The sequence below is a fragment of the Rheinheimera metallidurans genome (assembly GCF_036983985.1).
Taxonomy (GTDB): domain Bacteria; phylum Pseudomonadota; class Gammaproteobacteria; order Enterobacterales; family Alteromonadaceae; genus Alishewanella; species Alishewanella metallidurans.
This window is the reverse complement of sequence record NZ_JALAHQ010000008.1, coordinates 1-45,268: the sequence shown is the minus strand read 5'-3', so window position 1 is coordinate 45,268 and position 45,268 is coordinate 1. Positions and strand designations below refer to the sequence as shown.

52 protein-coding genes and 5 tRNA genes are annotated in these 45,268 nt (G+C 44.6%); 56 read left to right on the top strand and 1 reads right to left on the bottom strand.

Annotated elements, in window-relative coordinates:
• Positions 1-293 precede the first annotated feature (293 nt).
• Complete coding sequence (locus MN199_RS14620; protein WP_335739912.1) at positions 294-2,216, bottom strand: hypothetical protein; 1,923 nt, start codon at positions 2,214-2,216, stop codon at positions 294-296.
• An 858-nt stretch (positions 2,217-3,074) separates the two neighbouring features.
• Between MN199_RS14620 and MN199_RS14615 the strand changes: the two genes are divergently transcribed.
• The 56 genes from MN199_RS14615 to MN199_RS14340 all read left to right on the top strand — a co-directional run bounded on the left by MN199_RS14615 (position 3,075) and on the right by MN199_RS14340 (position 44,961).
• Positions 3,075-3,443, top strand: coding sequence for a hypothetical protein (locus MN199_RS14615; protein ID WP_132586057.1), 369 nt, complete (start codon positions 3,075-3,077; stop codon positions 3,441-3,443).
• Positions 3,430-3,840 carry a hypothetical protein gene (locus MN199_RS14610; protein ID WP_132586054.1) on the top strand — a complete coding sequence of 137 codons (411 nt, stop codon included), beginning with the start codon at positions 3,430-3,432 and terminating at the stop codon, positions 3,838-3,840. The genes MN199_RS14615 and MN199_RS14610 overlap by 14 nt, the downstream gene beginning before the upstream one ends.
• Entirely contained in the window at positions 3,837-5,129 is a 1,293-nt protein-coding gene (locus MN199_RS14605; protein ID WP_132586051.1) for an efflux RND transporter periplasmic adaptor subunit, read from the top strand. The genes MN199_RS14610 and MN199_RS14605 overlap by 4 nt, the downstream gene beginning before the upstream one ends.
• Before the next feature lie 20 nt (positions 5,130-5,149).
• Entirely contained in the window at positions 5,150-5,827 is a 678-nt protein-coding gene (locus MN199_RS14600; protein WP_132586048.1) for an ABC transporter ATP-binding protein, read from the top strand.
• 89 nt (positions 5,828-5,916) lie between these two features.
• Positions 5,917-6,927: a UDP-N-acetylmuramate dehydrogenase gene (gene murB / locus MN199_RS14595; protein WP_335739911.1), complete on the top strand. Its 1,011-nt coding sequence runs from the start codon at positions 5,917-5,919 to the stop codon at positions 6,925-6,927.
• Positions 6,920-7,903: a bifunctional biotin--[acetyl-CoA-carboxylase] ligase/biotin operon repressor BirA gene (birA, locus tag MN199_RS14590; RefSeq protein ID WP_335739910.1), complete on the top strand. Its 984-nt coding sequence runs from the start codon at positions 6,920-6,922 to the stop codon at positions 7,901-7,903. Before murB ends, birA begins: the two co-directional genes overlap by 8 nt.
• Position 7,904: 1 nt before the next feature.
• On the top strand, positions 7,905-8,600 hold the full coding sequence (locus MN199_RS14585; RefSeq protein ID WP_335739909.1) for a type III pantothenate kinase: 696 nt from the start codon (positions 7,905-7,907) through the stop codon (positions 8,598-8,600).
• Positions 8,601-8,711: 111 nt separating this feature from the next.
• Positions 8,712-8,787 (top strand) — tRNA-Thr (locus MN199_RS14580).
• An 11-nt stretch (positions 8,788-8,798) separates the two neighbouring features.
• A tRNA-Tyr gene (locus MN199_RS14575) sits at positions 8,799-8,883 on the top strand.
• A gap of 31 nt (positions 8,884-8,914) precedes the next feature.
• Positions 8,915-8,989, top strand: a tRNA-Gly gene (locus MN199_RS14570).
• An 11-nt stretch (positions 8,990-9,000) separates the two neighbouring features.
• Positions 9,001-9,076 (top strand) — tRNA-Thr (locus MN199_RS14565).
• Between the two features lie 72 nt (positions 9,077-9,148).
• The gene (gene tuf, locus MN199_RS14560; protein WP_132586009.1) at positions 9,149-10,333 is read left to right on the top strand and encodes an elongation factor Tu; all 1,185 of its coding nucleotides are present in this window, start codon (positions 9,149-9,151) and stop codon (positions 10,331-10,333) included.
• A gap of 188 nt (positions 10,334-10,521) precedes the next feature.
• Positions 10,522-10,598: transfer RNA gene (locus MN199_RS14555), tRNA-Trp, on the top strand.
• A 73-nt stretch (positions 10,599-10,671) separates the two neighbouring features.
• Positions 10,672-11,046: a preprotein translocase subunit SecE gene (gene secE / locus MN199_RS14550; RefSeq protein ID WP_132586036.1), complete on the top strand. Its 375-nt coding sequence runs from the start codon at positions 10,672-10,674 to the stop codon at positions 11,044-11,046.
• 15 nt (positions 11,047-11,061) lie between these two features.
• Positions 11,062-11,589: a transcription termination/antitermination protein NusG gene (nusG, locus tag MN199_RS14545; RefSeq protein WP_008224569.1), complete on the top strand. Its 528-nt coding sequence runs from the start codon at positions 11,062-11,064 to the stop codon at positions 11,587-11,589.
• A 120-nt stretch (positions 11,590-11,709) separates the two neighbouring features.
• Positions 11,710-12,138: a 50S ribosomal protein L11 gene (gene rplK, locus MN199_RS14540; protein ID WP_132586033.1), complete on the top strand. Its 429-nt coding sequence runs from the start codon at positions 11,710-11,712 to the stop codon at positions 12,136-12,138.
• A gap of 3 nt (positions 12,139-12,141) precedes the next feature.
• Positions 12,142-12,843: a 50S ribosomal protein L1 gene (gene rplA / locus MN199_RS14535; RefSeq protein WP_132586030.1), complete on the top strand. Its 702-nt coding sequence runs from the start codon at positions 12,142-12,144 to the stop codon at positions 12,841-12,843.
• Positions 12,844-13,130: 287 nt separating this feature from the next.
• Positions 13,131-13,625 carry a 50S ribosomal protein L10 gene (gene rplJ / locus MN199_RS14530; protein WP_132586027.1) on the top strand — a complete coding sequence of 165 codons (495 nt, stop codon included), beginning with the start codon at positions 13,131-13,133 and terminating at the stop codon, positions 13,623-13,625.
• 62 nt (positions 13,626-13,687) lie between these two features.
• The gene (rplL, locus tag MN199_RS14525; RefSeq protein ID WP_132586024.1) at positions 13,688-14,053 is read left to right on the top strand and encodes a 50S ribosomal protein L7/L12; all 366 of its coding nucleotides are present in this window, start codon (positions 13,688-13,690) and stop codon (positions 14,051-14,053) included.
• A gap of 176 nt (positions 14,054-14,229) precedes the next feature.
• Complete coding sequence (gene rpoB / locus MN199_RS14520; protein ID WP_132586021.1) at positions 14,230-18,255, top strand: DNA-directed RNA polymerase subunit beta; 4,026 nt, start codon at positions 14,230-14,232, stop codon at positions 18,253-18,255.
• Positions 18,256-18,320: 65 nt separating this feature from the next.
• Positions 18,321-22,502, top strand: a complete 4,182-nt coding sequence (gene rpoC / locus MN199_RS14515) for a DNA-directed RNA polymerase subunit beta' (RefSeq protein ID WP_335739908.1) — start codon at positions 18,321-18,323, stop codon at positions 22,500-22,502.
• Positions 22,503-22,651: 149 nt separating this feature from the next.
• Positions 22,652-23,026, top strand: coding sequence for a 30S ribosomal protein S12 (gene rpsL / locus MN199_RS14510; protein ID WP_132586015.1), 375 nt, complete (start codon positions 22,652-22,654; stop codon positions 23,024-23,026).
• Positions 23,027-23,116: 90 nt separating this feature from the next.
• The gene (rpsG, locus tag MN199_RS14505) at positions 23,117-23,587 is read left to right on the top strand and encodes a 30S ribosomal protein S7 (protein WP_027672433.1); all 471 of its coding nucleotides are present in this window, start codon (positions 23,117-23,119) and stop codon (positions 23,585-23,587) included.
• 23 nt (positions 23,588-23,610) lie between these two features.
• Entirely contained in the window at positions 23,611-25,713 is a 2,103-nt protein-coding gene (gene fusA / locus MN199_RS14500) for an elongation factor G (RefSeq protein WP_335739907.1), read from the top strand.
• Positions 25,714-25,768: 55 nt separating this feature from the next.
• A complete protein-coding gene (tuf, locus tag MN199_RS14495) occupies positions 25,769-26,953 on the top strand; it encodes an elongation factor Tu (RefSeq protein ID WP_132586009.1) in 1,185 nt (394 codons plus the stop codon).
• Positions 26,954-27,122: 169 nt separating this feature from the next.
• Positions 27,123-28,862: an acyl-CoA dehydrogenase family protein gene (locus MN199_RS14490; RefSeq protein WP_335739906.1), complete on the top strand. Its 1,740-nt coding sequence runs from the start codon at positions 27,123-27,125 to the stop codon at positions 28,860-28,862.
• A 14-nt stretch (positions 28,863-28,876) separates the two neighbouring features.
• Positions 28,877-29,737: a phospholipase A gene (locus MN199_RS14485; protein ID WP_132586003.1), complete on the top strand. Its 861-nt coding sequence runs from the start codon at positions 28,877-28,879 to the stop codon at positions 29,735-29,737.
• Positions 29,738-29,959: 222 nt separating this feature from the next.
• Positions 29,960-30,271, top strand: coding sequence for a 30S ribosomal protein S10 (gene rpsJ / locus MN199_RS14480; RefSeq protein ID WP_008899121.1), 312 nt, complete (start codon positions 29,960-29,962; stop codon positions 30,269-30,271).
• Positions 30,272-30,300: 29 nt separating this feature from the next.
• Positions 30,301-30,939 (top strand): 50S ribosomal protein L3, encoded by a 639-nt coding sequence (gene rplC, locus MN199_RS14475; RefSeq protein WP_132586000.1) that lies wholly within the window; start codon positions 30,301-30,303, stop codon positions 30,937-30,939.
• Between the two features lie 18 nt (positions 30,940-30,957).
• Positions 30,958-31,563, top strand: coding sequence for a 50S ribosomal protein L4 (gene rplD / locus MN199_RS14470; protein ID WP_132585997.1), 606 nt, complete (start codon positions 30,958-30,960; stop codon positions 31,561-31,563).
• The gene (rplW, locus tag MN199_RS14465) at positions 31,560-31,862 is read left to right on the top strand and encodes a 50S ribosomal protein L23 (RefSeq protein ID WP_132585995.1); all 303 of its coding nucleotides are present in this window, start codon (positions 31,560-31,562) and stop codon (positions 31,860-31,862) included. The genes rplD and rplW overlap by 4 nt, the downstream gene beginning before the upstream one ends.
• A 16-nt stretch (positions 31,863-31,878) precedes the next feature.
• Positions 31,879-32,703, top strand: coding sequence for a 50S ribosomal protein L2 (gene rplB / locus MN199_RS14460; RefSeq protein WP_132585992.1), 825 nt, complete (start codon positions 31,879-31,881; stop codon positions 32,701-32,703).
• Positions 32,704-32,719: 16 nt separating this feature from the next.
• Positions 32,720-32,998, top strand: a complete 279-nt coding sequence (gene rpsS / locus MN199_RS14455) for a 30S ribosomal protein S19 (protein WP_019677720.1) — start codon at positions 32,720-32,722, stop codon at positions 32,996-32,998.
• Between the two features lie 13 nt (positions 32,999-33,011).
• Positions 33,012-33,344 carry a 50S ribosomal protein L22 gene (gene rplV / locus MN199_RS14450; protein WP_132586851.1) on the top strand — a complete coding sequence of 111 codons (333 nt, stop codon included), beginning with the start codon at positions 33,012-33,014 and terminating at the stop codon, positions 33,342-33,344.
• 9 nt (positions 33,345-33,353) lie between these two features.
• A complete protein-coding gene (rpsC, locus tag MN199_RS14445) occupies positions 33,354-34,067 on the top strand; it encodes a 30S ribosomal protein S3 (RefSeq protein WP_132585989.1) in 714 nt (237 codons plus the stop codon).
• 12 nt (positions 34,068-34,079) lie between these two features.
• Positions 34,080-34,493: a 50S ribosomal protein L16 gene (rplP, locus tag MN199_RS14440; RefSeq protein ID WP_132585986.1), complete on the top strand. Its 414-nt coding sequence runs from the start codon at positions 34,080-34,082 to the stop codon at positions 34,491-34,493.
• Positions 34,493-34,684, top strand: coding sequence for a 50S ribosomal protein L29 (gene rpmC, locus MN199_RS14435; RefSeq protein ID WP_132586849.1), 192 nt, complete (start codon positions 34,493-34,495; stop codon positions 34,682-34,684). Before rplP ends, rpmC begins: the two co-directional genes overlap by 1 nt.
• Complete coding sequence (gene rpsQ / locus MN199_RS14430) at positions 34,684-34,938, top strand: 30S ribosomal protein S17 (protein ID WP_132585983.1); 255 nt, start codon at positions 34,684-34,686, stop codon at positions 34,936-34,938. Before rpmC ends, rpsQ begins: the two co-directional genes overlap by 1 nt.
• Positions 34,939-35,101: 163 nt before the next feature.
• Positions 35,102-35,470: a 50S ribosomal protein L14 gene (gene rplN, locus MN199_RS14425; RefSeq protein ID WP_132585980.1), complete on the top strand. Its 369-nt coding sequence runs from the start codon at positions 35,102-35,104 to the stop codon at positions 35,468-35,470.
• A gap of 9 nt (positions 35,471-35,479) precedes the next feature.
• Positions 35,480-35,794: a 50S ribosomal protein L24 gene (gene rplX, locus MN199_RS14420; RefSeq protein ID WP_335739905.1), complete on the top strand. Its 315-nt coding sequence runs from the start codon at positions 35,480-35,482 to the stop codon at positions 35,792-35,794.
• Between the two features lie 19 nt (positions 35,795-35,813).
• Positions 35,814-36,353, top strand: coding sequence for a 50S ribosomal protein L5 (rplE, locus tag MN199_RS14415; protein ID WP_132585974.1), 540 nt, complete (start codon positions 35,814-35,816; stop codon positions 36,351-36,353).
• Positions 36,354-36,364: 11 nt separating this feature from the next.
• Complete coding sequence (rpsN, locus tag MN199_RS14410; protein WP_132585971.1) at positions 36,365-36,670, top strand: 30S ribosomal protein S14; 306 nt, start codon at positions 36,365-36,367, stop codon at positions 36,668-36,670.
• A gap of 21 nt (positions 36,671-36,691) precedes the next feature.
• Complete coding sequence (gene rpsH, locus MN199_RS14405) at positions 36,692-37,084, top strand: 30S ribosomal protein S8 (protein WP_132585968.1); 393 nt, start codon at positions 36,692-36,694, stop codon at positions 37,082-37,084.
• Positions 37,085-37,099: 15 nt separating this feature from the next.
• Complete coding sequence (rplF, locus tag MN199_RS14400; protein ID WP_132585965.1) at positions 37,100-37,633, top strand: 50S ribosomal protein L6; 534 nt, start codon at positions 37,100-37,102, stop codon at positions 37,631-37,633.
• A 9-nt stretch (positions 37,634-37,642) separates the two neighbouring features.
• The gene (rplR, locus tag MN199_RS14395) at positions 37,643-37,993 is read left to right on the top strand and encodes a 50S ribosomal protein L18 (RefSeq protein ID WP_132585962.1); all 351 of its coding nucleotides are present in this window, start codon (positions 37,643-37,645) and stop codon (positions 37,991-37,993) included.
• A 9-nt stretch (positions 37,994-38,002) separates the two neighbouring features.
• On the top strand, positions 38,003-38,506 hold the full coding sequence (gene rpsE / locus MN199_RS14390) for a 30S ribosomal protein S5 (protein ID WP_132585959.1): 504 nt from the start codon (positions 38,003-38,005) through the stop codon (positions 38,504-38,506).
• A 6-nt stretch (positions 38,507-38,512) separates the two neighbouring features.
• Positions 38,513-38,695, top strand: coding sequence for a 50S ribosomal protein L30 (rpmD, locus tag MN199_RS14385; RefSeq protein ID WP_132585956.1), 183 nt, complete (start codon positions 38,513-38,515; stop codon positions 38,693-38,695).
• Between the two features lie 3 nt (positions 38,696-38,698).
• Positions 38,699-39,133: a 50S ribosomal protein L15 gene (gene rplO, locus MN199_RS14380; RefSeq protein ID WP_132585953.1), complete on the top strand. Its 435-nt coding sequence runs from the start codon at positions 38,699-38,701 to the stop codon at positions 39,131-39,133.
• A gap of 12 nt (positions 39,134-39,145) precedes the next feature.
• Entirely contained in the window at positions 39,146-40,474 is a 1,329-nt protein-coding gene (secY, locus tag MN199_RS14375; RefSeq protein ID WP_132585950.1) for a preprotein translocase subunit SecY, read from the top strand.
• Between the two features lie 21 nt (positions 40,475-40,495).
• Complete coding sequence (gene rpmJ, locus MN199_RS14370; protein ID WP_132585947.1) at positions 40,496-40,609, top strand: 50S ribosomal protein L36; 114 nt, start codon at positions 40,496-40,498, stop codon at positions 40,607-40,609.
• 131 nt (positions 40,610-40,740) lie between these two features.
• A complete protein-coding gene (gene rpsM / locus MN199_RS14365; protein WP_132585944.1) occupies positions 40,741-41,097 on the top strand; it encodes a 30S ribosomal protein S13 in 357 nt (118 codons plus the stop codon).
• A gap of 11 nt (positions 41,098-41,108) precedes the next feature.
• Entirely contained in the window at positions 41,109-41,498 is a 390-nt protein-coding gene (gene rpsK / locus MN199_RS14360; protein WP_132585941.1) for a 30S ribosomal protein S11, read from the top strand.
• Positions 41,499-41,531: 33 nt separating this feature from the next.
• Positions 41,532-42,152, top strand: a complete 621-nt coding sequence (rpsD, locus tag MN199_RS14355) for a 30S ribosomal protein S4 (RefSeq protein ID WP_132585938.1) — start codon at positions 41,532-41,534, stop codon at positions 42,150-42,152.
• 24 nt (positions 42,153-42,176) lie between these two features.
• Positions 42,177-43,166 carry a DNA-directed RNA polymerase subunit alpha gene (locus MN199_RS14350; protein WP_132585935.1) on the top strand — a complete coding sequence of 330 codons (990 nt, stop codon included), beginning with the start codon at positions 42,177-42,179 and terminating at the stop codon, positions 43,164-43,166.
• Between the two features lie 39 nt (positions 43,167-43,205).
• Complete coding sequence (gene rplQ, locus MN199_RS14345; protein WP_335739904.1) at positions 43,206-43,604, top strand: 50S ribosomal protein L17; 399 nt, start codon at positions 43,206-43,208, stop codon at positions 43,602-43,604.
• Between the two features lie 139 nt (positions 43,605-43,743).
• The gene (locus tag MN199_RS14340; protein WP_335739903.1) at positions 43,744-44,961 is read left to right on the top strand and encodes a serine hydrolase; all 1,218 of its coding nucleotides are present in this window, start codon (positions 43,744-43,746) and stop codon (positions 44,959-44,961) included.
• The last annotated feature ends 307 nt before the right edge of the window (positions 44,962-45,268 follow it).

The window sequence follows — 45,268 nt, the reverse complement described above, 5'->3', positions numbered from 1 at the left end:
GATGGTAGTGTGGCATTCGCCATGCGAGAGTAGTTCACCGCCAGGCTCCCAATTCAAGAAAGCCCGTCTCGTAAGAGTCGGGCTTTTTTGCTGTTTGCTGTTTGCTGTTTGGAATTTGCATTCTGGCTATGGCTGAGCAATGCAACCTATCGGTAGTCATCGTCAAGAAGAGCGCGGGTTTTAGTAACTATCTATTAAACGTAAGCCTATCTGACACCGCTGTAGTATAAAGATATATTCGAGCTTGAATCGGATATTCTGTTTTCATCTGAAGCAACCTGTTTGCTCTATGCTTAATCCTGTAATAAACGTTTTATTTGGTTTTTACGTAATCTTCGTAATAATGGAATAACGGTAACTAGACAAAGTAAAATCAGGATCAGATTACCGATTATGAGGCTGATTGAGATTTTGAATAGGGGAATAAACAGTAGTGTGATGCCAAGTAGCAGGCTTAATATCAGAGTTCCGATAAAGATAGTTTGAACTGGCTCTTTGAGTAAAAATCTCAGTATAGAATATGTATTCCCACCTAGCGCCACACGAATTGCAGCTTCCTTCCCTAGCCGCTTCTGTAATAATGCTTGTTCAATATATAAACCGGCCAGAAAGAGCAAAGTAGCACAGAGCATCAGTACTAAGGTAAGCCGGAAAAAACTCCATTCTTGTTCCGATTGCAGCAGGATCAGTTCATCAAGTTGCCATTGTTCAGCAATTCCTGCTTGAGGGTGGCTATTAAATTGATTAAATAACGCGGTGATACTACTCTTTTCGGCTTGGCTGATTAGATAGAGCTGGCTACTAACACCGCTTAAAGGCTTATAAACGATGGCTGGTATTTGCTCGCCCAAATATCCGTAGTGGACATCACTAACAATACCGACAATTTCGCAATTACCTACAACGGGCAAATCATTCAGTAATTGCCGTTGCAGCACTTCAGCGGGGCTATTGTCGAGTAATCGCATGCCTTGCTGACTGATCACGCACTCATTAAAAGCAAACTCATGGAACCAACGGCCTGCAATCAGTTCAAGATCGAGTATTGATGGAGCGGCCTGATCAGCTTTTACGACGCCAAACTCAATAGCATCCTGAGCAGAGCCAGATAAGGTGAATTGATAAAACTCACTGATGGGTTGCAAGGGAGCTGAAGTTATTGCTGAAACTTGCAAGCCACGGGTGCGCAAGTCGGCAGCAAGCGCACTGTAGTAACGCATTGGTGCTTTTTGTAGCGATAGGATGGACATTGTTTGTTGCTGCGAACTGATGCTGTTGTTTTGTATTAACTGTTGTAATGTTTGCCAATTCAGTAGGCAAATTGATAAGGCAAAGCAGGCCCCAATCAGCATGATCACTGAACCGGCTTTTTGTAGTTGAGTGGTTACTTGAAAAATATTTACGTTTGAAAAAGTAGATAAATAGTGCGTCAAAATGCGAAGTAGGATAACCAGACAACCGAATGCAACAAGCAGCCCCAGCAGCATTAGCAGGCTACTTTGTAATCCAAACTGCATTTGATCTGGTTTAAAGGCAGCACTAAAGAGTTGATGGTGATTGAACAGCCCGCTTAAGGTAACAAAAGTGATTGGGTAAAACAGAATAGTTAGCGCCGTGACGGGTAGCAACTCAGCGATCAGTGCATACCAGTTTTGGATAGGTGGTAAACCTAGCATAAATCTTATCCGCCATTCTTGCTGTCTTTGTAAATGCCTTGATAGCAGTAAGATGGTTAGTTGTAATGCTGACAGCACAAAAAGTAGTGTGGCTTGCGCTAACAACAGATAAGAAACATTTCGTATTTTTTGATATTGGCCCGGAAGAAACTGTACTCCTGGTAATAACATCGCATGTAACGGACGTTGGGTTATTTTGACACTAAGCTGACCAATCTCTGCTTTACGGTTATCTGACCAGTTAATTTGTTGTAACGCCTTAGCTAGTTTTTGCTGGCTATCCGTTGATGTTGTCACTTGTTTTGCGAGCAAATAAAATTGGGGGGTAATGTCCAGCAGGCTTGGCAGGAGAATTGATAAATCTGCTGATGTTGACAGGAGGCTCTGGTATTGTTGTTTTAATCGTTGCTGTAACAGGGCGGTACGTGCGGATGCTGTGAACCAAAGATCTGCCTGCCAATGCGCAATACCTGGCCATTGGACTGGTGCCAGCCCACCAACCTGAAAGTACAGACCGTCAATTTCTAGTAATTCAGGCAAAGTGCCATTTTTGGCCAGCCATTGTTTTGCTAACCGGTGACTAAGTAACACCTTATCTGCTTCAAGTTGCTGAATAAAGCCTGCATTAGGCCAGAACTCGGCTAGGTTAGTGTCGACAAAAAGTGCAGATAGCGACTGAGATCCCTGTACCGAATCATTAATATCCACCATGTTGAAAGCCAGTTTCGCTAGTTGAATATCAGGTGGTATTACCTCAGTTAGCTGACGGATCTGGGCTGGATCAAAGGCTGTTGTTTGAGAATTATTGTCTTGCAGCCCCAAGGACCATAGCTTAGAAGCATCTGCGCTAACGGCCATGGGTAGTGGTGCCATGGCCTGCTGCTGGAGTGCGAAGCCAAACAGTAGCAGTACTAGTGTAATTGCCAGCATAAGAGGTAGTAGTAATAAATGAAATGAATATCTACGCCACAAGCTAACAGAGTGTAACATTTCAAAGTAAATGTTAATTAAGTTGTTCATATTGATCTGTTTTGTTTTTAATGTTTACACTATCACACCTGTCGACAGGGAAAAATATTAATTCAAAAAGGATATTGGTATGAAATTTTTTTTACGTAACTCTTCGGTTGCGCTTCTGTTAATATTTGGAGCTGCATTGTCACTTCCTGCGATAGCTAGTACATGGGTCTCTGTATGTAAAGGATCTGTTTGTACGCACTGTAATGGTAACGGCTTTTGCGTAAAGTGTGGTGCTGATGGAAGCTGCTCCATAATGGAAGCTGCTGTATAATGGAACAGTGAAATCGTACTTAGCACTAAGATGTCAGTATATATTCATTTAGCAAGATGCTGCTCAGGCAGCATCTTTAAGAGTCAAATAAAAACTGAGAGAATTCGATGAAACTTGTTATGTTACTCATTACATTTATGCTATTCCCGTCAATAGTGATAGCAAAAACTGACTACTTATCTACTCAAGATTATCATCAGGCTAAAGCCGACTATCAATTACAAGGTGAATTTCCGGAGCTGATAGTATTCAATACAGAGAAAGATATTATTTTGCGGTGTGATGCTAAGCAACATGAAGCAAATGGTTGTTTTAATAAAGCACTAGAGTTATCACAGAAAAGTGGGGCGTCGCTGGCACTTTATACGCTCGACGCACCTTTTTGTTCGACTTGCTTAAACTGGAATAGCCAAATACAGACACTGCTTAAGCAGGCTACTAATATGGCTGTGAGTATTTATTATGTTGGGGATTAATTTATCAGGATTAGCTGTTCTGTTGTTGTTTCTTAATCTGATCCAGCCAGTTGAGGCAGCAGAGCAGCAGATCACTTCCGTAGATTTTTGCAGTAGCTATGCTAAAAGTTGCTTGGGAGATCAGACACCATCTTTACCTTTGCTAATTGTCAGACGCCAGCAAGAGGGAGAGGTGGAGGGGTATCAGCAAGTTCCGGAGCTAAGATCTGATGATCCTTCAGTGATGCTGCCAGCGCTACGCCAGTTGTTGCAGACAGAGCCGACGTTAACTGCAGTTATCTATCTGCCTGTTGATAAAGATTGTATGCCTTGCCAAATCTGGCGGCAAGCGATTCAAGAATGGCTGAGTGTAACACCTGAACTACCGTTCCAACTGATCAGTGTCAGTGCTTTATGACAACTGAGCCGTCTCGTTTTAACCAGCACCAGCATAAAATGGATATTCAAATTAGTAGTAACTCCAAGCTACGATTGAAATCGGTTGTTGCTTTACTGCTTTTAACCGCGGTTCTGCTAGTTTGGTGGTGGATGCAACCTCCCCGCTTAAAAACAGATGAATTACTGTTTGCTGAAGTTTTGCATGGCACCTTTCAAAAGAAACTGCAGGTCTCTGGGCAATTTAAACCTTTAGATTCTTTCTGGTTGGTTGTACCAGCAGAGGGTGTTCTGACATCTTTGACGGTTAGGCCGGGCTCGGTGTTGCAACCCGGACAGCTACTTGCGAGCATAACCAGCCATACACTAGAGCAAAATATTAAAAAAGCGCAAGCAGCGTATGCGCAGGCTGAGGCTGAGTATAAAGCACAGCAAGCGCAGTCTGAAATAGATTACAGTGCCGCAGAAATTGCTTTGCTTCATGCGCAACATCAGGCAGAAACAAGCCAGATGGATATGGCAACGAACGCGCCATTGCTAGAAAGTGGCATTGTTAGTCGATTGCAATTTGAGAAGTTGACAAAAATTACTTTGCAGAACGAGTTAATTTTGAAAGCAGAACAGGCGCGGCTGCAATCACTTAAACGGTTGCAGCAGGCTAAGCTAACTGCAATTCTGGTAAAGAATAAACAAATGGCGCACGAGCTAGAAGAGCTGGTGTTGTTACAACAGCGCTTACAGATACGGGCCGCTGAGGCCGGGGTGGTGACGCAGTTAGCAGAAAACCTAATGCCAGGCCAAACATTGGTTGCGGGTAGCCCTATTATTCAGTTTGCAGGTAGTAACAGTTTGTATACAGAACTTTATGTACCAGCCATGTACGCCAATAGTTTACAGCATGGCTTGGTTGTGACGCTTCATTTACAGTCTGGTTCGTTGCAAGGTGTGGTTAATCGTATCGACCCTAGGGTGGTTAATGACCGCATTACGGTTGATGTTGTTTTACCTCAGAAACTGCCTAGTGAGGCTAGAGCTGAACTAGCGGTTCGAGCGAGTATTCTGTTATCAGAACAACCCGACTCGGTGTTTGTTCAGCGGCCATTTTATGTTCAGGCCGATGAACTACAAAGCGTTTTTATACAGGCAGCAGACGGCCAGAGCATTTATAAGAGAGATGTAAAATTTGGAGCTGTTAGTGGTAATCAAATTGAGGTGATTAGTGGTATTGTGCCAAATGATAAATTATTACTAACGGAGCTTACATCAGGTATGTTTCAGAATTCACGAATTATGCTGGAACCTCAATCTTGACTGATTCGGCGCTGATCAGCATGAGCCAGCTTTGTAAAACCTATAGAGCGGGTGAAATACAGACCAGTGCTTTAAAATCAGTGGATCTTGAAATTCATAGCAATGAATCTTTGGCGATTACAGGGGCTTCTGGTGGTGGTAAATCAACCTTACTGGCGGTGATGGGGCTGCTAGAATCCTTTGACTCAGGGCGCTATTTACTCAACGGCATTGATGTGAAGCAACTAAGCTTTGATGAGGCTTGTCGGATCAGAAATCGGTATATTGGCTTTGTTTTTCAGTCATTTCAGCTAATTGAGAGTATGAGCGTACAGGATAACGTGATGTTGCCGCTGCGCTATGGTAGTAAAAAACCGGTTGCCGAACAGGTAGATTGGGTACATTTTTTGCTAGAGCAAGTTGGGATGTCCCATCGACTAACTCATCGGCCAAGCCAGCTTTCTGGAGGGCAGCAGCAACGAGTCGCAATTGCTCGTGCCCTAGTGATGCAGCCACTGTTGATTTTGGCTGATGAACCAACCGGCAATCTTGATAGTAAAACAGCGGTAGAAATTATTGATTTATTATTTAAGCTTCAGAGCTTTGGTGCGACTTTGGTATATGTTACGCATGACAGTGCTCTAGCTGAACAAGCCCAAAGAATCGTTCAAATTAATGATGGTGAAACTGGAGTAGCAGGAGCTATATCTCGACGGTAAGCGCCTAGCCCTTATTCAAGCTAGGTTTTGTTTTGCGATAATCTTGTTGCGCCATTACAATAATGCTATTCGTGCTAACCGGCCTGATTATGCGTACCCTTACTAACTTATCCGCTGCTCCATATTCTACTTTTCGCTTTGATGTTAAGCTGACTTCTATTACTGAATTTAATTCTGTGGCTGAGTTGCAGGCATTTAATATGGCTCTTTCTCCTGTGATACTAGGTGAGGGTAGCAATACTATTTTTATGCAGGATATTACGGCTCCAGTGTATCGTTATATTGCTGATGCTAAGACTATTAACAAGCTAGATGATCAACATGTATTGTTGCATGTCGAGGCTGGGCATAACTGGCATCAGTTGGTGAGCTGGACGGTGGAACAGCAACTATGGGGTATCGAGAATCTTGCTCTTATTCCCGGTTCAGTGGGCGCGGCACCGGTTCAAAACATCGGTGCCTATGGTGTTGAGCTAGCGGATAGTTGTGTTTATGTTGATTTCTACGATTGGCAAAGCCGAGAAGTAAAACGTATTACCGCTGGCCGTTGTCAATTTGGCTATCGGGACAGTGTGTTTAAGCATGCTTTGGCAGGCAAAGGTATTATTGTCGCCGTTGGTTTGTGCTTAAGTAAGCAACCTAGCCGGCAGCTTAGCTACAAAGGCTTAGATCACTTGCCGGTTGACGCAAGTTTAGACACTATTTACCAACAAGTTATTGCAGTTAGAAGTAGTAAACTGCCAGATCCTGCAATTTTGGCCAACTGTGGTAGTTTTTTTAAAAACCCAATTATAACAACTGACCATTATGCTAGCTTAAGGCTCATTTTTCCCACTATTCCAGGCTTTATCGTTGACGACCAATTCGTCAAAGTGCCTGCTGCGTGGTTAATTGAGCAACAAGGTTTTAAAGGAAAAAATATTGGTGATGTCGGCTGTTACAAATTGCAGCCTTTAGTGTTGGTGAACCATGGCAGCGGTACCGCCGAGCAATTAACCGCTTTGGTAAGCAAATTACAACAGCAGGTTTATGCGGTATACCAAATTGCTCTAGAGCCTGAGGTAAGAATGCTAGCTGCAGATGGGCACACAGATGACTAAAGCTAGTTTAGCTACCCAACGTCAATTGCTGATTGCATTATCTAGTGCAGAGTTTCAGTCTGGTCAAACGCTTGCCGATACCTTAGGTGTCAGCCGCACTGCTATTGCTAATCATGTCAAACAGTTGCAGCTATTAGGGCTCGACATTTATAAAGTAAAAGGGCGTGGTTATCGCTTAGCTGAACCGTTGCAGCTGCTTGATGCAGCAAAAATTAATCAGTTGCGTTTAAATGGTGCGCCTGAAATTGTAGTGCACAACATTACCGACTCAACCAATAACCAATTAATGCAAAGAGTTACGGAAGGTGTGATTGATACACTTGGCTATACGTTAGTTGCTGAAGCACAAACCGCAGGCCGCGGCCGACGAGGTCGAAATTGGTATTCGCCATTTGGTGCAAGCTTATACTTTTCGATGTATTGGCGCTTAGAGCAAGGTATACAAAGTGCAATGGGCTTAAGTTTAGTGATTGCCTTAGCCGTAGTCCGATTGTTAAAGCGGCAATATCAGCTAGATGCTAAGGTAAAATGGCCTAATGACGTCTATGTCGATGGCAAGAAACTCGCAGGTATTTTAGTCGAGTTGGCTGGGCAAGCTCATGCTGGATGCAATGTGATTATTGGTATTGGTTTGAATATTCGGTTACCTAAGCAAGCTGCAGAGAAGATTGACCAGCAATATATTGATTTAAATACAGTGACAGTACAACATATTGATCGTAATAGTTTAGTTGCTCAACTACAGCAACAGCTCGTTGCGATATTAACGGATTTTAGTCACAGTGGTTTTGATAATTATGTTGAAGAATTTAATACGCATAATCAGTATCAGCAACGAGTGGTGAAATTAAGTGGTAACGAAGAAGTAGAAGGAATGTGTCTTGGCGTAGATAATCAAGGCGCGCTATTAATTAAGACCGATATGGGCATCAAGAATTATTATGGCGGCGAGCTTAGCTTGAGGTTAGGAGGCTAGTATGTATTTATTGTTGGATATAGGCAATACCCGAGAAAAAGCGGCCTTAGTTAAAAACGGTAAGGTAACGCCTCTACCTCAATTAGCACCTGAAAACCTCGCTAAGCTACCGATAAAAGCGGTATATTTTGCTAGTGTTACTTCGCAAGAGAAGTTAATTACCCTTAAACAAACGCTTGGCTTAGCACACTTGCCTTGGCGCCAAGTTTATTCAGATGCTTATGCTTATGGTGTGCGTAATGTTTATCAACAGCCGCAAACCTTAGGTGTTGACCGTTGGCTCGGCATGCTAGGTGGCCAATCACTTTTTCCTGGCCAATCGATTCTTATTGTTGACGCGGGCACCGCGGTGACTCTTGATTGGCTCGATGCTAACGCCCAGCATAGTGGCGGCTGGATATTGCCTGGCTTGAAAATGCAGCAGCAAGCGGTGGTAAGTAATACCGCAAAAGTATTTAATAGTGAAACCTTTAATGGCCGGCTTGAAGCTGGCGTAGATACGGTAACTTGCTTACAAAATGGCTGTTTAGCCGCAGTTTTAGGTGCAATTCGTTTGGCGTGGCAGGAAGCACCTTGTAGTAAGTTATTACTAACGGGTGGCGATAGTAAGTTTATAAAACCTTACTTGGCAGAATATCCGGTGAGCGTTGAACCTTTACTAATTTTTCACGGTTTAGCGCGCTATATCGATATGTAACTAGGCTTTTGTGTACTTTGTGAGCGCTTGGCCAAGAATATCATGTTTTTTTGGTTTTTTATGTTGCACGACTTGGGGCATTACACTAGAATTCGCACCCACTGACGTAGTGCCGCTTTAGCTCAGTTGGTAGAGCAACTGACTTGTAATCAGTAGGTCATCCGTTCGACTCGGATAAGCGGCACCATTAGTGTGTTTGGAGGGGTTCCCGAGTGGCCAAAGGGATCAGACTGTAAATCTGCTGGCAATGCCTTCGAAGGTTCGAATCCTTCCCCCTCCACCATTTTCGTCAGGCAAATAGCTACGAGTAGGCCGCGGGCATCGTATAATGGCTATTACCTCAGCCTTCCAAGCTGAAGACGCGGGTTCGATTCCCGCTGCCCGCTCCAATCAAAAAGTTGCTGATATAGCTCAGGCGGTAGAGCGCATCCTTGGTAAGGATGAGGTCCCCAGTTCGATTCTGGGTATCAGCACCATCTTGACATCTCTGTTGCTAAACAAACTAAATTAATTTTAAATAACCGCCGTTTTGTTAAAAGGGTTTACTCATGGCTAAGGCTAAATTTGAACGTATTAAACCGCACGTAAACGTAGGCACTATCGGTCACGTTGACCATGGTAAAACTACTTTAACTGCAGCAATTACCAACGTATTAGCAAAAACATACGGCGGTACGGCGTTCGCATTCGATCAAATCGACAAAGCGCCAGAAGAAAAAGCACGTGGTATCACTATCAACACTTCACACGTTGAATATGATACACCAGCACGTCACTACGCTCACGTAGACTGCCCAGGCCACGCCGACTATGTTAAAAACATGATCACTGGTGCTGCTCAGATGGACGGTGCAATTTTAGTAGTAGCGTCAACAGACGGTCCAATGCCACAAACACGTGAGCATATCCTGTTATCACGTCAAGTAGGCGTACCTTACATCATCGTGTTCATGAACAAATGTGACATGGTAGATGACGAAGAATTATTAGAATTAGTAGAAATGGAAGTGCGCGAGCTTCTTTCAGACTACGACTTCCCAGGTGATGACTTACCGGTTATCCGTGGTTCAGCGTTAAGAGCATTGGAAGGCGACCCAGTATGGGAAGCAAAAATCGTAGAATTAGGTCACGCGTTAGATACCTATATTCCTGATCCAGTACGTGCGATTGACAAGCCATTCATCATGCCAATCGAAGACGTATTCTCAATTGCTGGTCGTGGAACTGTAGTAACAGGCCGCGTAGAGCAAGGTATAGTTAAAGTAGGCGAGACGGTAGAAATCGTAGGTATCAAAGACACGGTAACTACAACGTGTACTGGTGTTGAGATGTTCCGTAAACTGTTAGACGAAGGTCGTGCAGGCGAGAACATTGGTGCGTTATTACGTGGTACCAAGCGTGAAGACGTAGAACGTGGTCAAGTATTAGCGAAACCAGGTTCAATCAAGCCACACACTAAGTTTGAAGGCGAAGTGTACGTATTGTCAAAAGAAGAAGGCGGACGTCACACTCCATTCTTCAAAGGCTACCGTCCACAGTTCTACTTCCGTACTACAGACGTAACGGGTTCAGTAGAATTGCCAGAAGGCGTAGAAATGGTAATGCCAGGCGACAACTTGAAGTTTGTTGTTGAGCTGATTTGCCCAATCGCGATGACAGAAGGTTTACGCTTCGCCATCCGTGAAGGCGGCCGCACAGTAGGTGCAGGCGTAGTATCTAAAATCGTAGCGTAATAGCTAGAGTATTATTGATACTTGAAAAGGCCCTTAGGGGCCTTTTTTATTGCTAAAAAAAGAAAAATACCATAAAAACCGCGCTAAAAATATCGCATTAGCGCAAGGTGCGCTTGTGTTAGCACGCTAAGGCAGTATAATGAGCGGCTATTTGAAAACTCGGCTAAATGTCAGGTTTACAACCTCGTAGGGGCATAGTTCCAATTGGTAGAACAGCGGTCTCCAAAACCGATGGTTGGGGGTTCGAATCCCTCTGCCCCTGCCAATATTTTCGGCATAGCATAAGCTTTGTCGGTAGTGTGTTGCTATAAGCAAGTCAAGGTGAAGTGAGTCAAAGCATGAACGCAGCAAGTGAAACTCAGAAAAGCGGATTTGATGTAATTAAGTGGTTGCTGGTCTTTGTAATTTTATCAGTGGCAGTGGTAGGCAATTATATGTATCCAATGTCCGCATTAGAACGTGCTATAGCCATCGTAGTATTAGTTGTTATTGCTGGTGCAGTAGCTGCTCAGACACATAAAGGCAAAACGTTCATAAATTTTGCTAAAGAATCACGCACAGAAATACGCAAAGTAGTGTGGCCAACCCGCCAAGAAACTATGCATACAACACTTGTGGTTCTGGTGGCTACCCTTATTATGGGTGTAATTCTTTGGGGTTTAGATGCCATCTTATTGCGCGTTGTGTCATTTTTAACAGGATTGGGGATCTAAACCATGGTAGCAAAGATGCGTTGGTATGTGGTGCAAGCGTTCTCTGGCTTTGAACAGCGGGTCGCTACTTCTTTACGTGAGCATATTAAAATTCACCAGATGGAAGATAAGTTTGGTGAAGTTTTGGTACCTACTGAAGAAGTTATCGAAATGCGCGCCGGTCAAAAACGCAAATCAGAACGCAAATTTTTTCCTGGCTACGTATTAGTTCAGATGGAAATGTGTGAAGAGGCTTGGCACTTAGTTAAAAGCGTGCCACGTGTACTTGGCTTTATTGGTGGTACATCAGATCGTCCAGCACCAATCTCTGAAAAAGAAGCGATGACTATCTTAAACCGCTTACAAGATAACGTAGATAAGCCGAAGCCAAAAACGTTATTTGAAGCCGGTGAAGTTGTGCGTGTTACTGAAGGCCCATTTGCTGACTTTAACGGTGTAGTTGAAGAAGTTGACTACGAAAAAAGCCGCGTAAAAGTATCAGTACTTATTTTTGGTCGCTCGACGCCAGTAGACTTAGAGTTTGCTCAGGTAGAGAAAGCTTAATATAAAGATTGTAACCGGGCGCTGATTAAAATATAATCTGCGCCCTTTTTAACATTGGGAAGCCGCTTGAGTAAATATCCTCGTATTTACAAGGCAAAGACCCAGAAACAGAGGTGAAACATGGCAAAGAAAGTCACTGCACTTATTAAACTGCAGGTTAAAGCCGGTATGGCAAACCCGTCGCCGCCAGTAGGTCCAGCATTGGGTCAACACGGTGTAAACATCATGGAATTCTGTAAAGGCTTCAACGCTCGCACAGAAAGCCTTGAAAAAGGTATGCCGATCCCAGTAGTAATTACTGTATATAGCGATCGTTCTTTCACGTTCGAAACTCGCACTCCACCTGCATCTTTCTTATTATTGAAAGCGGCTGGTTTGAAGAGCGGTTCGGGCCGTCCTAACACCCAGAAAGTAGGCAAGGTTACTGCAGCTCAGGTTGATGATATCGTTAAGATGAAACAACCAGATTTAACTGCATCTGATCATGCTGGTGCAGTACGTACTATTGAAGGTACTGCTCGTTCAATGGGCTTAGTGGTGGAGGGCTAATCGATGGCTAAATTAACTAAACGCGCTAAGTTAATCCGTTCTAAAGTGGATTCTACTCGCGAATATGACATCAACGAAGCTGTTGCTCTGTTAAAAGAATTAACAGCTGGCAAATTCGTAGAAAGTATTGATGTTGCTGTAAACTTAGGCATCGATGCACGTAAATCAGACCAAAACGTTCGCGGCGCGACTGTGTTACCACATGGTACCGGCCGTACTGTACGTGTTGCTGTATTTACTCAGGGTGCAAACGCTGAAGCTGCTAAAGCCGCCGGTGCTGACATTGTTGGTATGGACGATTTAGCTGAACAAGTTAAAAAAGGCGTAATGGATTTTGACGTAGTTATTGCATCTCCAGATGCGATGCGCGTTGTTGGTATGTTAGGTCAAATTTTAGGCCCACGCGGCTTAATGCCTAACCCTAAAACTGGCACTGTTACTGCTAACGTAGCTGAAGCGGTTAAAAATGCTAAAGCTGGTCAAATCCGTTACCGCAATGATAAGAATGGTATTATCCATTCAACTATCGGTAAAATCGATTTCGACACTGATAAGTTAAAAGAAAACTTAGAAGCGTTATTAGTAGCATTAAAGCGTGCTAAACCATCAGTTGCAAAAGGTATTTTCATTAAGAAAGTAACTATTTCTTCAACTCATGGCGCTGGCCTTACGCTGAGCCAAGCTTCTTTAGAAGCAACGGTTTAAGCTATATAGCTTTACAGGGCGCGTTGATTATTTTATAATCTCGCGCTCAAAATTTAGGGTAGAAGCCATACTTTTTCGAAAGTGATGGCTTCCGTCCAAGACCGTAGGTGTTGTGATTTTCTTTTGAAATGAACAACTTAAAACAACAAACCTACGCAGACGGTGTAGACCCCAGAAAGAATTATGTTCCTTCTGGTCTCACCGTAAATCGCGCGCTTTATGGCAACATAGAGCGATGTGTAGGCAAACGGGCAATTATGCCCGGATGAACCAGGAGTTAAAGGCCCATGGCTATTAAGCTTGAAGACAAAAAAGCACTTGTTGCTGAAGTCCAGGAAGCTGCCAAAGGTGCTTTATCTGCGGTAGTCGCAGACGCTCGCGGTGTCACTGTAGGCAAAATCACAGCATTGCGTAAGCAAGCGCGTGAAGCTGGTGTATGGATGAAAGTTGTCCGTAATACATTAGTACGCCGTGCAGTAGAAGGTACCGAGTTTGAGTGTCTAAAAGATGTATTCGTAGGCCCGACGCTAATTGCGTTCTCTAAAGAGCACCCAGGTGCTGCAGCGCGTATCTTCAAAGATTTCGCCAAAGAGAACAAAAGCTTCGAGCTGAAAGGTGCAGCTTTTAATGGCGCCACAGTAAACGTTGAAATTTTAGCCTCGTTACCAACATACGACGAAGCTATTGCACGTTTAATGAGCACGATGAAAGAGGCAGCAGCCGGCAAACTTGTACGTACAATTGCCGCAGTTCGCGACCAAAAACAAGAGCAAGCCGCGTAATTATACGCTGGTTTGAAATAGAGTTTAATCGGGATACGTCCCCTAATTTAGGAATCTGAGCAATGTCAGTGACTAAAGATCAAATCTTAGATGCAATCGCTGCAATGTCTGTAATGGACGTAGTTGAATTAGTATCTGCAATGGAAGAAAAATTCGGTGTTTCTGCATCTGCTGCTGTAGCTGTTGCTGCAGGTCCAGCTGCTGCTGTTGAAGAGCAAACTGAATTTAACGTAATACTGGCTGGCATCGGTGCTAACAAAGTTGCTGTTATCAAAGCAGTACGTGGCGCTACCGGTTTAGGCCTGAAAGAAGCGAAAGACTTGGTTGAATCAGCTCCGGCTCCAATCAAAGAAGGCGTTTCTAAAGCAGACGCAGACGCTCTTAAAGCAGAACTTGAAGCTGCTGGTGCATCTGTTGAAGTTAAATAATCCGGCTTATACCGGGTTATTTGCCTGAAACTCAGGCTGGGCTGGTGATGAATTAATCACCGGCCTTTTTGCGCTGTGGGACAATGATTTCCCCACCCCTGTTGATACTATGGCTGGTATCAAAATGCGACCTGTAATGGGTTGTTGGGAAAAGAATCAGCAAGCTGAGGAACCCCATGACTTACTCTTATTCTGAAAAGAAACGTATCCGTAAGGACTTCGGCAAACGTCCAGAAGTATTGGATGTGCCATACCTGTTGTCGATTCAACTTGAATCGTTCAGCAAATTTATCGAGCCTGATCCGGAAGGCGGTTACGGTTTAGAAGCCGCATTCCGCTCTGTATTCCCTATTAAAAGCTACTCAGGCAGTGCGGAATTGCAGTACGTTAGCTACCGCATCGGGGAGCCCGTATTTGACGTAAAAGAATGTCAAATTCGCGGGGTTACATACTCAGCGCCATTGCGGGTAAAACTGCGCATGGTTTTATTTGATAAAGAAGCACCAGGTACAATCAAAGATATTCGTGAGCAAGAAGTTTATATGGGCGAAATCCCATTAATGACTGACAACGGTACCTTTGTTATTAACGGTACTGAGCGCGTTATCGTGTCTCAATTACACCGTAGCCCAGGCGTGTTCTTTGACCACGACCGTGGTAAAACGCACTCATCTGGCAAAGTATTGTATAACGCTCGCGTTATTCCTTACCGTGGTTCTTGGTTAGACTTTGAGTTTGATGCGAAAGATAACTTGTTTGTGCGTATTGACCGTCGCCGTAAATTACCAGCGACTATTTTGTTACGCGCACTAGAGCTTAGCACCGAAGAAATTTTAAGCACCTTCTTTGAAAATACTCAGTTTGAGATCAAAGATGGCAAACTGTTGATGGAAGTAGTCGCAAACCGTTTACGCGGTGAGACAGCCGCCTTTGACATTAAAGACAACGATGGCGAAATTATCGTAGAACAAGGCCGTCGTATTACTGCACGCCACGTGCGTCAGCTGGAAAAAACCGGCATGACCATGATGGAAGTACCACACGAATACGTGGTAGGCCGTGTGCTGGCAAAAAATTATGCTGACCGTTCAACCGGAGAGATTATTGCCGAGGCGAACGCAGAGCTCACATTGGAGCTGTTAGCAAAACTGGCAAAAGCCGGTTACGAGACGTTTGAAACGCTCTATATCAACGATTTAGATCAGGGTGCTTATGTCTCTGAAACTATTCGTATTGACCCAAGCAGCAACCGTATGGAAGCGCTGGTAGAAATTTATCGCATGATGCGCCCTGGTGAACCACCAACGCGTGATGCCGCAGATACCTTATTTGAAAACCTGTTCTTCTCTGAAGACCGTTATGACTTGTCAACGGTTGGCCGGATGAAGTTCAACCGTCGTGTTAACTTTGAGGAGAACGTCGGTGTCGGCGTACTGAGCAAAGAAGACATCTTGGCGGTAATGAAAGTGTTAATTGACATTCGTAACGGTAAAGGTGAAGTGGACGATATCGACCACTTAGGTAACCGCCGTATTCGTAGTGTTGGCGAAATGGCAGAAAACCAATTCCGTGTTGGCTTAGTGCGCGTTGAGCGTGCGGTTAAAGAGCGCCTGTCACTAGGTGACTTAGATGCGGTAATGCCACAAGACTTAATTAACGCTAAGCCAATTTCTGCAGCAGTTAAAGAGTTCTTTGGCTCAAGCCAGCTGTCGCAGTTTATGGACCAGAATAATCCGTTGTCAGAAGTGACGCACAAGCGTCGTATTTCTGCTTTAGGCCCAGGTGGTTTAACGCGTGAGCGTGCCGGTTTCGAAGTTCGTGACGTACACCCAACCCACTATGGTCGTGTGTGTCCAATTGAAACGCCTGAAGGTCCAAACATCGGGTTAATTAACTCGTTATCTATGTTTGCACAAACTAACGAATATGGTTTCTTAGAAACACCTTATCGCCGGATTGAAAACGGCATAGTAACTGACGAAGTCGACTTCCTGTCAGCTATTGAAGAAGGTAATTTTGTTATTGCTCAGGCCAACGCTGAATTAAACGCTGAAAACCGTTTATCAGAAGAGCTAGTACCTTGTCGTCATAAGAACGAGTTTATGTTAATGCCTGCCGATCAAGTGCAGTACATGGACGTTGCTCCTCAGCAAATCGTATCGGTTGCTGCGGCGCTTATTCCGTTCTTAGAACACGATGATGCTAACCGTGCGTTAATGGGCTCGAACATGCAACGTCAAGCTGTACCAACACTGCGCGCTGATAAGCCGTTAGTAGGTACAGGTATTGAGCGCGTTGTAGCAAAAGACTCAGGTGTAACAGTAGTAGCAAAACGTGGTGGTGTTATCGATTATGTCGACGCTAGCCGTATTGTTATTAAAGTTAACGAAGAAGAAATGGTTGCCGGCGAAGCGGGTATCGATATCTATACGTTAACCAAATACACCCGTTCTAACCAAAATACTTGTATCAACCAGCGTCCGTGTGTAAACCACGGTGAGCCGATTGAACGCGGTGATGTTTTAGCTGACGGCCCGTCTACCGACTTAGGTGAATTAGCGTTAGGTCAAAACCTACGAGTCGCCTTTATGCCGTGGAACGGTTACAACTTCGAAGACTCGATTTTATTATCTGAGCGCTTAGTACAAGAAGATCGTTTAACCACTATTCATATTCAAGAACTAAGCTGTATCGCTCGCGATACTAAACTTGGCTCCGAAGAAATCACTGCTGATATTCCAAACGTAGGTGAGTCTGCACTAAGCAAGCTAGATGAATCTGGTATCGTTTATATTGGTGCTGAAGTGAAAGGTGGCGACATTCTGGTAGGTAAAGTAACCCCTAAAGGTGAAAGCCAGTTAACGCCAGAAGAAAAACTACTACGTGCTATCTTCGGTGAAAAGGCGTCAGACGTTAAAGATACGTCATTACGTGTACCTAACTCAGTTACCGGTACTATTATCGACGTACAAGTATTTACTCGTGATGGCGTAGAAAAAGACAAGCGTGCTCGTGAAATCGAAGAAATGGAAGTCAAACAGGCTAAGAAAGACCTGAATGAAGAATTCCGTATCTTAGAAGCCGGTATTTTTGACCGCGCGCGTAACTTGCTGGAGCAAAGCGGTGTTGACCGTGCCAAGCTTGATACGATGAAAGGCGACGCTCTGTTTAACCAAAGCTTAAGCGATGAAAATAAACAAAATGATTTAGAGCAACTTGCTACCCAATACGAAGAAATTCGTATCGAGTACGACAAGAAGTTTGAAGCTAAGCGCCGTAAAATCACCCAAGGTGATGATTTGGCTCCTGGCGTGTTAAAAATTGTTAAAGTTTACTTAGCAGTAAAACGTCGCATTCAGCCTGGTGACAAGATGGCTGGTCGTCATGGTAACAAAGGTGTGGTTTCAACTATCGTTCCGGTAGAAGACATGCCTTATGACGAGCACGGCAAGCCGGTTGAAATCGTGTTGAACCCACTAGGTGTTCCATCGCGGATGAACATTGGTCAGATCTTAGAAACGCACTTAGGCTTAGCGGCTCGCGGTATTGGTGACAAAATTGACGCCATGATCAAAGAGTACAAAGAAGTAGCTGAGATCCGTGAATTCTTAACTAAAGTGTATGCTTTAGGTGAATCACGCCAGAACGTAGATATTGCCAGCTTTACTGATGACGAAGTGCGTCGTTTGGCTGAAAACTTACGTAAAGGTTTACCCGTAGCTACTCCGGTATTTGACGGTGCTAAAGAAAGCGAAATCAAGGAATTACTTGAGCTTGGCGGTTTACCATCAAGTGGCCAAATCACGTTATATGATGGTCGTACGGGTAACGCTTTTGAGCGTCAAGTTACCGTTGGCTACATGTATATGCTGAAACTAAACCACTTAGTAGACGACAAGATGCACGCGCGTTCTACCGGTTCTTACAGCTTAGTAACGCAACAGCCGCTAGGTGGTAAAGCTCAGTTTGGTGGTCAGCGCTTCGGTGAGATGGAAGTGTGGGCACTGGAAGCATACGGCGCAGCATATACGTTGCAAGAAATGCTTACCGTTAAGTCAGATGACGTTAACGGCCGTACTAAGATGTATAAGAACATCGTAGACGGTGACCACAGAATGGAACCTGGCATGCCAGAGTCTTTCAACGTACTGATGAAAGAAATCCGTTCGCTCGGCATTAACATCGAATTGGAAGAGGAATAAACCGACCTTGAGTTGGGGGGCGGTTTACTGCCCTATTCCGGTTTACCTCTTACAGGAGAGCTAAGGTGAAAGACTTATTAAAGTTTCTGAAACAACAAACTAAAACCGAAGAGTTTGATGTTATTCGTATCGGTTTATCTTCGCCAGATATGATCCGTTCATGGTCATTCGGTGAAGTAAAAAAGCCAGAAACCATCAACTATCGTACTTTCAAACCAGAACGTGACGGTTTGTTCTGTGCCCGGATCTTTGGCCCGGTAAAAGATTACGAATGTTTGTGTGGCAAATATAAGCGCTTAAAGCACCGCGGTGTTATTTGCGAAAAATGTGGCGTTGAAGTTACGTTAACCAAGGTACGTCGTGAGCGTATGGGTCATATTGAACTGGCTAGCCCAACCGCGCATATTTGGTTCTTAAAATCGCTACCAAGCCGTATTGGTTTGTTACTTGATATGACATTACGTGATATTGAGCGCGTATTATATTTCGAAAGCTATGTTGTAACCGAACCGGGTATGACTTCTTTAGAGCGTCGTCAGATGCTAACTGAAGAAGAATATCTAGACGTGTTAGAAGAGCACGGCGATGAGTTTGAAGCTAAGATGGGTGCTGAAGCAGTACTAGATATCTTAAAAGGCTTAGACTTACCGGTTGAAATTAAGCAAATGCGTGAAGAGTTACCGACTATAAATTCGGAAACCAAGCGTAAAAAGATCAGCAAGCGTTTAAAGCTAATGGAAGCCTTCCACACCTCTGGTAATAAGCCAGAGTGGATGATTATGACGGTACTTCCGGTATTACCACCAGATTTACGTCCATTAGTACCGCTAGATGGCGGCCGTTTTGCTACGTCTGACTTAAACGATTTATACCGTCGTGTTATTAACCGTAATAACCGCTTAAAGCGTTTACTAGACTTATCTGCGCCTGACATTATCGTTCGTAACGAAAAGCGTATGTTACAAGAAGCGGTTGATGCATTGTTAGATAACGGTCGTCGTGGCCGTGCCATTACTGGCTCTAACAAACGTCCGTTAAAATCGTTAGCTGACATGATCAAAGGTAAGCAGGGTCGTTTCCGTCAGAACTTATTGGGTAAACGCGTTGACTATTCAGGCCGTTCGGTAATTACCGTTGGTCCAACGTTACGTTTACACCAGTGTGGTCTGCCAAAGAAAATGGCACTGGAACTGTTTAAACCGTTTATCTACGGCAAGTTAGAAGCGCGTGGTTTAGCCACGACAATTAAAGCCGCTAAGAAAATGGTTGAGCGCGAAGAAGGCCCAGTATGGGATGTGTTAGACGAAGTAATTCGTGAACACCCCGTACTGTTAAACCGTGCACCAACACTGCACCGTTTGGGTATTCAAGCGTTTGAACCGGTACTTATCGAAGGTAAAGCGATTCAGTTGCACCCATTAGTGTGTGCGGCCTATAACGCCGACTTCGACGGTGACCAAATGGCGGTTCACGTACCTTTGACTATTGAAGCACAGCTAGAAGCTCGTGCCTTGATGATGTCAACCAACAACGTGTTATCACCGGCTAACGGTGAGCCAATCATTGTTCCTTCACAAGACGTTGTACTTGGTTTGTACTACATGACGCGTGAAGCAATTAATGCTAAAGGCGAGGGCATGATGTTTAAGAGCGCGAAAGAAGCTGAAAAAGCCTTCCGTGCCGACTGTGCTAGCCTGCATGCTAAAGTAAAAGTGCGTATCACTGAAGTTGAAATAGCTGAAGATGGTACTCGCAGTGAAAACACTGCAGTACGTGATACCACTGTTGGCCGTGCAATTTTATATTCAATTCTGCCAGAAGGCTTAGCCTTTGACAGTATTAATCAGGCCATGGGTAAAAAGCAGATTTCTAAGTTGTTAAACGGTGCATATCGCCGTATCGGCTTGAAACAAACGGTTATTCTTGCTGACCAAATTATGTATACCGGCTTCCATTATGCGATGCTGTCAGGCGTATCGGTTGGTATTAACGATATGGTTATCCCTGATTCTAAGGTCGATATTATTAATGCGGCTGAAGCTGAAGTTGCTGAAATTCAAGACCAGTTCCAACAAGGTCTAGTTACAGCGGGTGAGAAGTACAACAAAGTTATCGATATTTGGTCTACAGCTAACGAAGTATTATCAAAATCGATGATGGAAAACCTGTCTAAAGAAGACGTGGTAGACCGCGACGGCAATACCGTACAGCAACAGTCGTTTAACTCTGTATATATGATGGCCGACTCTGGCGCTCGTGGTTCACCAGCGCAGATCCGTCAGCTAGCAGCAATGCGTGGTCTGATGGCGAAACCAGATGGTTCTATTATCGAAACACCAATCACGGCTAACTTCCGTGAAGGCTTAAGTGTATTGCAGTACTTTATTTCTACGCACGGTGCGCGTAAAGGTCTTGCCGATACCGCACTTAAAACCGCTAACTCAGGTTACTTAACGCGTCGTTTAGTTGACGTTGCGCAAGATTTAGTGGTTACCGAGAGAGACTGTGGCTCAGATCGTGGCATTATCATGAAACCGCTAATTGAAGGTGGTGACGTGGTAGAGGGCTTACGTGAGCGCGTACTTGGCCGAGTAGTTATTGGCGATTTAGTATCACCAACAACAGGCGAAATACTGGTAGCCGACGGTACCATGTTAGACGAACAGTTGTGTGACGCCTTAGAGCAAAACTCTATTGACGAAGTACACGTACGTTCAGTAATTACCTGTCAAACTGACTTTGGTGTATGTGCTAAGTGTTATGGTCGTGACCTAGCACGTGGCCACTTAATCAACGCCGGTGAAGCAGTGGGTGTTATTGCCGCTCAATCAATCGGTGAGCCAGGTACACAGCTAACAATGCGTACGTTCCACATTGGTGGTGCCGCATCGCGAGCATCAGCAGAGAACAGCGTACAGGTTAAAACAGCCGGTACCTTAAAACTGCAAAATGCTAAGTTTGTCCGTAATGCAGATAACAAAATTGTTATTACCTCACGTTCAGCTGAAGTAACGGTATTTGATGAGTTAGGTCGTGAAAAAGAGCGTTATAAACTGCCATACGGTTCAGTATTAACGACCGACGACAACGCAAAAATTACTGCCGGTCAAATTGTTGCAAACTGGGAACCGCATTCACACCCAATTATTGTTGAGCGTGGCGCTAAAGTTAACCATAGCGATATTGATGACACTAACACCGAAGTACAGCAGGATGACCTAACAGGCTTAACCCGTACTGTAGTAAAAGATTTGGCTAAAGCTAATGCTAAAGAACCAAAACTTATTCTCACTATGGACGATGGCGCCTTACAGGAAATTCGTTTACCAAGCTTCACTAGTATTGAAGTTACTGATGGCGCAACGGTAAAAGCGGGTGAAGTGTTAGCGCGTATTCCTCAGGAAAGCTCGAAAACACGTGATATCACCGGTGGTTTACCGCGCGTAGCGGACTTATTTGAAGCCCGTAAACCGAAAGATCCTGCTATTTTGGCAGAAATTTCGGGTGTTATTAGTTTCGGTAAAGAAACCAAAGGTAAACGTCGCTTGTTAATCACGCCTGAGCAGGGTGATGTGCATGAAGAAATGATCCAGAAATGGCGCCAAGTAAACGTGTTCGAAGGCGAACGCATTGAAAAAGGTGAAATTATTTCTGAAGGCCCAGAGTCAGCGCACGATATCTTACGTTTACGTGGTATCCACCATGTTGCCAGCTATATTGTCAACGAAGTACAAGATGTTTACCGTTTACAGGGTGTAAAAATTAATGATAAGCACATTGAAACGATTATTCGTCAAATGCTGCGTAAGTGCTTAATTACACACCCAGGTGATAGTGAATTCTTGGAAGGTGAACAGGCAGAAGTAGCGCGCGTTAACATTGCTAACCGCGAGCTAGAAGCTGCAGGCAAAATGCCAGCTCAGTACGAGCGTTCATTACTGGGTATTACTAAAGCGTCGCTGTCGACCGATTCGTTTATTTCGGCCGCCTCGTTCCAAGAGACCACACGTGTTCTAACCGAAGCTGCGGTTGCAGGTAAGAAAGACGAACTGCGTGGTCTGAAAGAAAACGTTATTGTTGGCCGTTTGATTCCTGCCGGTACTGGTTTTGCATTCCATCAAAACCGTATGCGTCAGCGTCAGCGTGGCAATAGTGTAGAACACGTCGAACCAGCAATGAGTTCAGAAATGGCAGAGCAGGCATTGTCTGATGCTCTGAATATGAATTCATCTGGTAAAGACGAGTAAGCAAGAAATGAGGCTGATTGTTGCTTAATTTAGCAGCAATTGGCTTTGTAACTTGACAGGTCAAAGCTTGACCATTAGAATTCCGCGACCCTAAATTTGGGGTGCGGAATTTTCACGTTTATTGGGTATTTATTAACCAGGAGTATTTAATGGCAACAATCAACCAGCTAGTGCGTAAGCCGCGCAGCCAGAAGGTAGCCAAGAGCGCCGTTCCGGCTCTTGAAGCTTGCCCACAGAAGCGTGGTGTTTGTACCCGTGTATACACCACTACACCTAAGAAGCCTAACTCAGCATTACGTAAAGTATGCCGTGTTCGTTTAACTAACGGATTCGAAGTTTCTTCTTACATTGGTGGTGAAGGCCATAACCTGCAAGAGCACAGTGTTGTGCTTATTCGCGGTGGCCGGGTAAAAGACCTGCCAGGTGTGCGTTACCACACCGTACGCGGCACATTAGACTGTGCTGGCGTTAAAGATCGTAAACAAGCCCGTTCTAAGTACGGCGCAAAACGGCCTAAGAAATAACGGTACTCCGTTAGTAAGGCCAAACTAAACAACTTTTTTTCTTTAATGTATTAAAAGTTTTGGAATCACCTGAAGCAATCGGAGTTACGAATGCCAAGAAGACGCGTCATAGGTCAACGTAAAATTCTTCCAGATCCTAAATTCGGAAGTGAATTACTTGCCAAGTTTGTAAACGTCGTTATGGTCGACGGTAAAAAATCTACAGCCGAATCAATTGTATACGGCGCATTAGAATTGGCAGCGACAAAGTCTAAGAAAGAACATTTAGACATTTTTGAAGTTGCACTGGATAACATTCGCCCTACAGTGGAAGTTAAATCACGTCGTGTTGGTGGTTCTACCTACCAAGTACCATGTGAAGTTCGCCCTGTTCGTCGTAATGCTCTAGCAATGCGTTGGTTAGTTGAAGCTGCCCGTAAACGTGGTGAAAAATCAATGGCTCAGCGTTTAGCTGGTGAAATGTTAGACGCCGTTGATAATAAAGGTTCTGCGGTTAAGAAACGTGAAGACGTGCACCGTATGGCTGAAGCGAACAAAGCGTTCGCGCATTTCCGCTGGTAAGCATTGCTTAAAGAGGATTAATTGTGGCACGTACAACCCCAATAGAACGCTACCGTAACATTGGCATTTGTGCGCACGTAGATGCGGGTAAAACCACTACGTCAGAGCGCGTATTGTTTTACACGGGCCGCTCTCACAAAATCGGTGAAGTTCATAATGGTGCTGCGACCATGGACTGGATGGAACAGGAGCAGGAGCGTGGTATTACTATCACGTCTGCTGCTACTACAGCCTTCTGGTCAGGTATGGAGCAACAGTTTGAACCGCACCGCATTAACTTGATTGATACCCCGGGTCACGTTGACTTTACTGTTGAAGTAGAGCGTTCGTTACGTGTCCTTGATGCTGCAGTGGTCGTACTCTGCGGCTCATCAGGTGTGCAGCCGCAAACGGAAACTGTATGGCGTCAAGCTAACAAGTATGAAGTTCCGCGGATGATCTTTGTGAATAAAATGGATCGCACCGGTGCAAATTTTCTGCGCGTGGTTAAACAGGCGCGAGCAAGATTAAACAGCACTATGGTTCCAGTTCAGTTACCAATAGGTGCTGAAGATAACTTCAGAGGGGTTGTTGACCTCGTTAAAATGAAGGCTATTAATTGGAATAGCGAAGATCAAGGTATGACGTTCACTTATGAAGACATTCCAGCCGACATGGTTGATGAGTGTAACGAGTGGCGCCAGAACATGATTGAAGCTGCTGCGGAAGCTAGCGAAGAGCTAATGGAACGCTATTTAGACGGCAAGCCGTTCTCTGAAGAAGAGATACGTCAAGCCCTGCGTGCCCTAACTCTGCGTAATGAAATAGTAGTAGTGCAATGCGGCTCATCTTTTAAAAATAAAGGTGTTCAGGCAATGTTGGACAACGTAATTTATTACTTGCCATCACCAACTGAAGTTAAGCCTATTACTGGTATTAACGAAGACGAGACACCCGGTGAGCGTCACTCAAATGACGAAGACCCGTTCTCAGCTTTGGCTTTCAAAATTGCTACCGATCCCTTCGTGGGTACGCTTACATTTTTCCGTGTTTACTCAGGCATTATCCGTTCAGGTGATACTGTTTATAACCCGGTAAAAATGAAGAAAGAGCGTATTGGCCGTATCGTTCAGATGCACGCCAATGCTCGCGAAGAAATCAAAGAAGTTTGTGCAGGTGACATCGCTGCCGGTATTGGTTTTAAAGACGTAACTACAGGTGATACCTTGTGTTCACCTGAGCACATTATTACTCTTGAACGCATGGAATTTCCAGAGCCGGTAATTTCAGTTGCAGTGGAACCGAAAACGAAACTAGATCAGGAAAAGATGGGTATGGCGCTAGGTAAACTAGCTGCAGAAGATCCCTCTTTCCGTGTACATACTGACGAAGAATCAGGCCAGACTATTATTTCTGGTATGGGTGAACTGCACCTAGATATTCTTGTTGACCGTATGAAGCGTGAATTCAAAGTAGAAGCTAACGTGGGTAAACCACAGGTTTCATACCGCGAAACCTTGCGTGGGAAAACAGAAGTTGAAGGTAAGTTTGTTCGTCAGTCTGGTGGTCGTGGTCAGTTCGGACACTGTTGGTTGAAAATTGAGCCGCAGGAAGAAGGTGCTGGTTACGAGTTCGTGAATGCTGTGGTGGGTGGTGTTATTCCAAAAGAATATATTCCAGCTATCGATAAAGGCGTTCAAGAACAGATGAAAAACGGTGTTCTTGCTGGCTACCCGCTAATTGATGTAAAAGTTACGGTGTTTGACGGTTCGTACCACGATGTTGACTCAAACGAAATGGCGTTTAAAATTGCTGCTTCTATGGGCTTCAAAAAAGGTGCACTGCAAGCCAAGCCAGTTATTCTTGAACCTATCATGAAGGTCGAGGTGGTAACACCTGAAGATTTCATGGGTGATATTGTTGGTGACTTAAACCGTCGTCGCGGTATCATTATTGGTATGGAAGATGCACCTGGTGGTATAAAAATCGTTGATGCGCACGTGCCGCTATCTGAAATGTTTGGTTATGCAACCAACATGCGTTCGTTAAGTCAGGGTCGCGCTTCATATTCAATGGAACCATTGAATTATGCAGAAGCTCCTAGCAACGTAACAGAAGCAATAATCGCTGCGCGCAAAGCATATTAATAACTTAGTTTGACCTGTTAGACAGGTCGCTTTTAAATAAAAGAAGGGTCTATTCATGGCTAAGGCTAAATTTGAACGTATTAAACCGCACGTAAACGTAGGCACTATCGGTCACGTTGACCATGGTAAAACTACTTTAACTGCAGCAATTACCAACGTATTAGCAAAAACATACGGCGGTACGGCGTTCGCATTCGATCAAATCGACAAAGCGCCAGAAGAAAAAGCACGTGGTATCACTATCAACACTTCACACGTTGAATATGATACACCAGCACGTCACTACGCTCACGTAGACTGCCCAGGCCACGCCGACTATGTTAAAAACATGATCACTGGTGCTGCTCAGATGGACGGTGCAATTTTAGTAGTAGCGTCAACAGACGGTCCAATGCCACAAACACGTGAGCATATCCTGTTATCACGTCAAGTAGGCGTACCTTACATCATCGTGTTCATGAACAAATGTGACATGGTAGATGACGAAGAATTATTAGAATTAGTAGAAATGGAAGTGCGCGAGCTTCTTTCAGACTACGACTTCCCAGGTGATGACTTACCGGTTATCCGTGGTTCAGCGTTAAGAGCATTGGAAGGCGACCCAGTATGGGAAGCAAAAATCGTAGAATTAGGTCACGCGTTAGATACCTATATTCCTGATCCAGTACGTGCGATTGACAAGCCATTCATCATGCCAATCGAAGACGTATTCTCAATTGCTGGTCGTGGAACTGTAGTAACAGGCCGCGTAGAGCAAGGTATAGTTAAAGTAGGCGAGACGGTAGAAATCGTAGGTATCAAAGACACGGTAACTACAACGTGTACTGGTGTTGAGATGTTCCGTAAACTGTTAGACGAAGGTCGTGCAGGCGAGAACATTGGTGCGTTATTACGTGGTACCAAGCGTGAAGACGTAGAACGTGGTCAAGTATTAGCGAAACCAGGTTCAATCAAGCCACACACTAAGTTTGAAGGCGAAGTGTACGTATTGTCAAAAGAAGAAGGCGGACGTCACACTCCATTCTTCAAAGGCTACCGTCCACAGTTCTACTTCCGTACTACAGACGTAACGGGTTCAGTAGAATTGCCAGAAGGCGTAGAAATGGTAATGCCAGGCGACAACTTGAAGTTTGTTGTTGAGCTGATTTGCCCAATCGCGATGACAGAAGGTTTACGCTTCGCCATCCGTGAAGGCGGCCGCACAGTAGGTGCAGGCGTAGTATCTAAAATCGTAGCGTAATAGCTAGAGTATTATTGATACTTGAAAAGGCCCTTAGGGGCCTTTTTTATTTGTGCTACGCTCTAACGCAGGTTAATAACGTTACGCCTACTTCATTATTCAAACGCTTGTTTGAAAACCTAAGCTGTGCCATATTAAACTCATCCGTCCAGCAGATGAGACAAGCGCAATGAGCCAATACCAAGCCCCGATTACCGACATCTATTTTAACTTATTTAACGTATGGCAATTAGACCAGTATTGGAGCCAGCAAGCTGCATTAAGCGATACCGTCGACATTGATACTACTAAAGCCATAATTGAAGAAGCAGCAAAAATTTGCGAACAGCAAATTGCACCATTCTCGGCTATTGCTGATCAACAAGGCGCTAAACTGGTCGATGGTAAAGTTAAATTACCGGAGCACTATCATAAAATTTACCAAAGCCTAAGCGAAGGCGGTTGGACAGCGCTAAGTGGTGACCCACAGTATGGTGGTATGGGCATGCCAAAAGCGCTATCAATGATGGTAGATGAAATGCTGTGCAGTGCTGATATTGCCTTTTCACTTTATCAAGGGCTAACTGCTGGTGCCTGTGTTGCCCTGCTGCAACATGCAGACGAACAAACTAAAGCGTTATACTTACCCAAAATGTACAGTGGCGAATGGTCTGGCACTATGTGCTTAACCGAGTCGCACGCCGGCTCTGATCTTGGCATTATGCGCACCACCGCTAAACGTGACAGCGATGGCAGTTACTTAATTAATGGTAGCAAAATCTTCATTACCGCGGGTGATCACGAGCTTACAAGCAATATTGTCCATTTGGTGTTAGCGAAACTACCGGATGCACCAGCGGGTAGTCGCGGTATTTCACTATTTTTAGTGCCGAAATTCTTACCTGATGCGGCTGGTGAACCTGCAGAGCGTAATAATATTACCGTTGGCTCACTGGAGCACAAAATGGGCATTAACGGCTCAGCAACCTGTGTGCTTAATTTCGATGATGCTAAAGGCTATTTAATTGGTGAACCGCATCGTGGCTTAGCTTGTATGTTTACCATGATGAACTACGAACGTTTATCCATGGGCAGTCAAGGCCTAGGTGCGGCAGAGCGAGCTTATCAAAATGCATTAGGCTATGCCAAAGAGCGCTTGCAGGGGCGTATTACAGAGAAAGACGGTAATAAAGCCGAGGCTATTATTGGCCATGCTGACGTAAGGCGGATGTTATTAAATATTAAGGCCATGAATGAAGCAGGCCGTACTTTTGCTACCTGGGTTGCGTCGTTACTAGATAAAGCTAAATACGATAATTGCCCTGTTGCCGCAGACCGAGCTAATTTGCTAACCCCGATTGCCAAAGCTTTTATGACCGATCAAGGTTTCGAGGCTTGCGTTACGGCACAACAAATATTTGGTGGCCATGGCTATATCAAAGAGTGGGGTATGGAACAATTAGTACGCGATGCGCGTATTGCACAAATTTATGAGGGTACAAATGGCATCCAAGCCGCTGATTTTATGTTACGTAAAGTAGCGCACGATCAAGGCGTGGTGTTATTAGCATTGCTAGCTGAGATTAAAGCTGAAGTCTTAGCTAAACCGATCGCCCAGTGTTTAGTTTTAGCCGATTATATAACCAAGCTTGAAGCTACTGCTGCGACTTTGTTGGTGCGAAATACGCGCGCACAAAGTGCAAATGCGTGCGACTTTTTAGCGCTAGTGTCAAATGTGCTTTATGGTTATATGTGGTATAAAAGCCTGTCCGCTCTGAATAGTGAGCTGCATACTGAAGCGTTTATAAGTGCTAAGCAGCAAACTGCTGCTTATTTCTTTACGCGGATATTGCCGAAAGCCGAAGGGCTATTTGCATTGTTAAGCCATGATTCAGCGCCCTTAGATACATTAACGATTGACCAATTTTAACTATTAGGAATGCTATGAAGTATCTGCTCGGTTGTTTAATGTTATGCGTATTTAGTGCTTCAGCTGCAGATGCTTTAGATAAAAGATTAAAAGCCGAGCAATGGGACAGTTATTCGCCCTTTACGTTAATGCCACATCATAATAATTACCTTATGCCTTTTACCTATGTTGGTGGCATTGCGGACTTAATTGTTCGTGATGGTGTCGCGGCCCCCGCAGATAATGTCGAAGCCAAATTTCAACTAAGTTTAAAAACGCCTATTTGGTCACAGGTTTATAACGGGCAAGGTTATTTGTTCTTTGCTTTTACGCAACAAGCCTATTGGCAAGCTTATAACAGCGATGTGTCATCACCGTTTCGTGAAACAAACTACGAACCTGAGCTAATGCTGGTGTTTCCGCATTACGCTAATGTTGAAGAAGCGGCTAGTCGTATTATCAGCTTAAGCTTATCGCATCAGTCAAATGGCCGTTCTGGTGAATTATCGCGCAGCTGGAACCGGCTTAAACTAAGTTGGGTAACGTCTATTGGTAATGTGTTTATTAATTTTGAACCCTATTACCGTTTTAAAGAGCCGGTAAAACACGGCATTGATGATCCGAAGGGCGACGACAACCCAGATATTACCAAATATATGGGCTGGTTCGAGCTATCTGCCGCATACAAGCAAGACACAGCAACCTGGCGCATGATGGTGCGGAACAATCTACAAAGTGATAATAAAGGTGCTGTACGTTTGTCGTATTCACGCCCGCTGAATAACCATATTCGCTTCTATGCTGAGCTATTTAACGGTTACGGTGAAAGCCTAATTGATTACAACCGCTCAGTAACACGGTTTGGTATTGGCTTTGAGTTAAACGATATTTTGTAGTGCGTTTTATAGCCAATGCTTGCGTTATATTTTGATTTAAGTATAATGCGCGGCCAGTCAATGTAATTCGGACTGGCTCGTTAGATAAACTTTAGAGTTGTTTAACGCTTACAGTGCTCCCGATTGGGGAGCAAACGTAACTTAGGTGCATAAACATCACCCTTATAGGGTCTGGTTGTTTGTGTTTATATTTGCTCTTTTTGCTCTTTGAGGCTTTGATACATGAGTAATCAAAGGATTCGCATCCGTCTGAAAGCGTTCGATCACCGTTTGATCGATCAGTCAACTATGGAAATCGTTGACACAGCTAAGCGTACGGGCGCACAGGTTCGTGGTCCTATTCCACTTCCTACCCGCCAGGAACGTTTCACTGTATTGATTTCTCCTCACGTAAATAAAGATGCACGTGATCAGTACGAAATCCGTACCCACAAGCGTCTAATCGACATCGTTGAGCCAACAGAAAAAACTGTTGATGCGCTGATGCGTTTAGATTTGCCTGCTGGCGTTGACGTTCAAATCAGCCTGGGCTAATCAGACAGGTTTATAGAGAGGTTTAGGAAATGGCTATCGGTCTAGTCGGTCGTAAAGTGGGAATGACTCGCATCTTCACTGAAGACGGCGTTTCAATTCCAGTAACCGTAATCGAAGCGACACCAAACCGCGTAACTGCTGTTAAAACAGCAGAAACTGACGGTTACAGCGCACTGCAAGTGACTGCTGGTTCTGTAAAGGCAAGCCGCCTGAACAAACCAGACTCAGGTCTGTTTGCAAAAGTTGGTGTGGACGCTGGTCGTGGTCTGTGGGAATTCCGCCTACAAGACAACGAAGGTGCTGACATAATTGTTGGCAGCGAAATTACGGTTGAAATTTTCGCAGAAACGAAAAAAGTTGATGTCGCTGGCACATCAAAAGGTAAGGGATTCGCAGGCACTGTAAAGCGCTGGAATTTCCGTACTCAGGATGCTACTCACGGTAACTCTTTGTCACACCGTGTACCAGGTTCTATTGGTCAAAACCAATCACCAGGTAAAGTATTCAAAGGTAAAAAAATGGCTGGTCACATGGGTGCTGAACGGGTAACTGTACAGTCACTTGAAGTGGTTCGTGTAGACGCAGAGCGTAACTTGCTGTTAGTTAAAGGTGCAGTACCTGGCGCTATCGGTGGCGACGTTATCGTTAAACCAGCTGTTAAAAGCTAACGTCTGAGGAGATAAGTGATGGAATTAGCATTACGAGACGCTCAAGGCGTTCTTGAAGTTTCCGAAGCTACCTTTGGACGTGAGTTTAATGAAGCTTTGGTACATCAGGTCGTTGTTGCTTATGCAGCTGGTGCCCGTCAAGGTACTCGTGCTCAGTTAACACGTTCTGAAGTACGCGGTGGCGGCAAGAAGCCATGGCGTCAAAAAGGTACTGGCCGCGCGCGTGCCGGTACAATCCGTAGCCCAATTTGGCGCGGAGGCGGTGTTACATTTGCGGCTAAGCCACAAGATCACAGCCAGAAAGTAAACCGTAAGATGTATCGTGGTGCGATCCAAAGCATCCTGTCTGAATTAGTACGTCAAGAGCGTTTAATCATAGTGGAAAATTTCACTGTTGATACGCCTAAGACCAAAGAATTAACTGCAAAGTTAAAATCAATGGACTTAAAAGACGTGTTAATCGTGACTAACGAAGTAGATGAGAACTTGTTTTTATCTGCACGTAACCTGTACAAGGTTGACGTACGTGACGTACACGGTATTGACCCGGTCAGCTTAATCGCCTTCGACAAAGTAGTAATGACTGCAGCTGCAGTTAAGCAACTTGAGGAGCTATTAGCATGATTCGCGAAGAACGTTTACTGAAAGTTATTCTGGCACCACACGTTTCTGAAAAGAGCACCGTGTCTGCAGAAAAACACAATACAGTCGTTTTCAAAATAGCCACTACTGCAACTAAAGCTGACGTTAAAGCAGCAGTTGAAAAACTGTTTGAAACTGAAGTAGTTGGTGTGCGTACTGTTAACGTTAAGGGTAAGACCAAGCGCACTGGTGCGCGTACGGGCAAGCGTAGCGATTGGAAAAAAGCTTACGTGACTCTTAAAGAAGGCAGCGAAATCGATTTCGTTGGCGGCGCTGAGTAAGAAGAGGAGTTAGGAAATGGCACTTGTAAAGTGTAAACCTACGTCACCAGGTCGTCGCCACGTATTAAAAGTGGTTAACCCAGACCTGTACAAAGGCAAGCCTTATGCTCCTTTGTTAGAGAAAAATTCAAAATCTGGTGGTCGTAATAACAACGGTCGTATCACTACCCGTCATATCGGTGGTGGTCATAAGCAGCATTACCGTTTAGTTGACTTCAAACGTAACAAAGATGGCATTCCAGCCAAAGTTGAACGTTTGGAATACGATCCAAACCGTACCGCTAACATCGCACTGGTGTTATACGCAGACGGTGAGCGTCGTTACATTCTGGCCCCTAAAGGCTTGAAAGCGGGTGATACAGTGGTTTCAGGTATGGAATCACCAATCAAAACCGGTAACACCTTACCACTACGTAATATCCCAGTAGGTCAGGTAGTACACAACATCGAAATGAAACCAGGTAAAGGTGGTCAGTTAGCACGTTCTGCTGGCGGCTTCGTACAAATTCTGGCTCGTGACGGTGAGTACGTGACGCTGCGTTTACGCAGTGGCGAAGTACGTAAAGTATTAGCAGATTGTCGCGCTACTATCGGTGAGATCGGCAACGCGGAACATATGTTACGTCAATACGGTAAAGCTGGTGCAATGCGCTGGCGTGGCATTCGCCCAACCGTACGTGGTGTAGTAATGAACCCGGTTGATCACCCACACGGTGGTGGTGAAGGTAAAACTTCTGGTGGTCGTCACCCAGTTACACCATGGGGCGTACCAACGAAGGGTTACAAAACTCGTTCAAACAAGCGTACTGATAAACTTATCGTACGTCGTCGTGATAAATAATTTGTGAGGAATTGCCATGCCACGTTCTCTCAAGAAAGGTCCATTTATTGACCTTCACTTGCTGAAGAAGGTAGAGAAAGCGTTGGAAAGCGGTGACAAGAAGCCTATAAAGACTTGGAGCCGTCGTTCAATGATCATACCTGATATGATCGGTTTGACCATCGCTGTCCATAATGGTCGTCAACATGTACCTGTGTTCGTCTCGGAAGAGATGGTTGGTCACAAGTTAGGTGAATTTGCACCTACTCGTACTTACCGTGGTCATGCAGCCGACAAAAAGGCCAAGAAACGCTAAAAAGGGGTAAATGATGCAAGCATTAGCTAAACACAAATTTGCCCGTTCTTCTGCTCAAAAAACTCGTCTGGTTGCTGACCAGGTGCGTGGATTAGCGGTAGATAAGGCGTTGAATGTATTAACTTACAGCCCGAAAAAAGCTGCTGAGTTAGTAAAAAAGGTTCTTTTATCAGCCATTGCTAACGCGGAGCACAATGAAGGTGCGGATATTGATACGTTAAAAGTTAAGACAATCTTCATTGATGAAGGTCCGTCTATGAAACGTATCAAGCCACGTGCTAAAGGTCGTGCTGACCGTATCGTCAAGCGTACTAGCCACATCACTGTGGTTGTAGCTGATAACTAGGAGATAGAAATGGGACAGAAAGTACATCCTAATGGTATTCGCCTAGGTATCACTAAGCCGTGGAGCTCAACCTGGTTCGCGAATACGAAAGACTTCCCGGATTTCTTAAACGGTGACTTTAAAGTTCGTCAGTATCTGACAAAAGAACTGAAAGCCGCGTCAGTAAGCCGGATCGATATTGAACGCCCTGCGAAAAGCATCCGTGTGACTATTCACACCGCTCGTCCAGGCGTGATTATCGGTAAAAAAGGTGAAGATGTTGAAAAAATCCGCAAGCAAGTAGCAGCCATCGCTGGCGTACCTGCTCAGATTAACATCTCTGAAATTCGTAAGCCTGAGCTGGATGCTAAACTTGTTGCTGATTCTATCAGTAGCCAGTTAGAGCGTCGCGTAATGTTCCGTCGCGCTATGAAGCGTGCGGTACAAAACGCCATGCGTATCGGTGCCAAGGGTATCAAAGTTGAAGTTAGCGGCCGTTTAGGTGGCGCAGAAATCGCTCGTTCAGAGTGGTACCGTGAAGGCCGTGTGCCTTTGCACACACTGCGTGCTGACATCGACTACAATACCTCTGAAGCATTGACTACTTACGGTATCATTGGTGTAAAAGTGTGGATTTTCAAAGGCGAGATCTTAGGCGCTCTGCCATTGAACAACAACGCTAACAACGCCAACACTAATAACCAGCCTAAAGCGCCGAAAAAACCGGCACGTAAGGCTAAGTAGGGGTATTGAGCGATGTTACAACCAAAACGTACAAAATTTCGCAAAGTGCACAAAGGTCGTAACCGTGGTTTAGCCTTGGTTGGCGACAAAGTATCTTTCGGTACTTACGCACTGAAATCTGTAGAACGTGGTCAAATGACTTCACGTCAAATCGAAGCTGCACGTCGGGCAATGACACGAGCTGTTAAGCGTGTTGGTAAAATCTGGATCCGTGTGTTCCCAGACAAACCAATGACGTCAAAGCCGTTAGAAGTGCGTATGGGTAGTGGTAAAGGTTCTGTTGAGTATTGGGTATGTCAGATTAAACCTGGCAAAGTACTATACGAAATGGACGGTGTGTCTGAAGAGTTAGCACGTCATGCGTTTTCATTAGCTGCTGCTAAGCTTCCATTTAAGACAACCTTCGTAACGCGGACGGTAATGTGATGAAAGCCAGCGAATTAAAAGCGAAAAGTGTTGAAGAGTTGAACACTGAATTACTTGGTCTATTACGTGAGCAGTTTAATATGCGCATGCAATTAGCTACCGGTCAGTTAGCTCAAACGCATTTATTTAAGCAGGTGCGTCGTGATATCGCGCGCGTTAAGACTATCTTAACCGAGAAGGCAGGTGCGTAATGAGCGAAACTAATACTCGTATGCTGCAAGGTAAAGTAATCAGTGACAAAATGGACAAGTCTATTACTGTTGCTATCGAACGTTCAGTGAAACACCCAATTTACGGGAAATTCATTAAGCGTACTACCAAGTTGCACGTACATGACGAAACTAATCAGTGTAAAGAAGGCGACGTAGTCACTATTCGTGAATGCCGTCCGCTGTCTAAGACTAAGTCTTGGACACTGGTTGAAGTAGTCGTAAAAGCATCTTAAGTAATTAAGATATATAAAGCGGCTCCATCAGGAGCCGTTTTTATTTTGCGCTACCTTTTTTGTAAGAGTGCTGTTATAATCACGCGCCCTCTTATCAGGGGTAGTTTTTTTCGTAAGCAGCGTAACCCGTTAGGGTTATATAGTAGAATAGCGGAGCACTAAGATGATCCAGATGCAATCTATGCTGGAAGTCGCAGACAACAGCGGCGCGCGCAGCGTAATGTGTATTAAGGTCTTAGGTGGTTCACATCGCCGTTATGCTGCAATTGGTGACGTCATCAAAGTTACTGTTAAGGAAGCAATTCCTCGCGGTAAAGTAAAAAAAGGTGATGTACTAAATGCAGTGGTGGTGCGTACACGCAAAGGCGTACGCCGTCAAGACGGGTCATTAATCCGTTTTGATCGCAATGCAGCAGTGTTGTTAAACAGCAAGCTGGAACCGATCGGCACTCGTATTTTTGGACCTGTTACACGTGAACTTCGTGGCGACAAGTTTATGAAGATCGTGTCTCTAGCACCAGAAGTACTGTAAGGAGTCACCATGGCTAGTAAAATCCGTCGTGATGACGAGGTTATTGTTCTTACTGGTAAGGACAAGGGTAAACGCGGTAAGGTTACTAAAGTGTTAGTAGCTGACGGTCGTGTTTATGTTTCCGGCGTTAACCTGGTTAAAAAACATCAGAAGCCTGTACCGGCTCTGAATCAGCCAGGCGGTATCGTTGAGAAAGAAGCCTCAATTCATGTTTCAAACGTAGCGATCTTCAACTCTAAAACGGGTAAAGCAGATCGTGTAGGTTTCCGCCTTGAAGACGGCAAAAAAGTCCGTTTCTTTAAGTCGAATAACGAAGTAATTTAATTGCTATTGGAGTAATACGATGGCGAAACTGCATGAAATTTATAAAGACACCGTAGTCCCAGAACTGTTTAAACAGTTTGGCTACACCAGCGTCATGCAAGTCCCTCGGATTGTAAAAATCACACTCAACATGGGTGTGGGTGAAGCAGTTGCTGATAAAAAGATCCTTGAACACGCTGTAGCTGATTTAACAGCTATATCTGGCCAAAAGCCATTAGTGACCAAGGCGCGTAAATCAGTAGCCGGTTTCAAAATCCGTGAAGGCTACCCTATTGGCGCAAAAGTGACCCTGCGTGGCGCACGTATGTGGGAATTTTTAGAGCGTTTAGTCTCTATTGCTATTCCACGTATCCGTGATTTCCGTGGTGTAAATCCTAAGTCATTCGATGGCCGCGGTAACTACAGTATGGGCGTTCGTGAGCAAATCATTTTCCCAGAAATCGATTACGATAAAGTTGATGCAGTACGTGGTTTAGATATCACTATTACAACTACCGCTCGTACCGATGACGAAGGACGTGCTTTACTTGCCGCGTTTAACTTCCCATTTAAGAAATAAGGTGTAGGGTCATGGCAAAACAATCAATGAAAGCACGTGAAGTAAAGCGTGCACAACTGGTAGCCAAATTCGCTGCAAAGCGTCATGAACTCAGAGATGCGATTGCTAATCCAATGACTTCTGATGAAGACCGTTGGTCAGCCGTTCTTGCGTTACAGACATTGCCGCGTGATTCAAGCCCCTCACGCCAACGTAATCGTTGTCGTGTAACTGGTCGTCCACACGGTTTCCTTCGTAAATTCGGCATGAGCCGGATCAAGGTACGTGAAGCGGCGATGCGCGGTGAAATTCCTGGCCTTCGTAAGGCTAGCTGGTAAGAATCACGGGAGTAACGATCTATGAGTATGCAAGATCCAGTAGCGGATATGTTTACTCGCATCCGCAACGGCCAGTCAGCCAATAAAGTTGCGGTTAAGATGCCATCTTCAAAAATGAAGGTATCTATTGCGAAAGTATTAAAAGACGAAGGTTACATCGCTGATTTCGCTGTTTCTGGTGATGTTAAGCCAGAGCTGGAAGTGACTTTAAAGTACTTCCAGGGCAAATCTGTAATTGAAACTATCGATCGCGTTAGTCGTCCAAGTTTACGCATCTACAAGAAGCGTGGCGAATTACCAAAAGTAATGGGCGGTTTAGGTGTGGCCATCGTGTCAACATCTAAAGGACTAATGACTGACCGCGCTGCGCGCAAGGTTGGTATCGGTGGCGAAATTATCGGCTACGTAGCGTAACGGAGGTAGTAATCTATGTCTCGTATAGCTAAAGCCCCAGTCACTATTCCAACCGGCGTTACATTAACGCAAAATGGTCAGGTAGTGTCGTTTAAGGGTAAAAATGGCGAGTTAACATTAGATGTTAACCCAGCTGTTGAGATTGTCGTAGAAGGTAATGTGTTACGCACTGTACCTCGCGAAGGTTTCACTGACGCTAATGCACAAGCGGGTACTGCCCGTTCTTTAATCAACAACCTGGTAACAGGCGTTAACGAAGGTTTCTCGCAGAAACTGGAATTAGTCGGTGTTGGTTACCGTGCAAAAGCAGAAGGCAAAGTGTTAAATCTGAGTCTGGGTTTTTCTCACCCAGTCGCTTTTGAGATCCCTAACGGTATCACAATTGAAACACCAAGCCAGACAGAAATAATGGTAAAAGGTGCTGACAAGCAATTAGTTGGTCAGGTCGCCGCTAACATCCGGGCATACCGTAAACCAGAGCCTTACAAAGGCAAAGGTGTGCGCTATGCAAACGAAAACGTGCGTCGTAAAGAAGCGAAGAAAAAGTAGGGTAGGACGATGGATAAGAAACTTGCTCGTCTGCGCCGTGCCAAACGCACCCGCAGAAATATTATCGAACAAGGTGCGAATCGCTTGGTTGTACATCGTACACCACGTCACATCTACGCCCAGCTTATCGCACCAAATGCTGAAGTGATCGCTGCAGCTTCTACTTTAGAAGCTTCAATTAAAGATTCACTTAAGTATTCTGGTAACGTAGACGCTGCTAAGGCTGTAGGTAAAGCGATCGCCGAACGCGCAGTAGCCAAAGGCGTTACTGCTTGTGCTTTTGACCGCAGTGGCTTCCAGTATCATGGTCGCGTACAGGCTTTAGCTGACGCGGCGCGTGAAGCCGGTCTTCAGTTCTAGGAGTAGCTCATGGCTAACGAAGAAACTAAACAACAATCTGATTTACAAGAAAAGCTTGTTGCAGTAAACCGCGTGTCGAAAGTTGTTAAAGGTGGCCGGATATTTTCATTCACCGCTTTAACCGTGGTTGGTGACGGTAATGGTCGCGTTGGTTTTGGTTATGGTAAAGCACGTGAAGTTCCAGCTGCTATTCAAAAAGCAATGGAAAAAGCACGTCGCAACATGACCCAAGTAGAGTTAAATGGTAGCACTTTGCATCACCCAGTTAAGGGTGTGCACTCTGGTTCGAATGTTTACATGCAACCTGCTGCTGAAGGTACAGGCTTAATCGCCGGTGGTGCAATGCGCGCCGTACTTGAAGTTGCTGGCGTACATCACATTCTTTCTAAGTGTTACGGCTCAACTAACCCAATCAACGTAGTTCGCGCTACTATTAATGCGCTGGCAGCTGTTAAGTCGCCTTCACAAATAGCAGCTAAACGCGGTCTACGCGTTGACGACATTCTGGGGTAATCTGCCATGGCTAAGAAAACAATTAAAGTAACCCAACTGAAGTCTGGTATCGGTCGTTTACCGAAGCACCGTGCTACCTTAATAGGGTTAGGTTTACGCCGCATTGGTCATACTGTTGAACTTGAGGATACACCTTCAGTTCGCGGTATGGTAAACGCAGTGTTCTACATGGTTAAAGTGGAGGAGTAACAGATGCTATTAAATACTATTGCTCCAGCACCAGGTGCCAAGAAAGAAAAACGCCGTGTAGGCCGTGGTATCGGTTCTGGCTTAGGCAAAACTGCTGGTCGTGGTCACAAAGGTTTGAAATCACGTTCAGGTGGTAAAGTACGTCCTGGTTTCGAAGGCGGTCAAATGCCATTGAAACAGCGTCTACCTAAGTTCGGTTTCACGTCTCAGAAATCTTTGGTTTCTGCCGAGATACGCCTGCATGAACTTGCAGCGGTTAAAGGTGATGTAGTTGATTTAGCAAGCCTAATGGAAGCTAACATTATCTCTCGTACTGTTAAGTTCGCTAAAGTTGTTCTGTCTGGCGAGATTACTCGTCCAGTAACCGTAAAAGGTTTAGGAGCAACTAAAGGCGCGCGTGCAGCTATCGAAGCCGCTGGCGGTAAAGTCGAAGAATAAGGAAAGTACGCGATGGCTAAACCAGGTTCTGACTCAAGAAGTGCAAAAGGCGGTTTCAGCGAGCTGAAAGCCCGTCTGCTATTTGTACTTCTGGCCATAATCGTATTTCGATTAGGCTCATTTGTGCCAATTCCTGGAATTGACGCCGCCGTGCTGGCTCAGTTATTCGAGCAACAAAAGGGCACCATCGTTGAAATGTTTAACATGTTCAGCGGTGGCGCACTTGAGCGTGCATCTGTCTTTGCACTGGGTATTATGCCCTACATCTCTGCCTCTATTATTATTCAACTATTAACGGTAGTTCATCCTGCAATGGTTGAGTTGAAAAAAGAAGGCGAAGCTGGAAAGCGCAAAATTAATCAGATGACCCGCTACGGTACGTTAGGGTTAGCAACGTTACAGGCTATTGGTATTGCCACTGGTCTGCCTAATATGATGCAAGGTTTAGTAATAAACCCAGGTTTTGCATTTTACTTCACCGCAGTAATCAGCTTGGTTACTGGCACCATGTTTTTAATGTGGTTAGGTGAACAAATTACAGAACGTGGCATCGGTAATGGTATTTCGTTGTTAATTTTTACCGGTATTGTTGCCGGCTTCCCGTCGGCTATCGGTCAGACGATAGAGCAGGCACGTCAAGGCGATTTGCACTTTTTATTGTTAGTAGCAATAGGTGTGATCGTAATCGCGATTACCTGGTTTGTGGTGTTCTTTGAACGCGGCCAGCGTCGGATTGTGGTCAATTATGCTAAACGTCAGCAGGGCCGTCAGGTATTTGCTGCACAGAGCAGCCATTTACCGTTAAAAGTAAATATGGCCGGCGTAATACCACCAATTTTTGCTTCTAGCGTTATTCTGTTCCCTGGTACAATAGCCAGTTGGTTTGGCTCAGGTGAAGGCATGGTGGCTAATTTCCTTCAGGAATTAGCATTAACATTATCTCCGGGACAACCGTTGTATATGATGTTATACTCCGCCGCCATTATTTTCTTCTGTTTCTTCTATACTGCGTTGGTGTTTAACCCTCGTGATACAGCGGATAACTTGAAGAAATCTGGTGCTTTTATCCCTGGGATCCGTCCTGGCGAACAGACATCAAAATACATTGATAAAGTAATGACTCGGTTAACCTTAGCAGGTGCTTTGTATATTACCTTTATCTGTTTAGTTCCTGAGTTCATGATGGTAGCGTGGGACGTACAGTTCTATTTCGGTGGTACATCACTACTGATTATCGTTGTTGTTATTATGGACTTTATGGCACAGGTACAGACTCACTTGATGTCACATCAATATGATTCTGTGCTTAAAAAGGCAAATCTTAAAGGTTATAGCCGTTAAGATAGTTTGCGGAGTTAAGTTATGAAAGTACGAGCTTCCGTTAAGAAGATCTGCCGTAACTGCAAAGTAGTCAAGCGTAACAACGTAGTTCGCGTGATTTGCAGTGAGCCAAAGCATAAACAGCGCCAAGGCTAATAGCAGAAAAATAATACCGCGGGCTGAGCTTTTTAGTTTAGCCCCGTTATTGTTTGCAATATAAGCGCAATTTGAGTATCCTTACGGGCTTTTCAAATTGACATTTTAAACTCTATTAAAGGAGAACGTTAGTGGCCCGTATCGCTGGCATTAACATCCCCGATAATAAACATGCGATCATCTCTTTGACGTACGTTTATGGTATCGGTAAGACCCGCTCTAAAGCTATTTTAGCTGCAGTGGGCATTGAAGAAAGTACTAAAATTGCCTCATTAACTGATGCACAGTTAGATACTCTTCGTGACGAAGTTGCAAAGTATACCGTTGAAGGTGACTTGCGTCGTGAAATCACATTAAACATTAAGCGTTTAATGGACCTTGGTTGCTACCGTGGCCTACGCCACCGTCGTAGTCTGCCGGTTCGTGGTCAGCGCACTAAAACTAATGCGCGTACCCGCAAGGGCCCACGTAAAGCGATTAAGAAATAAGGTGATTCAACATGGCTAAAGCACCAGTTCGTGCCCGTAAAAAGGTAAAAAAGCAAATTTCTGACGGTATGGCTCATATCCATGCTTCTTTTAACAACACCATCGTGACGATTACTGATCGTCAAGGTAATGCATTATGCTGGGCAACAGCTGGTGGTTCAGGTTTCCGTGGTTCACGTAAATCTACCCCATTCGCTGCTCAGGTTGCTGCAGAGCGCGCAGGTACTGCCGCGTTAGAATATGGTGTAAAGAACCTTGAAGTGTTTGTGAATGGTCCAGGTCCAGGCCGCGAATCAGCGATTCGTGCACTGAATGGCGCTGGTTATAAAATCACAAATATCACCGACGTGACGCCTATCCCACATAACGGATGTCGTCCACCTAAAAAACGTCGCGTGTAATTACAGCGCTTCACGGATTATTGGAGAAAGAAGATGGCAAGATATTTGGGTCCTAAGCTCAAACTAAGTCGTCGCGAAGGTACAGATCTGTTCCTGAAGAGCGGCGTAAGAGCAATTGATTCAAAGTGTAACTTAACCACTGCACCTGGTCAGCACGGCGCTCGTCGCGGTCGTTTATCAGACTACGGTTTACAGTTACGCGAGAAACAAAAAGTACGTCGTATGTATGGCGTATTAGAAAAGCAGTTCCGTAATTATTACAAGGAAGCTGCTCGTTTGAAAGGTAATACAGGTGAAAACCTATTAACGTTGTTAGAAACTCGTTTAGACAACGTTGTATACCGCATGGGTCTGGCTAGCACACGTGCTGAAGCACGTCAGCTGGTAAGCCACAAAGCGGTCATGTTAAATGGTCGCGTTGTTAACGTGCCATCACATGCTGTATTACCTGAACAAGTTATTTCTGTACGTGAAAAAGCGAAGAAGCAAGCCCGTATCGGTGCTGCGCTAGAAATCGCTGGCCAACGTGAGAAACCAACTTGGATCGAAGTAGACACAACGAAGCTAGAAGGCGTATTTAAACGTCTGCCAGAGCGTTCAGACCTGTCTGCGGACATCAACGAACAGTTAATCGTCGAGCTTTACTCTAAGTAAGGCTAATTGTTAAGAGAGGATACAATGCAGGGTTCTGTCACCGAATTCCTTAAGCCGAGATTAGTTGGTATCGAAAAAATCAACCCAACTCGTGCCAAAGTTACTTTGGAACCACTTGAGCGCGGTTTCGGGCATACCTTGGGCAACGCGTTGCGTCGTATTTTACTTTCGTCAATGCCAGGTTGTGCAGTGACTGAAGTAGAAATAGACGGCGTTCTCCATGAGTACAGCGCCAAAGAAGGTGTCCAAGAGGATATCATCGATATTCTGTTGAACCTTAAAGGCCTTGCCGTTCGCCTGGAAGACAAAGATGAAGTCACTCTGACTTTGACGAAGAAAGGTGCTGGCCCTGTAACAGCTGGTGACATCCAGCATGGCGACGGTGTGGTTATTGTTAACCCAGAGCACGTTATTTGCAACCTTACAGGTGAAACTGAATTCAGTATGCGCCTTAAAGTTGAACGTGGCCGCGGCTATGTGCCTGCATCAGCGCGTTTGTCCTCAGATGATGACGAGCGTCCTATTGGTCGTCTGTTACTTGATGCCTCTTTTAGCCCGGTAGAGCGTATAGCCTATTCGGTTGAAGCAGCGCGTGTTGAACAGCGTACCGACTTGGACAAACTGATCATCGATATGGAGACCAACGGCACAGTTGAGCCAGAGGAAGCCATTCGCCGTGCAGCAACAATTTTAGCCGAACAGCTAGAATTCTTCGTCGAGTTGCGCGACAAGAGCGAACCGGAAAAACGCGAAGAGAAACCGGAGTTTGATCCGATTCTGTTACGTCCGGTCGATGATTTGGAATTAACAGTTCGTTCTGCTAACTGCTTAAAGGCAGAGCAGATTCAGTACATTGGTGATCTGGTTCAGCGTACCGAAGTGGAGTTACTTAAAACTCCTAACTTAGGTAAAAAGTCGCTTACCGAAATCAAGGACGTGCTGGCATCACGCGGTTTATCACTAGGCATGCGCTTAGAGAATTGGCCGCCAGCAAGCCTGGTAAACAAAGACTAATCAGATACCAGTTTCTGGTTTAGTGAGAAGGAATAGATCATGCGCCATCGCAAGAGTGGTCGTCAGTTAAACATGAACAGTAGCCACCGTACGGCAATGTTCCGCAACATGGCAAGTTCGTTGGTGAAGCACGAAATCATCAAAACGACTTTGCCAAAAGCAAAAGAGTTACGTCGTGTGATCGAGCCATTGATCACATTGGCAAAAAATGACAGCGTTGCAAATCGCCGTTTAGCTTTTGCCCGTACTCGTGATAAAGAAGTTGTTGGTTTGTTATTCAACGTGCTGGGCCCGCGTTACAACGCGCGTCCAGGTGGTTACACTCGTATTTTAAAGTGTGGCTTCCGTGCCGGTGATAACGCACCTATGGCTTACATTGAGTTAGTTGACCGTGCAGATGTGGACGCGTTACCAACTCAAGAAACTGCTGCTGAATAAGCAATAGTTTAACTAAAAGCCGGACTTAGGTCCGGTTTTTTTATGCCCGTTTGTTTTTACTTATTACAAACCGTATGATTGAGTTATTGCCAAGCTTTAAAGTAACTTAACCATGATCAGGCGAATTGTTTGCGCATTAATGCTAAGCCCGCTTTTTGCTAATCTCTGCCTAGCCGACGATACATTTTACCCCTTACTGCCTTTGCTTAAAGATACCGCATTAACTTACCCAATTTTAAATCACGTTGTTCAACAGCAAAAAAAATATAAATTACAAATTATCTATACTCAGGTTGATCGCGATCATGATAACCAGCCTACATTAACGACCTATCAGCTAGGGCTGAATGAGCAAAATTACTTTTACCCTGCAAGCACAGTAAAACTGCCTATATCGCTGCTCGCTTTAGAGTGGCTTGAGCAACATAAAGCATCTGGAATTTCGGCAACTACTACTATGCTTACTGATAGCGCATCGGCTGAGCAAACTATTCAGGACTCCGACCTTAGTAATTCTAAGGGCGTGCCAAACATCGCTCACTATATTAAGAAAATTTTGCTCGTTAGTGATAATGATGCAAGTAATCGGCTGTATGAACTGTTGGGGCAAGACTATATAAACAATGCACTGGCCGCTAAAGGTTTACCTAACACCTTAATTACGCATCGGCTTAGTCTGCCTTTTACGCCAGAACAGAATAGATCATATAATCCAATTCGGTTTGTTGACGATAATAACAAAGTGCTGTTTCAACTACCTGCGCGTACATCCACGAAGCAGTATCTTAATAGTGATAAGCCGGTTATAGGTAAGGCATATATAGCTGCGGGTAAAATGGTTCACCGACCGATGGACTTTAGCGATAAAAATCGTTTAAGCCTAACCGATTTCGACGGCATTATTAAACGCATCGTATTTCCAGAGCTTTATCCCGTTCATCAACGTTTCAATATTAGTAAGCAACAACGTGATTTCGTCCTTCGTTATATGTCAATGTTACCGCCTTCTAGTGTCGAACCAAAATATGACGCCATAGCGTTCCCGCCTAACTACTCAAAATTTTTAATGTTTGGTGGCGTTAATCAAAATGTGCCTGATCATATAAAGATTTTTAATAAGACTGGATGGGCGTACGGCCACGTTATCGATGGAGCCTATATAGTTGATGTAAAAAATCAGATAGAGTTTTTTCTAAGTGCCGTGGTTTATGCAAATGACAACGAGGTGCTAAACGATGATAATTATCAGGTTGAAGAAATTGCTTTGCCCCTTCTTAACCAATTAGGTAATTTTCTCTATCAATTAGAGTTAAAACGCAATCGTAAGTATAAACCTGTTCTCAGTTCTATTAATTAGCCGACATAAAATCGTAATAAAGACTAGGAATGTTTATTAAATAACCGTAAAGTGCCGGTTTAATACCTAAATGTTTAAAAAACAGGCAGTCGATCATCTTTATTGAAAATAGATCTTGATCGATTTAAAACGATCTCTATAATGCGCACCACACAGACGGAAGCAAGCGAAAGCTGCAAACGTAAGTGTCACTGAAGCGCAAGCTTCGCGTCATCGAGATATTTTCTGACGCACGCTCTTTAACAATTCGCAATCAATCATCTGTGTGGGCACTTATGATGGATTTCACAAAAATGAAATACATCGG

Coding starts and splice junctions, on each gene's coding strand:
- MN199_RS14615 (WP_132586057.1), top strand. CDS start 3,075: ATGAAACTTGTTATGTTACTCATTACATTTATGCTATTCCCGTCAATA.
- MN199_RS14610 (WP_132586054.1), top strand. CDS start 3,430: ATGTTGGGGATTAATTTATCAGGATTAGCTGTTCTGTTGTTGTTTCTT.
- MN199_RS14605 (WP_132586051.1), top strand. CDS start 3,837: ATGACAACTGAGCCGTCTCGTTTTAACCAGCACCAGCATAAAATGGAT.
- MN199_RS14600 (WP_132586048.1), top strand. CDS start 5,150: ATGAGCCAGCTTTGTAAAACCTATAGAGCGGGTGAAATACAGACCAGT.
- murB (WP_335739911.1), top strand. CDS start 5,917: ATGCGTACCCTTACTAACTTATCCGCTGCTCCATATTCTACTTTTCGC.
- birA (WP_335739910.1), top strand. CDS start 6,920: ATGACTAAAGCTAGTTTAGCTACCCAACGTCAATTGCTGATTGCATTA.
- MN199_RS14585 (WP_335739909.1), top strand. CDS start 7,905: ATGTATTTATTGTTGGATATAGGCAATACCCGAGAAAAAGCGGCCTTA.
- tuf (WP_132586009.1), top strand. CDS start 9,149: ATGGCTAAGGCTAAATTTGAACGTATTAAACCGCACGTAAACGTAGGC.
- secE (WP_132586036.1), top strand. CDS start 10,672: ATGAACGCAGCAAGTGAAACTCAGAAAAGCGGATTTGATGTAATTAAG.
- nusG (WP_008224569.1), top strand. CDS start 11,062: ATGCGTTGGTATGTGGTGCAAGCGTTCTCTGGCTTTGAACAGCGGGTC.
- rplK (WP_132586033.1), top strand. CDS start 11,710: ATGGCAAAGAAAGTCACTGCACTTATTAAACTGCAGGTTAAAGCCGGT.
- rplA (WP_132586030.1), top strand. CDS start 12,142: ATGGCTAAATTAACTAAACGCGCTAAGTTAATCCGTTCTAAAGTGGAT.
- rplJ (WP_132586027.1), top strand. CDS start 13,131: ATGGCTATTAAGCTTGAAGACAAAAAAGCACTTGTTGCTGAAGTCCAG.
- rplL (WP_132586024.1), top strand. CDS start 13,688: ATGTCAGTGACTAAAGATCAAATCTTAGATGCAATCGCTGCAATGTCT.
- rpoB (WP_132586021.1), top strand. CDS start 14,230: ATGACTTACTCTTATTCTGAAAAGAAACGTATCCGTAAGGACTTCGGC.
- rpsL (WP_132586015.1), top strand. CDS start 22,652: ATGGCAACAATCAACCAGCTAGTGCGTAAGCCGCGCAGCCAGAAGGTA.
- rpsG (WP_027672433.1), top strand. CDS start 23,117: ATGCCAAGAAGACGCGTCATAGGTCAACGTAAAATTCTTCCAGATCCT.
- tuf (WP_132586009.1), top strand. CDS start 25,769: ATGGCTAAGGCTAAATTTGAACGTATTAAACCGCACGTAAACGTAGGC.
- MN199_RS14490 (WP_335739906.1), top strand. CDS start 27,123: ATGAGCCAATACCAAGCCCCGATTACCGACATCTATTTTAACTTATTT.
- MN199_RS14485 (WP_132586003.1), top strand. CDS start 28,877: ATGAAGTATCTGCTCGGTTGTTTAATGTTATGCGTATTTAGTGCTTCA.
- rpsJ (WP_008899121.1), top strand. CDS start 29,960: ATGAGTAATCAAAGGATTCGCATCCGTCTGAAAGCGTTCGATCACCGT.
- rplC (WP_132586000.1), top strand. CDS start 30,301: ATGGCTATCGGTCTAGTCGGTCGTAAAGTGGGAATGACTCGCATCTTC.
- rplD (WP_132585997.1), top strand. CDS start 30,958: ATGGAATTAGCATTACGAGACGCTCAAGGCGTTCTTGAAGTTTCCGAA.
- rplW (WP_132585995.1), top strand. CDS start 31,560: ATGATTCGCGAAGAACGTTTACTGAAAGTTATTCTGGCACCACACGTT.
- rplB (WP_132585992.1), top strand. CDS start 31,879: ATGGCACTTGTAAAGTGTAAACCTACGTCACCAGGTCGTCGCCACGTA.
- rpsS (WP_019677720.1), top strand. CDS start 32,720: ATGCCACGTTCTCTCAAGAAAGGTCCATTTATTGACCTTCACTTGCTG.
- rplV (WP_132586851.1), top strand. CDS start 33,012: ATGCAAGCATTAGCTAAACACAAATTTGCCCGTTCTTCTGCTCAAAAA.
- rpsC (WP_132585989.1), top strand. CDS start 33,354: ATGGGACAGAAAGTACATCCTAATGGTATTCGCCTAGGTATCACTAAG.
- rplP (WP_132585986.1), top strand. CDS start 34,080: ATGTTACAACCAAAACGTACAAAATTTCGCAAAGTGCACAAAGGTCGT.
- rpmC (WP_132586849.1), top strand. CDS start 34,493: ATGAAAGCCAGCGAATTAAAAGCGAAAAGTGTTGAAGAGTTGAACACT.
- rpsQ (WP_132585983.1), top strand. CDS start 34,684: ATGAGCGAAACTAATACTCGTATGCTGCAAGGTAAAGTAATCAGTGAC.
- rplN (WP_132585980.1), top strand. CDS start 35,102: ATGATCCAGATGCAATCTATGCTGGAAGTCGCAGACAACAGCGGCGCG.
- rplX (WP_335739905.1), top strand. CDS start 35,480: ATGGCTAGTAAAATCCGTCGTGATGACGAGGTTATTGTTCTTACTGGT.
- rplE (WP_132585974.1), top strand. CDS start 35,814: ATGGCGAAACTGCATGAAATTTATAAAGACACCGTAGTCCCAGAACTG.
- rpsN (WP_132585971.1), top strand. CDS start 36,365: ATGGCAAAACAATCAATGAAAGCACGTGAAGTAAAGCGTGCACAACTG.
- rpsH (WP_132585968.1), top strand. CDS start 36,692: ATGAGTATGCAAGATCCAGTAGCGGATATGTTTACTCGCATCCGCAAC.
- rplF (WP_132585965.1), top strand. CDS start 37,100: ATGTCTCGTATAGCTAAAGCCCCAGTCACTATTCCAACCGGCGTTACA.
- rplR (WP_132585962.1), top strand. CDS start 37,643: ATGGATAAGAAACTTGCTCGTCTGCGCCGTGCCAAACGCACCCGCAGA.
- rpsE (WP_132585959.1), top strand. CDS start 38,003: ATGGCTAACGAAGAAACTAAACAACAATCTGATTTACAAGAAAAGCTT.
- rpmD (WP_132585956.1), top strand. CDS start 38,513: ATGGCTAAGAAAACAATTAAAGTAACCCAACTGAAGTCTGGTATCGGT.
- rplO (WP_132585953.1), top strand. CDS start 38,699: ATGCTATTAAATACTATTGCTCCAGCACCAGGTGCCAAGAAAGAAAAA.
- secY (WP_132585950.1), top strand. CDS start 39,146: ATGGCTAAACCAGGTTCTGACTCAAGAAGTGCAAAAGGCGGTTTCAGC.
- rpmJ (WP_132585947.1), top strand. CDS start 40,496: ATGAAAGTACGAGCTTCCGTTAAGAAGATCTGCCGTAACTGCAAAGTA.
- rpsK (WP_132585941.1), top strand. CDS start 41,109: ATGGCTAAAGCACCAGTTCGTGCCCGTAAAAAGGTAAAAAAGCAAATT.
- rpsD (WP_132585938.1), top strand. CDS start 41,532: ATGGCAAGATATTTGGGTCCTAAGCTCAAACTAAGTCGTCGCGAAGGT.
- MN199_RS14350 (WP_132585935.1), top strand. CDS start 42,177: ATGCAGGGTTCTGTCACCGAATTCCTTAAGCCGAGATTAGTTGGTATC.
- rplQ (WP_335739904.1), top strand. CDS start 43,206: ATGCGCCATCGCAAGAGTGGTCGTCAGTTAAACATGAACAGTAGCCAC.
- MN199_RS14340 (WP_335739903.1), top strand. CDS start 43,744: ATGCTAAGCCCGCTTTTTGCTAATCTCTGCCTAGCCGACGATACATTT.